Consider the following 57671-nt stretch of genomic DNA (forward strand, 5'->3'; position numbering starts at 1 on the left):
TGATCGGCGGTACCGCCGTCGCCCCTCCGAAGGCTCGGTTCGGCCATTCCGTCGATCGGCAGGCTGATCTCACCGCCGTCGAGCACATCGCGAATGTTTCGGTTTTGCAGAGAACGCTTTACCGCCTGCTGCACGGCACCTTTCATGCGCCGAAGAAACCGTTGCCGATTTTCGAGACTTTTACCGCGCGGATTTAGCCGACGGTCGACAATGTGCATATTGGCTCCGCATTAACTTGCCTGTTTGACGCGCATGTACCATTCGACGAGGCGCCGAACCTGCCTCTCCGTGTAACCCCGCGCGGCCATGCGCGAGACGAATTCGCTATGCTTCTTTTCTGTTTCCGAGTCCTTCTTCGATCCAAAGGAAATGACCGGCAAAAGATCCTCGACCTGCGAGAACATACGCTTCTCGATCACTTCCCGGATCTTCTCGTAGCTTGTCCATGACGGATTTTTTCCGCCATTGGATGCCCGCGACCTCAACGAGAACTTGACGATTTCGTTGCGGAAATCCTTCGGATTGGCAATGCCTGCCGGCTTTTCGATCTTCGTCAATTCCTGGTTGAGGAGCTCGCGGTCGAGCAGCTGGCCAGTATCGGGATCTTTGAAGTCTACGTCTTCGATCCAGGCATCGGCATAATCGACGTAGCGGTCGAACAGGTTCTGTCCGTAGTCCGCATAGGATTCAAGATAGGCCTTCTGGATCTCATTGCCAATGAACTCTGCATAACGTGGCGCAAGATCGACCTTGATGAATTCCAGATAGCGTTTCTCGACATCGTCGGTAAACTGTTCGCGGCGGATCGCCTGTTCCAGCACATACATCAGATGGACAGGATCGGCGCCGATATCCGTTGTGTCGTGATTGAAGGTGGAGGCAAGCACCTTGAAGGCGAAGCGGGTCGATATGCCGTCCATACCCTCGTCGATGCCGGCAGCGTCCCGGTATTCCTGAACGCTGCGGGCGCGCGGGTCAGTTTCCTTCAGGCTCTCGCCGTCATAGGTGCGCATCTTCGAGAAGAACGTCGAGTTCTCGTGCTTGCGCAGCCGTGAAAGCACGGAAAAGCGGGCCAGCATCTCAAGCGTTGCCGGGGCGCATGGCGTATCCGCCAGTTCCGATCCCTCGATCAGCTTCTCGTAGATCTTCTGCTCCTCCATCACCCTGAGGCAATAGGGCACCTTGATCACGCAGATGCGGTCGATGAAGGCCTCGTTGTTCTTGTTGGCTTTGAAAGTCTGCCATTCGGCTTCGTTCGAATGCGCAAGGACGATGCCCGAGAAAGGTATGGCGCCGATATTCTCGGAACCGATATAGTTCCCTTCCTGGGTCGCCGTCAGCAGCGGATGTAGCATCTTGATCGGCGCCTTGAACATCTCGACGAATTCAAGCACACCCTGATTGGCGCGGTTGAGCCCGCCGGAATAGCTGTAGGCATCGGGATCGTTCTGCGAGTAGGTCTCCAGCTTGCGGATGTCGACCTTGCCGACCAGCGACGAGATATCCTGATTGTTCTCGTCTCCGGGCTCGGTCTTGGCGATGGCGATCTGGCGCAACCGCGAAGGCTGAACTTTGACGACACGGAAGCGGGAAATATCACCGCCGAAATCGTCGAGCCGCTTCAGGCACCATGGGCTCATCAGCCCGTTCAGACGCCGTAGCGGGATGCCGTATTGCTCCTGGAGCAGCGACCCCATCGTCTCCGGATCGAAAAGGTTGAGCGGACTTTCGAAAACGGGGCTGATCTCGTCGCCCGCCTTCAGCACATAGATCGGATGGACCTCCATCAACTGCTTCAGCCGCTCCGCTAAGGAGGACTTGCCGCCGCCGACCGGGCCGAGCAGATAGAGGATCTGCTTGCGCTCCTCAAGCCCCTGCGCCGCGTGCCGGAAGAAGGAAACGATGCGTTCGATCGTCTCTTCCATGCCGTGGAAACCGGTAAAGGCCGGATAGATCCGGATGGTCCTGTTCATGAAGATCCGGCCGAGCCGCGTATCCCTCGCGGTGTCGACCATCTGCGGCTCGCCTATCGCGGAGAGCAGGCGCTCCGTCGCGTTGGCGTAGGCGATCGGGTCCTTTTTACAGAGATCGAGATACTCGGCCACCGACATATCGGTTTCGCGGCGCGCTTCGTAACTGCGCGTAAACGCATCGAATACGGATTCGTTCAGCATGGGCCCTCCATTAAGGTTATGCCGCAGGCTCAAAGTCGTATAACCATCGAGATGGCTACGACGTTCCTAAGAATCAATAATTTCGTAGGTATATTCGACGCTCACCGGCTGTTTCTTGCAACGCACAAAAACGTGCATGCACCGGTTATTTTTACTCTACGAAACTGTTTCTCATTATAGTTGAAAAAAGCACCCCCGCGGTATCAGCACATTTCGCGACGTGACAGAAAGATGAAAAGGGTGTGCAATGTCGGCCGTGATTCGAGTTCCGGAAAAATCGACGATTGGCAGCCAAATCTGCGCAGAGTCGATGCTGGACAGCATGTGCCGATCGATGCCCGAGATGGTGGAAACGGCCGCATGCCGGCCGTGAGTCAATCGTTCGAATCATTTGCCGCCGGCGAAATTCAGCCGTTGAATGCCTTCTCCAGCGCGGCGACATCGATCTTGACCATACCAAGCATTACCTCGGTCACGCGCTTGGCCCGCTCGCGGTCGTTGTCGGCGATCATCTCGGAAAGCATGCGCGGCACGATCTGCCAGGAAAGTCCCCAGCGGTCTTTCAGCCAGCCGCAGGCCTCCGGCGTGCCGCAATTGGCGAGGAATGCTTCCCAGACCCGATCGATCTCGGCCTGGCTTTCCAGGAAGATCGCGATCGAGAAGGAATGGTTGAAGCTGTCCAGCGGGCCGGCCTTCATCGCCAGGAAGGCCTGGTTGCCGAGCGTGAACTCGATCAGCTCGACGCTGCCGGGAGGCCCGCTCGGTGTTTCCGCCGGAAGAATGGTGCTGCGGCCGATCCCGGAATCCGGGATAATGGACACATAGAATTCGACGGCTTCGCGTGCTTCCTCCGCGAACCAGAGATTTGAAACGACCTTCGCCATGATACAGCCTCCTTGTTGACGGTTGACCCGGACCACTGTCCGATGATCCAAGGACGCCCGGCCGGCGCGGGTTCCGACAGAGAACGGCTGAAATTTTTCCGTGATGTAGTAGCGGTCGCGCGCCGCGGCCTTGCCGCCATGCGCAAACCCCTGGGATAGCGGAGGCTTGGGAATGAAAGCAGAACATCTTTTCTGGTCTTTCCTTCCCGAATCACTACATTACGCGCCATGAGCAATAGTTTCGACGATATTCCCTTCTTCGACGAAGAGCCGGGCGAGATGGCGCGCAAGCCGCAGCCGCCTGCCGGGCCCGCCGGAAGGGCGCCCGCCACCGGTGGCATTGCCGCCCGCGCCATGGCCGCCCGCGACGGCGGCAGCCGGCCGGACTATCTTACCGGGCTGAACCCCGAGCAGACCGAAGCCGTCGAAACCCTGGAAGGCCCGGTCCTCGTGCTTGCCGGCGCCGGCACCGGCAAGACGCGCGTGCTGACGACCCGCATTGCCCATATCCTCAATACCGGCCGCGCCTTCCCCTCGCAGATCCTCGCCGTCACCTTCACCAACAAGGCGGCCCGCGAGATGAAGGAGCGCATCGCGCTGCTGGTCGGCGGCGCCGTCGAAGGCATGCCCTGGCTCGGCACCTTCCACTCGATCGGCGTCAAGCTTTTGCGCCGCCATGGCGAGCTCGTCGGCCTGCGCTCCGATTTCACCATTCTCGACACAGACGACGTCGTCCGCCTGATCAAGCAGCTGATCCAGGCCGAGGGCCTCGACGATAAGCGGTGGCCGGCCAAGCAGTTCGCCGGCATGATCGACACCTGGAAGAACAAGGGGCTCGGCCCGGCCGATATCCCCGAGGGCGACGCCCGTGCCTTTGCCAACGGCCGCGGCCGCGATCTTTATTTCGCCTATCAGGCGCGCCTGACGACGCTGAACGCCTGCGACTTCGGCGACCTGCTGATGCATCCAATCGCGATCTTCCGCAAGAACCCTGATCTCCTGAAGGAATATCACGGCCGCTTCCGCTATATCCTCGTCGACGAGTACCAGGACACCAACACCGCTCAATATATGTGGCTCCGGCTCCTCGCCCAGCGCGCCAAGGGCGAGAAGCAGAACGTCTGCTGCGTCGGCGACGACGACCAATCGATCTATGGCTGGCGCGGCGCCGAGGTCGACAACATCCTGCGCTTCGAAAAGGATTTCCCCGGCGCCAAGGTCATCAAGCTCGAGCGCAACTACCGCTCGACCGAACATATTCTCGGGGCTGCCGCCCATCTGATCGCCCATAATGAAGGGCGCCTTGGCAAGACGCTGTTTACCGACCGCTCCGATCCAAACGACGTCAAGGTGCAGGTCCACGCCTCTTGGGATTCGGAGGAGGAAGCCCGCGCCATCGGCGAGGAAATCGAGCAGCTTCAGCGCGGTAAGCATCTGCTGAACGACATGGCGATCCTCGTGCGCGCCTCTTTCCAGATGCGCGAATTTGAAGACCGCTTCGTCACCCTCGGCCTCAATTACCGCGTCATCGGCGGCCCACGCTTCTACGAGCGCCTGGAGATCCGCGATGCCATGGCCTATTTCCGCATGGTCGCCCAGCCCGCCGACGACCTGGCCTTCGAACGCATCGTCAACACGCCGAAGCGCGGTCTCGGCGATACGACGGTGCGCGCGCTGCATGACTACGCACGCGCCCGCGATATCCCGATGCTTGCGGCAGCCGCCGACATCATCGAGACGGACGAGCTGAAGCCGAAGGCGCGAAAGGCGCTCTTCGATGTGATTCAATCTTTTCGCCGGTGGCAGGAACTGCTTGAAAACACACCGCATACCGAACTTGCCGAGCAGATCCTCGAAGAGTCCGGCTACACCGACATGTGGAAGAACGACAAGAGTGCCGAAGCCCCTGGCCGCCTCGAGAACCTCAAGGAACTCATCCGCTCGATGGAAAGCTTCGAGTCGATGCGCGGCTTCCTCGAGCACGTCTCGCTGGTCATGGATGCCGAGACCAACGAGAACCTCGATGCCGTCTCGATCATGACGCTACACTCGGCCAAGGGGCTGGAATTCGACACCGTCTTCCTCCCCGGCTGGGAAGAAGGCCTCTTCCCGCATCAGCGCGCGCTAGATGAAAGCGGCCGCGCCGGCCTGGAGGAGGAACGTCGCCTTGCCTATGTCGGCATCACCCGCGCCAAACACCGCTGCCACATCTGGTTCGTCTCCAACCGGCGCATCCACGGCCTCTGGCAATCGACCCTGCCCTCGCGTTTCCTCGACGAACTGCCGGAAACCCATGTCGAGGTTGCCGAAATGGAGCAGAGCTATGGTGGGTACGGCCGCGGCGGCTACGGCCAGTCCCGCTTCGACAAGGCAGAACCCTTCGCCAATTCCTATTCCACCCCCGGCTGGAAACGCGCCCAGGCCAACAAGACCGACGCCACGCGCGACAATTGGGGCTCCCGCTCCGGCCACGCCGTCGAACGCATCGGCTATGGCGAAAGCGGCCCGAAGGGGCGCACGATCGAAGGCGAACTGGTGGCAAAATCCACCTCGTCGGAACCGTCGAGGTTCACGCTCGGCGACCGCGTATTCCATCTGAAATTCGGCAACGGCAACATCACCGGCATCGAGGGCAACAAGCTGACGATCGAGTTCGACCGGGCTGGACAGAAGCGGGTACTGGACGGGTTCGTCGAGCGCGTCTGACGTCGCGTCAGCTTGGCGGGAAAACGCTCACCCGAGCATCCGCATCCTTCCAAGACCGAGGATATCATTGACGAGGGCGATGCCGATCCCCGCGGCGACGACTCCCAATCCGATTAGAAAGAGCCGGCGCGACCGATCGTATTTGACGGCGATGAGGGAATCGCGCGCCAGCAAATCGGCGAAGACCTTCACCTGAATGGCTATGCCGATGGTCAGGAACAGCATCGGCAGGATATCGATGCGGCTCCAGTCATTGGGATTGGAAACCCAGACGCTGACGAAATTAAGGGAGAAACCGAGGATGATCCCGGTCGCCGTCAGCGATCCGTTGCGGAACGTCGCATCGATCTTCTCGTTCGGCTCTGGCTCGGACATGTTTTCGCTTCCGGCTTGCGTCTGAGCAAGAAAGGCAGAAATCGCGGCCGGGAGCAAGATCGCCCTCGCATCGCGCATCCGGAAGGGCGGGCGAAAATGCTGTCGCGACGGAGAACCGGCGCAGCACTCAACGCCCTTTCCGCGAGCCCCGCCAGCGCGATCTCATGGGATCGCCGGCACAGAACTCTGTTCGACAGAATCCATCTGTTGATAAAAACACAACAATTCCAACAGGATATTTTTCGTAACCGAAAAGTTAACGTGTCAAAACGTCGCTTTGACGCTTTCTGCAAATCAGCTTAGCTCGGAAGCTGCCCGTCCATGAAAGGCGGGCTTCACGACGAACTTTTTAAAGGAGGTTCAAGTGACCAGTGTTTCATCTCTCGGCAGCACATTGACTCAGTACCAGTCTCCGCTCTCCAGTCTCGACAAGAATGGCGACGGCGTCATTTCGCCAGACGAGCTCGCCGCCGCATCACAGTCCTCGACGTCAGGCAAGACCGCGACTGACGGCGATAGCGACGACAGCAGCACCGATATCGCCAAGAAGATCACCGCCGACATCCTGTCTCTCATGCTGTCCTTGCAGAAGACCGACGGCAGCGACGATCATGGCGACGGCAGCGATCAGAGCGACGATTCCAAGGGGGTCTTCGCCGCAATGGATACCAATGGCGACGGCAAGTTGACCGAGTCCGAATTCCTCGCCGCCGATCCGAGCAAAATCAATGCGTCGGGCGATAGCGATCCGCTCCTCACCAAAGTGCTGAGCGACATGCAGACGGCTCTCCAGGCCCACCGCAATACCTACGGCGCTTCCGCCGCAGCAAGTGATCCCGCCGACGACGTGACCTCGGCGTAGTTCGGCATGGGGCTCCGCCGGGGGAGCCTCGATCCGCCAGATGCAAAAGCGTCTTACGTCTCCCCTTCTATTTCAACACGAGAGTGGCCGTCAATTCTCTCATTGATTGCATTAGAGTATTCTTTTTCAGCTGGTTGCTACCGCTAGTACCAGAATTAACACTTGCGCGTCGGCGTCTGGAAATCCACTAGTTGATGCGTTCAATGTGCATGGCGTCTGACACTGGAATAAGCGAAGGGATTGGCCTTGATAAAAGCGCTGCTGCTCGTCGACATTCAGAATGGCTTCTGTCCGGGCGGCAATCTGCCGGTGCCGGATGGCGACAAGGTGGTGTCCGTCGCAAACAGCCTGATCGACAGCGGCAGATACGATCTGATCGTTGCCTCGCAGGACTGGCACCCGTCGGGCCACGGCAGTTTTGCCTCCGCCCATCCAGGCGCCGCGCCTTTCGAGATGGGGGAGCTGTCGGGTAAGCCGCAGATGATGTGGCCCGACCATTGCATCCAGGGCACGCGCGATGCCGAACTGCATCCCGCACTCAAATCCGCAGAGATCGACCTGATCCAGCAGAAGGGCGAGGATCCTGAGATCGACAGCTATTCGGCCTTCCGCGATAATGACCGCGACGCCTCGACCGGCCTTTCCGATTTCCTTGAGGACCAGGGTGTCACCGACCTCGACGTCTGCGGGCTGGCGACCGATTACTGCGTCAAATTCTCCGCGCTCGACGCGTTGGAGATGATGCCGGGTGTCCGCGTCCGCTTCATCGAGGACGCAAGCCGCGGCATCACCCCCGAAGGCGTCACCGCCGCCATCGACGAGATGCGAACGCATGGCATCACCATCATCAACAGCGCCGAGGTTCTGGTCGGTTAACGCCGGTCTCGCATGCTGTTGCTGGCCATAGTTCTCCAGCGGTCGCAGCCTCCATCAATGGCGCCGCAAAACCTGTCGGTGTCGGCTCGCGCAAAAGGGCCGGACTTTGGCCAACCGGCGGCCCGCCACTCCGTCATCCGCAGATGTCGTCCAGAAGCTGTCCGTTCGTTTCATCGCCAAGCCCGGGGCGGGCAACGTCCGCACTCCGGTACCAATGGCGCCTTAAAAGCATGGCAGATCGCGCACTTGCCTGCGACATTAAAGCAGTGGGGCATCCAATTGACACTTCAAACCTGGAGGTATACCCCGTGACTGAATTTTTTTAATTCAAGTAGAATTTATGCATCATCTCGGCGAAGTTGCAATACAGCGACAACAAGAAAAGTTGATTGAAACGGTAAGGAAATTCGTTAAGAGAGGACAACCTTACATTATAATGGACTTTCCTTATAATAAAGATCCCGGCGACCATGCAAGTTGGCTCGGATTGGTTAATGTTCTACGAGAAGTAACGGGGCGTCTTCCCGTACTTACTGGCGGCACCGCCAAAAGTATCGATGAAATAAAGTCAACTCCTGGCAATGCTCCAATATTTATTTGCGGCTGGGATACATTCGGAGACGCACGGACAGGCAGGGATGATATTCGCCACCGTTTGATGTGGAAGTATCCGGATCGAATGATTATCCAGATGCCGCAAACAATCCATTTCGCTAACGAGTCGCTTAAGGAGTACGCGAAACGTACGATTGGGAGGCATCGCAATTTTTATTGCATGACGCGCGATGCTCAGAGTTTCGAACTGGCAAAAGCCAACTTCGATTGTGATGTCGAGGCTGGCCCGGACACGGCATTCGGCATTCAAAGGCTCAAACCGTTCGAGGCTGATCCCCTCAGGGTTTTATACGTCATGCAGCCTTTTGGAGAGGACGACGTTGATATCGCTCAAGCGCGAGCAATTGTCGACGGACCTATTACCAATTGGACTAACGGCCCGAATAGTTTGTCGCGCATGCGCAAATCGAGTGTCGTGAAGGCAGCCGGTCGGCGCGGTTTCAGCCGCTCCGAGATGGTGGCCCAACATCACGAGGATGTCGCTGCTCGATATGTCGACTATGGCGTGAAGATCCTGTCCGGCGCGCAACGGATAATCACCAACCGTTTACATGGTCATATCCTTTGTCTTTTGCTGAATAAGCCACATGCCGTGGTTGCGCGAAACGGAAGCAGGCTCCACGACTTCATCGACAGCTGGACTGGCGACAGCCCGCTGGTGGAGAAAGCGACAGATGCCGGTGAGCTTTTAGCGGCAATGTCTCGCCTTCCGTACGAGATGAACGGAACTTGGTATAATTCAAGTAAAGTTACAGACCGAAATCCCGGTCTTCTCACCCCAGAGCTAGTACCTCATCCATCTATAGTCTGATTCCCAGCAGGAGCTCAGTTTGTCGGTTTTACGAGATGACGATATTCTATTCAGCCATGTCAGTGCGAATCGGTCCGCCGCGGCCGTGACGGGTGCCTTCTGGTCGGCGCTGAGCACGCTTATACCGACAGTCCTTACCTTCGCAGTTTTTGTGGTGACGTCTCGAGTTCTCCAGCCCCAGGATTTCGGTCTTGTCGCGCTCTCATTCAGCATAGTCTCATTTGCCGGCAGTTTTGGACCGACTGCATTTGGCGAAGCAATCATACAGCGAGCCGAAATAAGGCGTAGCCACCTCGACACCATATTCCTGCTTTCGCTTGCCTTTTCGTTTTTGATCTACGGTGCGTTATGTCTAGCCGCTTCGCCGATCGCGGCATATGTCGGACATGCCGAAGTCACATCCCTGATTTACATCATGGGATTAAAGGTTTTCTTCGACTTTACGGCCGTCGTTCCGAATGCGATTGTTAATAGGAAGATGTCATTCCATCTGGTAGCCGTCCGCACTGTCATCGCGACGATTACGTCTGCTTGCATTTGCCTTGTTTTGGTTCTAGCGGGTTTTGGCTTGTGGGCGCTTGCGATTGCCCAGATCGCGGCCACAGCTGCATCTTGCGGCGCTGCATTTTGGGGTGCGGGTTGGTCGCCTGGGCTTCACTTTAAGAGAACAAGTCTGAACGACCTGCTTCACTATGGATTTTTCGCATCCGGCACTCGGTTCTTGCAGACGATGAGCTTGGACAACTTGATCATAGGCGTGCTCTTGAGCCCGGCAGCGCTCGGTATCTATAATTTTTCGAAGCGCTTGTTTGATATGATCAACAACATCATCGCTGGCGGTTTAACATCTGTGACGCACGTCTTGCTTTCTTCATTGCGGTCCGATCCGAAGAAAGTTCGAGAAGCATTTCTAATGGCAACGTTTGGTTGCGCTCTGGTTTCGTACCCCGTATTCATTGGCCTTGCCGCAGTTGCCGGTGATGCGATCACGACAATTTTCGGTGCGCATTGGATTGATGCCGTTTGGCCGGTCCGGTTCTACTGTGTCATAGGGTTGATGGCTGGGATCGGCTATGTTCAGGCATCCCTGATAAAGAGCCAAGGCGAGATGGATTGGTGGTTTTACTACCAGCTGGCACGAAATCTCCTCACGCTCGTGACCATCGCAATTCTTTATCCTTATGGCGTGACGATAATTGTTTTCGCGATAATGATCGAAGTTCTGTTGTTTTGGCCGATCACCAGTTGGAAGGTTTCGCGGCACATAGAGCTGAGTGTCGGCGCGTATCTGATGCAATTCCTTCGGCCTAGCGTGGCTTGTGCAGGAATGGTTGCTGTCGTTTTTCTCCTCCATGAATTGCTCATGCATTGGTCGCCTTATCCACGTTTGGCCGTGGAAGTTCTCGCGGGTGGCCTTGCGTACTGCTGCCTGATATTTATTCTCTGCAAAGCCCGTTTAGATGTCTTGATCGGCAGTATAAAACAGGCCCGGCAACGCAAGGCAAATCGGGCTGCAATGGTCGATCCCGTGGCGCATCAATCGTGATATCCGGGCTTCTCCGTAGCGACCTGGGTTGCGGATTAAGCCGACTGCTTCTCAAATCGGTCACCCACAATGTGTACGTCACTTAAATGACGTTTCCAATCTACCGCGTCTGAAAGACCCCTCAGACATAAAGCGTAATAGGATCGATAAGATGACTGGTCTCGACCGCGGTTATTCGCCACCGGCAATTGATAACGTAGGAGTTTCGATTACAGACCGCAGCCGCTACTATTCTCTCGATGCAATGCGCGGCTTTGCCGCCATTTGTGTTGTCGCTACACATTTCCAAGAGAGATATGCCCCATCAGCTTATCTCGCAGTCGATTTTTTCTTCGTTCTCAGCGGATTTATTATCGCCGACATTTATGGAAAGCGGCTTGCGCGCGGTCTGCCGTTCCAGTCGTTTATGACGGCTCGAATCAAGCGTCTTTATCCGCTCTATTTGATCGGAATTTTCGTCGGCCTCGTACAGATCATTCTGTTAACCCGCTGGGGGCTGAGAAATCAGAGTGTCCCCGATTTGCTGGTATCGACAGTTGCTAATGGGTTTTTTCTGCCCAGCCCAATGTATTTCCTTCAAGCGAATTCGATGCAAGGGATGTTTCCAATCAATGGTCCGGCATGGTCAATGTTCTGGGAACTGTTGGTGAATATACTCTTCGCGCTTTGGCTTTTTCGGCTCTCTATCCGTGCCCTTTGCCAGGTTGCGTTGGTTTCGGCTGCATTTCTGATTTTTGTCGGTCTTAAGTACGGCATGTTGAATATTGGCTGGGAGTGGCCTTCCGCGATAGGCGGGCTCCCAAGGGTGATGTTCTCATTTACTGCAGGCGTCCTGATCAGCCGTCTATTCGCCGGGATGCCCGCCTGGAGGAAGGGTTGGACCGCTATCGTGCCCTGTCTTCTTCTGATGATCTGCATTGCGGCACCGGTTCCATTGGCGCTGCGGCCTTACTACGATCTGATGTTCGCGATGGCCCTGGCGCCGCTCATCGTCATGCTTGGCCTGCTTTTGGAGATGCCTGCAAAAGCAGAGGCGTTGGCAACGTGGATCGGGTATATCTCCTATCCTGTCTACATCTTACACCGAGGTGTAATCGGTATTTTCAAGCCAGTTGCGGCGTCTATTGGATTGAATGGCCCAGTCGCGTTCTTCGTGCTCCTCAGCGCAGTCATTTGTTTCGCTTATGTGACCGCTCGTCTCGTAGACAAAACGATGGCAATACGGGCTCATCGAGCTCGAGAACTTGCAACCCTGACATCAAATGATGGCGCGCAATAGTCGTTGTACCGTGACCAGAAGCTTTTGAATAAAGGTTCCCTGCGCGCAACCGGATTGATATGCGGAGGCGCGCGACCAAGACGGGCACGTTCGAGCTGGCGCAGCCCTCCGAGGCCGAAATCGCCCGCCGGGAGCGGATGAAGCGCGAGGGCTGACCGCCTCTTGGTTCTGAGATGACGGTCCGTGTCACCGTGTCCGGTTTACGGGCTCGTGTCCTTGTTCTTCTCGTCTCGCTCCAGCAGATAGATATCTTCCGCCAGGTCCTCCATCTTCCTGAGAAGCGCCGCATGCGCGTCGCGCAGGCCCTGATTGTAATAATGAGCGCCGATCTCATCGGCGAAGAAGTCGAGTAGGAACTCTGCCGGCAGAACACCGATCGACTGGTCGAGCTCCGTCTCGAAATAGCGGCGGACGCTGGAAACGATCGTCGTCTTCGCCTCTTTCGAAAATTCGATTTTCTTCATGGTCTCCTCTTTGCCGGATGCGATCAGGACTTTGATGGTTCAGCGAAATCGATTGGTCAATCAATGAAATTCAATTGCCGACGCAGGCCATAAATCATAAGGGAAACCTTGAATTCCAACAGGATAAGATCGCATGACTCGCGCCGACTTTGTTGAAGGTTTGCGGGGCGGCTTCGCCGTTGCGCTGGCGTCGGCGCCCTTTGCCGCCCTGTTCGGAGCGCTTGCGGTCGAAAACGGCATGTCGCTTCCCGAGATCGCCCTTATGAGCGGCACCGTCTATGCCGGCGCCAGCCAGATGGTCGGCATCGAACTCTTCGGGCACAATGTCCATGCCTGGCTGATCGTGCTGTCGATCCTTGCCGTCAATTTTCGTCATGTGCTCTATTCAGCGGCGATGGCGCGCTACATCGGCGATTTCACGCCGGTCCAAAAGTTCTTCACCTTCTTCCTGCTTGTCGATCCGCAATTTGCCGAAGCGGTGAAACGCGGCGAGACCGGCCTGCCGGTGACCTTCGCCTGGTATCTCGGCTTCGGCATCATCATCTACATCCCCTGGGTGCTGATCAGCGTCGGCGGCGGCCTGCTCGGCGGCTTCATCGGCGATCCGAAGGCGATCGGCCTTGATATCCTGCTGCCGGCCTATTTCCTCGGCATCGTCCTCGGCTTCCGCAAACGCGACAATTTCCTGCCCGTAGCACTCGTCAGCGCAGTCGCGTCGGTGCTTGCCTATCGCTATGTCGGTTCGCCTTGGCATGTCAGCCTCGGCGCCGCCGCCGGCATCGTGCTTGCCGCTCTATTGCCGCTGCCGCCGCAACCGGGTGATCTCGAGGCCGACGCCCTTCAATCCGAAATTCACGAGGTCTGAGCCATGGAATTCGACCTTCACATGGCGCTCGTCATCTTGGCAGCCGCGGTCGCCACCTACGCCACACGCATCGGCGGTTATATCCTCATCACCAGGATGAAGCACATTCCGCCGCGCATGGAAGCGGCGCTGAACGCCGTGCCGGCCGCCGTGCTGACGACGCTGGTTGCCCCCGCCTTCTTCACCGGCGGGTGGGATTCGAAGCTGGCGCTGGTCGTCGCCCTCTTCGTCGGCCTACGCGTCTCGCATAGCTGGATGCTGGTCGCCGCCTGGATCGTCGTGATGGCCTGGCGCCACACGATCGGGGTCTGAGCACCGGCCCGAAGGCCGGTATCTCAATATTCCAGCGGCAGCGTGGCATTTTCGAGCCAAGCCCTGACATCGCGATCGTGGACGAGCGGCATCAGCGCCTCGCATGTGCGGCGGTGATAATCGTTGAACCAGTGCAGCTCGTCATGGTTCAGAAGCTCTGGAATGACGAGGCTGCGGTCGATCGGGCAGAAGGTCAGCGTCTCGAAGCCGAGCATCGCCGCATCGCCGCCGTCGATCTCCTCGGCCGCACGCACATAGATCAGGTTTTCGATGCGGATACCGAAGCTGCCAGGCCGGTAATAACCCGGCTCGTTCGACAGGATCATGCCGGGCAGCAGTTCCTGAGTCGAAAGCCTGGAGATGCGTTGCGGCCCCTCATGCACTGAGAGATAGGAGCCAACGCCATGGCCCGTGCCATGCGCGAAATCGGCGCCTGCGCGCCAGAGCGCGATGCGGGCGAGCGGATCGAGGTCGCAGCCGCGCGTGCCCTTTGGAAAACGCGCCGTGCTGATCTGAATCATCCCCTTCAGCACCAGCGTGAAGAAGCGGCGATGCTCTTCCGAGACCGTGCCGATGCCGACGGTACGGGTGATATCGGTCGTGCCATTGATATATTGCGCGCCCGAATCGATCAGAAACAGTTCACCGGCCTCGATCATCCGGTTGGTCTCGGTCGTCACGCGGTAATGCATGATCGCCGCATGTTCGCCGGCACCCGAAATCGTATCGAAGGAAATGTCCTTTAGCGGGTTCTGCATGCTCTGGCCGACGCGGGCACGCGCCGCTTCGAGATGCTCGGCGGCAGCGATCTCGCTCACCGTGCCGGGTTTTTCCTGCGACAGCCAATAGAGGAATTCGACCATCGCTGCCCCATCCTGCTGATGCGCGGCAGCCGAGCCGTTGATCTCGACGTCGTTCTTCACCGCGCGCGGCAGCTTGGCGGGATCGGCGCCCTCCACCACTTCGCCGCCTGCCTTTCGGATAATCTCCGCCAGCGCATAGGAGGCGATATCCGGGTCGATCAGCACGCGGCCACCATCCGTGGAAACGACAATGAGTCTCTCCTCCAGCGCCGAGGGTGGCATCTGCACGCAGATCTGTGCCAGATAGGCTTCGGGCTCGATGCCGGTCTTGCGCTTGTCGAGGAAGATTTCGGCCCGCCCATCGGCATGGATGATGGCGCGCGCCAAAGGATGCGGCGTGTGCGGCACGTCGGCGCCGCGGATATTGAAGGTCCAGGCGACCGAGGAGGGATCGGCGATCAGCACAGCCGCGAGATTCTTCTTCGCAAGGTCGGCGGCAATCGTTGCGATTTTGTCGCTCGCCAGCAAGCCGGCCTGCGCCACATTCTGGATGCTGACCGCGCCGAGCGGCTCGGCCGGCCGGTCGCTCCAAAGCCTGTCCAGCGGGTTGTACGGCAGGAAGATCAGCGTGCCCCCGATTTCCGCGAGTGCTCGCTCCAGCCGGCGCACCTCGGCACCCGCATGCAGCCAGGGATCGATGCCGAGCCGCAGGCCCTTGGCGCCGTTTGCGGCCAGCCAGAGATGCGGCGGCTCGTTGACGAGATCGCCGCCCGAGAAGACCGACCCGTCGACCTGTTCGGCAAGTTGCGTCACATAACGCCCGTCGACGAAGACGATCGCCTGCGTGCGCAGGATGAGCGCAATGCCGGCCGAGCCAGTGAAGCCCGTCAACCATGCCAGGCGCTCCGAACCCGCGGGAACATATTCGCCGTTGAACTCATCGGCGCGCGGCACGAGGAAGGCGTCGATGCCGAGCGAATCGAAAGTAGCGCGCAGCGCCGATACCCGATCCCTGCCGAACTGCGGCGTGGAGGTGACGTCGAAGGACTGGAACATGCTGAAACCCCGAATGGTTGAGACGAATCCGGTGAATGGGATGCCGGCCATGTTAGCGAAATTTCAATCGATGGGGAGAAAAAGCGACGAAACGAGTCGAAACCCGTGGCGCCGCCCAAAATTTTGACAGAACTGTGACGTGAAAAGTTAATTTGGCACGCTTTATGCGTTAGCCGCATGGCTCCCATGAGCGAAACCCTCTGCCTCCGCATTTCAGAATAGCTATATAGGCGCTATCGAACGGTTCGCGATGAACCCGAAACAAAGGATTTTTTGAAATGACCGCCTCTCTCTCGCGCTTCGCATATAGCAGCCCGGTGCAGGCTGGCGAACGCCAGACCGTGCGTCACGTCATCGGCGCCCGCCGCCCGCAGAACGACGACAGCCTCAAGCTGCTCGGCGTCAGCCAGCGCGCCACGCGCCACAACGGCGCTCCTAGCTACGCGTTCTAAGTCTGAAAGCCCGTCCGTCTCCTCCCTCCCGGACCGGCCTATTGGAATGCAGTAGAGCCCGCTCGAGCGCTCCTCCCCTTGAGCTCGCGGGCATTGGCCGGATAGACCGGTCCAAGGCGGTGCCATAGGCACCGCCTTTTTGTTATTTTGGGAAAGTGCCGGGCGGTTTCGATAGACTGCCGCGCCATGCCCGACCTCCCTCCTGTGCCCGTCACAGGAATCCAGTGCGCCCAAGTCCTTGGACGCGAAAGACTCTTTTCAAGATATGAGGTCATTCACCCCGCAGACGGGCGGTGGCTGGATTCCTGTGACGAGCACAGGAATGAGGGAGGCGAGGTGCTTGCTCCAATCCGCATAGAGTGACTTGGTGTGGGTCGAGAGGAGACGTCCCGCCTCACGCACGACACGCATTGCAGGGCAAGCCCCTCGCCTCGCAACTGCAAAAACTCACGGCCGATCGAAGTGGATCGTCACCCAGCCATTTCGCCAAATCGTCCTGACGTGGCGAAGCCTTGCACCGCTATAGGCGGCGATCACCTTCCACCGCTGCGCGGCGAGAATGCCGGAGAGAATGACCGATCCGCCGGGTGCCAGATGTGTCGCAAGCTTCGGCGCCATGCGGATCAGCGGCCGGGCGAGAATGTTGGCGATGATGAGATCGAAAGGACCATGCTCGGAAAACGCCGTCGAATGAAACCCGGGCGCGGTCCTGGTAACAATGCCCGACGCGATGCCGTTGCGGCGCACGTTTTCTGCCGCCACCCGCGTCGCGATCGGATCAATGTCGGTCGCGAGCACCAGTATGTTCCTGAGCTTGCGCACCGCGATCGCCAGCACGCCGCTGCCGGTGCCGAGATCGAGCGCGTTGCGGACCGGGCGCGAACGCACTACGGCATCGATCACCTCGAGGCAACCAGCCGTCGTGCCATGATGGCCGGTTCCGAAGGCCTGGCCGGCATCGATCTCGATGGCGATGTCGCCGGAGCGGATCTTGTCGCGGTCATGCGATCCATGCACGAGGAAGCGCCCTGCCCTGACGGGCTTCAGCCCCTCCAGCGATTTCACTACCCAGTCGACGTCAGGTATGACTTCCCGCTCCAACCTGGCATCGGGGAAAGAAGCCTTCAATGCGCCCTCGACGCGGGAGTGCACTTCAGCCTCGTCCTCGGCCATCATATAGATCGAGGCTTCCCAGATGTCCTTCTTTTCATCGATCTCGGTAGTGCCGATCGCAAAGTCTTCTTCGCCGAAGACTGCGCTCAGAAGGTCCAGGATCTCTTCGGCCCTGCTTTCGGTCGTCGTCACGTAAAGGCGGATTTCACTCACGATAGGCGGTCTTTCCCGTTTCCGTTGCCCGCCACCGGTCGAGCCAACGCCCATCACGCTGAAACATCACCCCTTGCTGACGAGATTCTCCAGCTTCTTTACCGCCGTGTCCGGGTTTTCGCCATAGGCGATCGTTCCGGCAAACCGCCCGGCCGAATCGAGCAGGAAGACCGAGGCGGTGTGATCCATCGTATAGTCGCCGTTCGGATCCTTTTCGTCGATCGGCACCTTCTTGGCGTAGACGCGGAAACCCTTGATGACTTCGGCAATCTTGTCAGGCGCGCCTGATATGCCGGTAATGCGCTTGGAGACGTTGGAAACGTACCCGTTCATGATCTCGGGCGTGTCACGCTCCGGATCGACGGTCACGAAATAGGCCTGCAGCTTGTCGCCCTTCGGATCAACCTTCTCCATCCAGCCGTTCAGCTCGAAAAGCGTCGTCGGGCAAACTTCGGGGCAATGGGTGAAGCCGAAGAACAACGCCGTCGGCTTGCCGCGCAGCGCCTGCTCAGTGATCGGCTGTCCGCTCTGCGAAACCAGGGTGAAGGGCACGCCGAAGGGCGCCTCCACCGCCACATCCCCCGATTTTAGGGGATACCACCTGACGAAGCCGAGAACCCCGGCAAGTATCAGAACGCCAACCCAGATGGCGATGCGGAATGTCTTCATTGGCGAGATCCTCGATCCAGGCGGAGTCGCCGCCCGCCTCTGCCGGCGTAATTATAGTCTCGACCGAATGCGCGCAACTCAACAATATGTTTTCTGACCCGTGATTAATTGTCTCATCGGCCGCGGCCTTCTCCAACCGGAAATCAGCCCCCAGAAATCAGCACGGATCAAAAAAGCGATGTTTGTGAATAGCTTGCCTTCAGAATGACGGGCAATCCCAAAATACATATCGTTAGGAAAGACTTAAGCCGTCACATCTATATTTAATGGCGGTTCTGCATCGCTACTCCGCCGGGGACAACTGGGAAGAATTCTGACCATGAACAACAACAACGCCATCAAGCAGTCTGGCGCTTACCTCGAAATCGTCTCGTTCCACCTGGGCGACCAGGAATTCTGCATTGACATCATGGCCATCCGCGAAATCCGCGGCTGGGCGCCGGTGACGCCGATGCCGCACACTCCGCCCTACGTGCTTGGCCTCATCAACCTGCGCGGCGCGGTCATCCCCGTCATCGACATGGCCTGCCGTCTCGGCATGAAGATGACCGAGCCCTCCGAGCGCTCGGCGATCATCGTCACCGACATCGCCGGCAAGCTGGTCGGCCTGCTGGTCGAACAGGTTTCCGACATGATGACCATCAAGAGCGAAGACCTGCAGCCGCCGCCGGAAATCATCCCGGAAGCCCAGCGCGCCTTCTGCCGCGGCATCGTCGCGCTCGAAAAGACCATGGTCTGCTTCCTGAATCTCGATACGGTTATCGCCGACGAGCTGACTCAGGCGGCTTGATAATTTTCCATTCTGGCGTTGGAAGACCCGGCTCGTCCGGGCCTTTCTTATTTGGTTTCGAGAGCGCGGCGGACATGGGGCCGGGGTCTTCTGCGACGATAGCCCCGCCCTTAAGGCTTCCCATTCTTCCACGTCACAGTCTGCCCATACAAGGGAATCGTCGAAATCGACATCTTCGCCGAGCCATCCGTCAGCTCCCTGGAATGGGCGAGATAGATCAGCGTGTCATTGGACTTGTCGTAGATGCGGTTGACGACCAGCGTCTTCCAGATCAGCGACATGCCCTGCCGGAATACTTCGCTGCCATCCTTGGACAGGTCGATACTGCCGATCTCGATCGGCCCCGTCTGCCGGCAGGCGATGGAATTGTTGGAGGGATCCTCGAACCAGTTGCCGTTCTTGAACCGGTCGATGAGGCTGCGGTCGAAATAGGTGACGTGGCAGGTAACGCCCTTGACCTCAGGATCGGAGACTGCCTCGACGATGATGTCGTTGCCGATCCAGTCGACCCCGACCTTGCCGACGACCTCGGCCGAGGCGGCGCCGGCGGAAAGGGCGACGAAAGAAAAGGCGGCGAGGAGAAGATTGCGCGGCTTGGACATGGCGGCTCCTTGGAGCGCCGCGCGTCCGACCGGACGCGCTAAGGACGCTCTATCACTTTGAATCTGCGCATAATCCTTTCCGAAAATCGATTCCGATTTTAGGGGTTATGCGCTGATCCGCATTCTAGATAAGCGCGTCCCGATGCTTTGCAAGAAAGGCCGGCGGCGGGAAACGATCAGCCTTTCCGGCAGGTACAGGGCTCGTAGGCCTGCGCCGTCAGCCGGCCGGGCCTCATGCCGATCAGCGCCGGTATGGCATGGACGGCATTGGCCTTGACCGCCTTCGCCATTTCGATGGCAGCGGCCGCGCAGACGACGGCGTCCTCGGCGGCGTTGTGGTGCACGAAGCGTAGGCCGAGATGCTCGGCGATCAGGTTCAGCCGATGCGAGAGGAAGTGCGGCCAGATCCGCTGCGCCATCTTCAGGCTGCAGAGATAGGTCAGCTCCGGATAGGATTGCCGGTAAAGATCGAGGCTAGCCCGCCAGACGCTGAAGTCGAAGGCGGCGTTGTGGGCGATCATTGTCGCACCGCTGATATCCTCGTGGAATTCGTCCATCACCTCGGGAAACTCCGGTGCATCCTCGACGTGTTCCGGCCGGATGCCGTGGATCGCAATGTTCATCCCGGAAAAGCGCATGTCCCGCGGCCGGATCAGCCGCTCCTCGACGCGCGTGACCCTGCCCTCCTCGATCCAGGCAAGGCCGACGGAACAGGCGCTGCCGCGTTGTTCGTTCGCCGTCTCGAAGTCAATGGCGATGGTCTTCAAATCAGCACCCGAATCATTTCCTAGGGAACAGAAATACCGTCCCGCTCCCGGCCGCGCAAATTTGACACGACGCATGGTTGACTTTTCAACCGACATATCGAAACTTCTCGCCATGACCGGTTCAATGACCATGGCAGCGCTTATCCATCACACCACGACCCTTGAAGGGTACGCGGGAGCGATGGCGCGTTAGCAGCGATCCGATCATCCCGAAAACCCTGCCGAGGCGAGCAGGGTTTTCAGAACTTCGGCTCTCCTCCTGAAATCAACGGAGAGCAGCCAATGTCTGAAAGCGAAGAGAGTGACCCTGGCCGCCGAGCGCGCCTGCCGGACGGCGTCCTCGTGCGCGCCGTGCGCCTTTCCGATGCGGAGGAAATCACCGATCTGATAAATCTGCCGGGCTATCGGGCCGGCACTCTGCGGCCGCCGTACCAGAGGGTCGAAGATGTTCGCAAATACTTGGAGAACCCGTCGCCGGATGCGCTGAACCTGGTCGTTACCCTGGATGGCAAAATCGTCGGCAATTGCGGCCTCAATCGCCTCTCCGGCCGCAGGCAGCACGTTGCGAGCCTCGGCATGGGCGTGCATGACGATTTCACCGGCCGCGGTTTCGGGCGGATACTGCTCGGCGCGATGGTCGACGCCGCCGACGACTGGCTCGATGTCAAACGGCTGGAGCTGACCGTCTACACCGACAACGACGCCGCCATCGGCCTCTATCGGAAATTCGGCTTCGAGCAGGAAGGGCTGCTAAGGGCCTTCGGCTTTCGATCGGGGGAGTATGTCGACGCCTATACGATGGCGCGGCTCAGGCTATGAGCGTGGGCTGTTGGCTTGCCGTCAGCCCTTCACCCATTGATCAATGCCAGCCACTCGTCCTCGTCCATCGTCTGCACGCCGAGCTCTCGCGCCTTGTCGAGCTTGGAACCGGCGCCGGGACCGGCAACGACGATGTCGGTCTTCTTGGAGACCGACCCCGCCACCTTGGCGCCGAGGCTTTCGGCCCTCGCCTTCGCCTCGTCGCGGGTGAATTTTTCCAGCGAGCCGGTAAAGACCACGGTCTTGCCGGCGACCGGACTGCCTGCGGTGATCGGCTGTTCGGCCTCCTGTGGCTTCACCTGTCTGATCAGCTCCGAAATCACCGCAACGTTGCGCGGTTCCTTGTAGAATTCGACCATGGCGCGGGCAACGACCTCGCCGATGCCGTCGATGGCGTTGAGATCGTTCCAGGCGTCGCCGGAAAGCGTCTCCGCCTCCCGCATAGCCGTTTCAAAGGCTTCGTAGGTGCCATAGGAGCGCGCCAGCAGCTTCGCCGTGGTTTCGCCGACATGGCGGATGCCGAGCGCGTAGATGAAGCGATGGAGCGCAATGCTGCGCCGCTCGTTGATCGCCGCATAGAGCTTGCCGACGCTGACCTTGCCGAAGCCGTCGATATTTTCGAGCTTGGTCAGCGATTGCAGTTGCCGCTCCTCCAACGTGAAGATTTCAGGCGCCGTGCGGATCTGCAGCGACGGATCCTCGTTTTCGAAGAAGAAGTCGATCTGCTTCGAACCGAGCCCCTCGATATCGAAGGCATTGCGCGAGACGAAGTGCTTCAGATGCTCGGTCGCCTGCGCCCGGCAGATAAAGCCGCCGGTGCAGCGACGCACCGAATCCATCTTGCCGGTCTTCTCGTTGACTTCGCGCACCGCATGCGAACCGCAGACCGGGCAGGTCTTCGGAAACTCGTATGCGGCGGCATCGGCGGCGCGTTTTTCCATCACCACATCGAGGATCTGCGGAATGACGTCGCCGGCGCGCTGGACGATGACGGTATCGCCCTCGCGGATATCGTGATCTTCAGGCCGGATGCGCTCGCCACTATTGCCGAGACCCTTGATGTAGTCCTCGTTGTGCAGCGTCGCATTGGTGACGACGACGCCGCCGACGGTGATCGGCTTCAGCCGCGCCACCGGCGTCAGCGCCCCGGTGCGGCCGACCTGGATCTCGATCTTCTCGACCTCGGTGAAGGCCTGTTCGGCCGGAAATTTATGCGCCGTCGCCCAGCGCGGGCTGCGCGAGCGGAAGCCGAGCCGCTGCTGTAACTCGAGGCTGTCCACCTTGTAGACGACGCCGTCGATGTCATAGTCGAGATCCGGACGCTCAAGGCCGATCTCATCATAATGCGCCAGGATGTCGGCGACGGAATTCAGCCGCTTCATCAGCGGGTTCACGGGAAATCCCCAATCCTTGAAGGTCTGCACTATGGCGAATTGGGTATCTTCCGGCATCTCCGACATCTCGCCCCAGGCATAGGCGAAGAATTTCAGCTTGCGGCTCGCCGTCACCTTGGCGTCGAGCTGGCGCAGCGACCCGGCCGCCGTATTGCGCGGATTGACATAGGTCTGCTTGCCCTCCGCCTCCATCTGCCGGTTCAGTGCGAGAAAGTCGCTCTTGGCCATATAGACCTCGCCGCGGATCTCCACGACGGCAGGCGCGCCCTTCGGCAGCTTGTTGGGGATTTCTGCGATGGTGCGAATGTTGGCGGTGACGTTCTCCCCCGTCGTGCCGTCGCCACGCGTCGCAGCCGTCACCAGACTGCCGTTCTCGTAACGGATCGACATCGACAGACCGTCGATCTTCGGCTCGGCGGTAAAGGCGATCGACTGATCCGGCAGACGGCCGAGGAAGCGATAGACGCCGGCGACGAAATCCTGCACGTCCTCCTGCGAAAACGTATTGTCGAGCGACAGCATCGGCCGCGCATGGACGACCGGCGAGAAGGTGACGGAAGGTGCCGCACCGACATGCCGCGACGGGCTGTCCTCGCGGATCAGCTCGGGAAACCGCACTTCCAGCGCATCGTTGCGCCGCTTCAGCGCGTCGTAATCCGCATCCGAAATCTCCGGCCGGTCCCTGCCGTGATAGAGCGCGTCGTGATGCGCGATCTCCTTTGCCAGCCGCTCAAGCTCGGCGGCGGCCTCTTCGATCGTCAACGTTTCGACGGCGGAACCTTCGGTGGGCATGGAACATCACTCCAGAGAATCTGGCATTGTTTTTAGAGCAAAATCGCCGGATGAAAAGAGAGGGTGGATATGCTGGATCGGGAAGATTGGGTCGCCCACCTCTCCGCCCTCATTCCTGTCCTCAGGCATAGACCCGAGGGATGTCACAGGAATTCAGCTACCGCGCGTCTGCGCGGTGAATGAATCTTATCCAGACAAGAGAGTCTCCCGCGCCCAAGGACTTGGGCGCACTGGATTCCTGTGACGAGCACAGGAATGAAGGAGGATGGAGTCAGCGCTCGCGCCAAATTCCATGCTTTGAACTGCATTGACACGTCTGAGCATTGCACAGATGCGTAGCATGGGCCGCCCTACTCCCAATCCCGCGCATTGCGTAGCCGGATACCGCTGACATGCAGGCTCGTATTCCACAAGCCCTTCAGCGGCCGAAGGCCGTCGACCACCCGAAGCTCCACCCCACGCGGCGCAAACTCCTGATCGAGCCTTGAGATAGCAATCCTCTCAATCGGAATGACACGTTCGCGAGAGACCCACATGCCCGTATCGCCGAGGTCTTCGAAATCCTCGGCCGGCATCTCATAGCGATGGATGGTCTCCGCTTTGAGCCGTTCCAGCCAATGACGCTCGACATAGGCCGCAGCCCGGAAATCCCCGAGCCACTGCCGCCGCTCGGTCTCCGGCGTCTCGGGCGTTGCCCATATCAGGATCCGCGGGCAGTCGCGCGGAAAGAGATACATGAAGTCATGTTCGCCATCGATCGCCCAGACAAGCGGACCATTCAGCCATTCTCGGCCGGCCGGGCGAATGGAGGGAATGCGAACCGAGCGCGGTTCGAATATGGCAATATCGGGATCATCGCTGAAATGGAAAAGCCGCATGGCAAGGGATCACCACTGATCGAGTAACTCGCATAGCGTGAATCGGAACGCCTGTCACAGCGGCCGGATTGGCGATCAGCCGTTGCCGGCCAGCAGCCGCTTCGCAGCCGCCCTCGCCTCTTCGGTCACCGAGGCGCCCGCCAGCATGCGGGCAATCTCTTCGGTGCGGTCCTTTTGCGCCATCGTCGCCACGCGCGTGGCAATCTTTTCGGATCCCTCGGCCGCCGGTCCCTTGGAGATCAGAAGATGCGTCGCCGCCCGTGCCGCGACCTGCGGCGCATGCGTGACCGACAGCACCTGCACACGCTCTGACAGCCGCTTCAACCGCTGGCCGATGGCATCGGCCACCGCGCCGCCGACGCCCGTATCGATTTCGTCGAAGACCAGTGTCGGGGCCGATCCGCGATCGGCGAGCGCCACCTTCAGCGCCAGCAGGAAACGCGACAGCTCGCCGCCGGAGGCAACCTTCATGATTGAGCCAGGCCGCGTGCCCGGATTGGTCTGGACATGGAATTCGACGACGTCGATGCCTTCGGCAAGCGCCTCCTGCGCGTCTGTGGTGATCTCAACCATGAAACGGGCGCGTTCAAGCTTCAGCGCCGGCAGTTCCGTCATCACAGCCGCAGCAAGCGCGGTGCCGGCGTGATGACGCTTGTCGGAGAGCGAGCGCGCCGCCGCGTCGTAATTTTCCCGCGCCAGGCCAACCTCAGCTTCGAGCCGGGCAAGCCGCTCCTCGCCCGCGTCGAGATCGGCGAGATCGGCGATCATACGGACGGCAAGCGCCGGCAGTTCGGTGACGGGCACGGAATATTTGCGCGAGGCGGCCCTGAGCGCGAAAAGCCGCTCCTCCACCCGCTCCAGTTCCCTCGGATCGTATTCGGTCTTGCGCAGCGCTGCCTCGACTTCCATCTGCGCGTTGGAAAGCTGGTCGAGCGCGGCATCAAGCAGCGTCACGGTGTCTTCGAGCAAGCCCGGCGCCTCATGGCTCTTGCGCTCCAGCCGGCGCACCAGCGAGGCGATATGAGGCACTGGGGAGGCATTGCCGTTCAGGAACTCGGACGCCTCGGCAATATCGCCGGCGATCCGCTCGGCCTTCATCATCTTCTGCCGGCGATCGGCAAGTTCGTCCTCCTCGCCATCCTGCGGCGAGAGCTTCTCAAGCTCCTCGACGGAAGCGCGAAGGTAGTCGGCTTCGCGCGCCGCACCTTCCACCTTCTCGCGGTGCTTCTTCAGCGCCCGCTCGCTGTCCCGCCACAGGCGATACAGCCGGGATACGTCGGAAACCTTATCGGTAAGACCGCCGAAGGCATCGAGCAGAGTGCGGTGGGCATTGGTGTCGACAAGGGCGCGATCGTCGTGCTGGCCGTGGATTTCGACCAGCATCTGACCGGCCTGGCGCATCAGATGCACGCTGACCGGCTGGTCGTTCACATAGGCCTTGGTGCGCCCGTCCGCCGATTGCTGGCGGCGGAAGATCAGGTCGCCCTCGTCGTCGATGCCGTTTTCACGCAGGAGGGTGCGGGCACCGTGGTCCATGCCGACGTCGAACACCGCGGTCACCTGGCCCTTGTCCTCGCCATGGCGCACCAGGCCGCCGTCGCCGCGCCCACCGAGCGCCAGCGACAGGCTGTCGAGCAGTATGGATTTGCCCGCCCCGGTCTCGCCCGTCAACACGGAGAGGCCGGTCTCGAAGGCAAGATCCAGCCGCTCGATCAGGACGATATCGCGGATCGAAAGCTGGATCAGCATTGGCCTCAGGAACCGAGAAGAAGTTTCTTGCCTGCCGCAGCGATCCACGAGCCCTTGTTCTCACGCGGCTCGGCACCGCCGCTCTGCAGCAGCTTGTAGGAATCGGCGTACCACTGGCTGTCGGGATAATTGTGACCGAGAACGGCGGCGGCCGTCTGCGCCTCGTCGACGATGCCCATGGAATAATAAGCTTCGACGAGACGCGCCAAGGCCTCTTCGATCTGGTTCGTGTTCGGATATTTTTCGACAACGATGCGGAAGCGCGAAATCGCGGCGAGATATTCCTTCCGCTCCATGTAGTAGCGGCCGATCTGCATTTCCTTGCCGGCAAGCTGGTCGCGCGCGAAGCGGATCTTCGCCTGCGCGTCGTCGACATATTCGGAGTTCGGATAATTGTCGATGACGGCCTGCATCGCCTCGATCGTCTTGGCCGAGGCGCGCTGGTCCTGCGTTACGTCGACGATCTGCTTGGAATAGGTGAGACCGATGAGATACTGCACATAGGCGGCATCCTGCGATTTCGGATATTGCGACATGTAGCGGTTGCCGGATGCAAGCGCGTCGTCCAGGCGGCCCTGGCGGTATTTGACGAAGGTGCTCATCACAAGCGCCTTGCGCGCCCATTCCGAGAACGGGTTCTCGCGGTCGATAGCGTCGAACTTGCGCGCCGCTTCCGCCATGTTGCCGGCCTTCATGTTGGCAAGGCCCTGGGTGTAGAGCACATCCGGCGGATCGGTTTCGAGGCCGAGCTTGGTGATGTCGATATCGGGATCCGACTGGCAACCGGATATCGAGGCGCCTGCGCTGAGCACCAGAAGCGATGCGAACAAAGCACGCGCTGTCTTCATCATACCTTCAGATCCTGCATAACCCATTCGAAAGAACCCCACTGCCGCCGCTCGCTCCACGGCAGCCACGCCTCGCTGGCGTTTCTAGCCATAAATGTGCATCAAGAGCAACGCAATGATAAGGCATTAACGCATTTTTGTGGCAGCAGCCGGGGAATGACCGGCTTTTCCTCTTCTTCCCCGACCTGTGGCACTTAAGCATCGGACCACACCGGACATAAAAAAACCGCCTCCGGGAAAGAGGCGGCCTGGTCTTAAGAATATGCTGGAGGTCATGCCGACCAGGGAGCGAATTCCGAAGCGCTGACCGCAATCAGTTCGCGGGCAGCGACGCGCTGGCGCGGCGTCGACGTCTCCACCACCTCGTAGGCGGAGGGATCGGCGAGCAGCGCCTTCAGCGCATTGGCATTCATCTTGTGACCGCCGCGATAGGAACGGTAGCAGCCGATGAACTGGACGCCGGCAAGCGACAGATCGCCGACGGCATCGAGCGTCTTGTGGCGGACGAATTCGTCCTTGGCGTAGCGCAGCCCTTCGACGTTGATGACGGTATTGTCGTCCGAGATGACGACGGAATTTTCGAGCGAGGAGCCGAGCGCGTGGCCCGAGGCCCAGAGACGCTCGACATCGCGCATGAAGCCGAAGGTGCGGGCGCGGGAAAGCTCGGCCTTGAAGACGGCGGCGGTCATGTCGCCCGCCCACTTCTGCCGGCCGATCAGCGGGCAGTCGAAATCGATCTCGACTTCGAAGCGCGTACCGTCATAGGGGCGGAATTCGCTCCACGAGCCGCCATGCTCGATTCGCACCGGCTTGGTGATACGGATGTAGCGGCGCTTGACGCGGAGCGAGACGAGACCGACCTGCTCGATCGCCTCGACGAAAGGCAGCGAGCTGCCGTCCATGATCGGCATTTCGGAGCCCTGCACCTCGATCACCACATTGTCGAGGCCGAGTGCATAGATCGCCGCCATGACATGCTCGATCGTCGCGACAGAATGGGCGGGCGAGAAGCCGAGCACGGTGCAGAGGTCGGTATTGCCGACCTGCGAGGAGACGGCCTTGAGCTCGGTGATGTCGCCATTGTCATGCAGGCGCTGGAAAACGACGCCGGTGTCCGATTCGGCCGGATTGAGAGTGATCGAGACATTAGCGCCCGAATGCACCCCAATGCCCGAAAGCGACACGGGACGCGATACCGTCGTTTGAAAACCCAGCAAGCCAATTGCCATAAAATCTGCCTTTATTCTTCCGCACCGGCGGTCTGTCCGATCGGCGCGGTCACCGTTCTTTCTGCCCTAGGAGCCACACGAAAAGTCTCCTAGGGCAGATTCGTTGCACCATACTTACGTGCCACGGCGCTCCAATCCAAATCACTGTTTCTTTCGCTTTGTTACGAAGTCAGGCAATTGAAATCGCTTGCGAATCGCGGGTCGAAAAACAGCAATGCCCGGGACCTTGATCCCGGGCATAAAAGGTGCCGAACTACGGCGTCAGTTCGACTGGCGACGCAGGAATGCCGGGATTTCCAGCTGATCGTCTTCCTGCATCATCCGGGCCTGCGGAACCGCTCGGCCCTGGTCGTCGAGGTTGCCGCGACGCGGTGCGTAGAGGCTTGCCTCCGGCGACAGCGGACGGCGCTGCTGCGAAGCGGCTGCCGGTGCGGCAGTCATGTCGGCGGCAACGGCGTCGTCGTCGCGGCGGCCAAGCGAATTGGTGATTCGCTTGAGCAGGCCCATCGGACCGCGTTCTTCCGCCGCATGTGCGGAAGCCGGCTGCGTGCGGTGGTCAAGTTCGGCCTGGACGACCGGCGGGAAATCCTCGACCTTCGGCATGCGCATCGGTTCAGGCGCCTGGCGGATGATCGGCTCCTGCCGAACCGGCTGCTGCTGGACGAGCTGGCTCATCACCGGCTGGCTCGTGACGGGCGCCGGAGCTTGCTGCTGCACCGGTGCCGGGCGCATTGCCGGAGCTTCCGGCGCAGGCGCGAAGATTTTGCTCTGCGGACGGAAGGTTTCCTGCTGTGTCACCGGCTGTTGCAGCGGTGCGGCGGCGCGCGGGGCCGGAATTTCAAGTTCGCGTTCCATGTCGGCCGCGCGGATGGTCTGCGCGATCGGATCCATGGCCTTCGGTGCCTGCATCACGGCGGCAGGCTGAACTGCGGCCGCTGCCGGAGCAACAGCCGCCGAGGGACGGATAGCCGGCCTTGCGGTTGGCTGAAGGTTGCGCTCGGCAGCCTCGTTCATCGCCCGATCGATGCCGGTCGCGACGACCGAGACGCGGATGATGCCTTCAAGCGATTCGTCGAAGGTGGCGCCAAGGATGATGTTGGCGTCGGGATCGACTTCCTCACGGATGCGGGTCGCGGCTTCGTCGACTTCGAAGAGGGTGAGGTCGCGACCGCCGGTGATGGAGATCAGCAAGCCCTGGGCACCCTTCATCGAGGTCTCGTCGAGCAGCGGGTTGGCAATTGCAGCCTCTGCGGCCTGCAGCGCGCGGCCGGAGCCGGAGGCTTCGCCGGTGCCCATCATCGCGCGACCCATTTCGCGCATCACCGAGCGGACGTCGGCGAAGTCGAGGTTGATGAGGCCTTCCTTCACCATCAGGTCGGTGATGCAGGCAACGCCCGAATAGAGAACCTGGTCGGCCATCGCGAAGGCATCGGCGAAGGTCGTCTTGTCGTTGGCAATGCGGAAGAGGTTCTGGTTCGGAATGACGATCAGCGTATCGACAGACTTCTGCAGTTCCTGGATGCCCATCTCGGCCAGGCGCATGCGGCGCCCGCCTTCGAAGTGGAACGGCTTGGTGACGACGCCGACCGTCAGGATGCCCTTGTTGCGGGCGGCCTGCGCGACGACGGGAGCTGCACCCGTACCGGTGCCGCCGCCCATGCCGGCGGTGACGAAGCACATATGCGTGCCGTTCAGGTGATCGATGATCTCGTCGATGCACTCTTCGGCGGCCGCGCGGCCAACTTCCGGCTGCGAGCCTGCACCGAGGCCTTCGGTGACATTGGCGCCGAGCTGGATGACCCGTTCGGCCTTCGTCATCGTCAGCGCCTGCGCGTCCGTGTTGGCGACGACGAAGTCGACGCCCTGGAGGCCGGCGGTGATCATATTGTTGACGGCATTGCCGCCACCGCCACCAACGCCGAATACGGTGATGCGCGGCTTCAGCTCTGTGATGTCAGGCTTTTGCAGCTTGATGGTCATTGTACCTGTTCCTTCTCTCTCTGGCCGCATCGCCACGCCGGCCAATTACTCAATTTTCAGAAGCTTTCCTTCAGCCACTGGCCCATCCGGGCTATGCGGCTGTTATTTCCTCCAAGCGACAGGAGCAGACCGCTCTGTGACGCATGTGTCTCCATGTCCGCGACCTGCGGATAGATCATCAGGCCGACGGCCGTCGAAAAGGCCGGACCCTTGGCCGCCGTCGGCAGTCCCGAGACGCCCATCGGACGGCCGATGCGGACGTTGCGGGCAAGGATGCGCCGCGCCACGTCGGCAAGGCCGGTCAACTGGCTGGCTCCGCCCGTCAGCACGACGCGCTTGCCGACGATCGGGCTGAAGCCGGAGCGCTGGATGCGGTCGCGGATCAGTTCCATTGTCTCTTCGATTCGGGCCGAAACGATGCGCGAAACCAGCGCCCTCGGCACCTGCGACGGCTGGTCGCGATCGTCCTCGCCGATCGGCGGGATCGAGATCAGCTCGCGCTCGTCGGAAGAATTCGAAAGGGCCGTGGCATGCACGACCTTCAGCCGCTCCGCATCCTCGATGCGGGTCGAAAGACCGCGCGCCAAGTCGGTGGTGACGTGATGGCCGCCGAGGCCGACCGCATCCGTATGAACGAGCTTGCCTTCGGCAAAGACCGAGATCGTCGTCGTGCCACCGCCCATGTCGATTGCCGCACAGCCGAGTTCGACCTCGTCGTCGACGAGCGCCGCAAGGCCCGATGCATAGGGCGTCGCAACGATGCCCTCGACCGACAGATGCGCGCGATTGACGCTGAGTTCGAGGTTCTTCAGCGCCGAGCGCTCCGCCGTCACCACATGCATGTCGACGCCGAGCGCATCGCCGTACATCGCCAGCGGATCGCGGATGCCGCGCTCGCCGTCGAGCGAAAAACCGGTCGCCAGCGAATGCAGCACCGAACGGTCCTGGCGCAGCGACTGCTGGCAGGCTGCCGACAGCACCTTCTTCAGATCGTTGAGTTCGACTTCCTGGCCGCCGAGATCGATCGTCGCGGTGTAGATGTCGCTGCCGAGACGGCCGGCCGTCAGATTGACGATCAGGCTTTCGACGGTCAGCCCAGCCATGCGTTCGGCCGCGTCGACGGCGAGACGAATGACGCCTTCCAACGCGTCGAGATCGGCAATCACGCCGGTCTTGATGCCGCGGGAACGCTGGTGACCGATACCGATGATCTCGATATTGTGCGTGCGGCCCGGCAGGATCTGGCTTTCCTCGCGCGGCGTCAACCGGCCGATCATGCAGACCACCTTGGTCGAGCCGATGTCGAGCACCGAAACGACATGCGACCGCTTCGACGAAAGCGGCTTCAGGCGCGGCAATCCGAAATGGGATGAACCGAACAAGCTCATATATTCTGCCCCGCCTTCTTCAATTCTTTCGTACGTTCCGTCACCGCCGTCTGCCTGCGGACCGCAGCCTCCGGCGTCAGCTGGATCGCGGTTCTGTCGGACAGCCTGAGATCGACCGCGGCAATATCCCGCTCCAGGAGCTGGTGCTCCTTGTCGAACTTCGAAAGCGTCGCCAGCGCCTGATCGATACCCGCTTCCGGCAGCTTGACGACAACACCGTTATCCATGTGCAGATCCCAGCGACGGCCCGATATCCAGACATAGGCCTTCACGCGAGCTTTCACGTCGGGCCACTTCGAGAAGGCGTCGTCGAGCGAAGCCGCAGCCGTTTCCGCATCGCGGCCGACGACGTGCGGCAGCGACGAAAATTTGTTGTCGCGTAGCGGCGCAATGACGCTGCCGTTCTTCTCGATCAGGGAAAGCTCCTGTCCGTGCTGCCAGATCGCATAGGCCTGACGCTCCTTGAGCTTGACCTCGATCGTCTTCGGATAGACCTTGCGGACCTCGACACTCTCGACCCAGGGAAGCTGCACGATCTTGCGGCGGGCAGCATCGACGTCGAGGGCGACCAGCGAGGTCGTGCCGTCGAGGCCGATCAGTTGCAGGATCTCGATTTCGGAGGTCTCCGAGTTGCCGGAGACCTTCACGTCCTCGATCGCAAAACCCGCCGCCGTCGTCGTCGCCTGCGCGACAGCTTCGGTGTGGCCGCCGAGCGACATGCCGTAAAGCCCGGTCGCAGCCAGGAAAGCGAGCGCGGAAACCGTGCCCGTATGGGCCGGAATGTAGATGCGGCCGCTGCCGAGACTGACCAGGAAGCGGGTAACGCGGCGCAGCGGACGCGGCAGGACGAACCGCTCTTCGGCTTCCATGATCGGAAGCACGGTATGATGGCTCGGACGCCCAATCCTCTTGACTGTCAACGCAAACAAGACGCGTCCTCCACCATCCACCGGAGAAACCGACCAAAGGAATAGCCGGCATGACCGGCCATTTCGGGCACGAGCGAGGTTGGAGTCATACCGGGCTGGGTATTGACCTCCAGCCAGATGATTTCGCCGTCTTCGGACAAACGATCGTCGTAACGAAAGTCGGACCGACTGACGCCGCGACAACCGATTGCCTGATGCGCCCTTAGGGCCAATGTTTGTATTTTTTGGTAAATATTCGGTGAAATTTTCGCCGGGATGACGTGTTTTGAACCGCCTGCCGCATACTTGGAATCGTAATCATAGAAATTGTGTCCCTGCGGCACCACTTCCGTGACACCGAGCACAGTCTCGCCCATGACGCCGCAGGTGAGTTCACGGCCATAGACATAGCGCTCGACCAGCACCTCCTCGCCGTAGCGCCATTCAGGCGAGCTGACGATCTGCGGCGGATGCGCCTGATCTTCCGTGACGATGACGACACCGAAGCTCGACCCCTCTCGGACGGGCTTCACCACATAGGGCGGCTTCATCGGATGCGTCGAGGGAAAGGCGAAACGGTTGACCACCTGTGATTCGGCGACCGGAATGCCGGCGGCGGCGGCAACAAGCTTCGCCTTGTCCTTGTCCATCGCCAGCGCAGAGGCAAGCACCCCCGAATGCGTATAGGGGATCTCGAGATATTCAAGGATGCCCTGGATGGTGCCATCTTCGCCGAACGGCCCGTGCAGCGCATTGAAGACCACATCGGGCTTCAATGCAGCGAGCTTCTCTGAAACGTCGCGCGCGACGTCGATTCGCGTCACGTCGAAGCCTTCGGCTTCGAGGGCTTCTGCGCAAGCATTTCCCGAGGAAAGGCTGACAGGCCTTTCCGAGGAAAATCCGCCCATCAGGACAGCGACATGCTTGCGACTCATCAACACCCCCAAAAAATAACTTCCATTCTCGAAATCGACGCTTGCGCGAAGCTGTCTGCGCCGTTTCAGGCCTTTGTCCGATCCGCGTGCATTAGAGCATCATTATGGTTAATGAAGTGTTTACTTTTGTTAACTCCGCCTTCCCAAGCGCGGCATTTGTCCGTGCTGCGCGCTTCATTTTTCCACCCCCATGTCTCGGGAATGTTGGAGCGAACATGCCCGCCGATCCGCGGGAACGGAAAAGCCCGCGCAGAAAAACCACGCGGGCTCAACGAGATAGCTTTGGATCCTATAGTCAGTCGGCGTCGTCGAGGAACTTCCACACGAGCCCGCCGAGCGCCCCACCTGCAAGCGGTGCAATCCAGAACAGCCAGAGCTGCTGCAATGCCCAACCGCCGACGAAAAGCGCCTGGCCGGTGGAACGCGCCGGATTGACCGAGGTATTTGTCACCGGAATAGAGATGAGATGGATCAGTGTCAGCCCGAGGCCGATCGCAAGCGGCGCGAAGCCCGCAGGCACCCGGCTGCTGGTCGCCCCCAGGATGATGATCAGGAAGAACATGGTCAGCAGCACTTCGATCAGCAGCGCCGAAAGCAGCGAATAACCGCCCGGGGAATGATCGCCGTATCCGTTGGCGGCAAAGCCGCCGAGTTCGAAACCCGCTTTGCCGCTGGCGATGAGATAGAGAAGCGCGGCGGCGGCAATGGCGCCGACCACCTGGACGACGATATAGGGAACGAGACGTGCCGCGGGAAACCGTCCGGCAACGGTCAGGCCGAGCGAGACGGCTGGGTTGAAGTGACCGCCCGAAATGCCGCCCACGGCATAGGCCATGGTGAGCACGGTCAGGCCGAACGCAAAGGCCACGCCGACAAAACCGATGCCCAGCTCGGGATAGGCCGCCGCAAGGACGGCGCTGCCGCATCCACCGAAGACAAGCCAGAACGTACCAAGAAACTCCGCAACAAGACTCTTTTGCATGCGTGCCTCTTGAACCTCAACCACAGAGTTCATAGTGAATCTGCCACAATTCGAGTCCGGTCAAGCCGGCGGCAAATGCTGCGGCAAGCTTCACGCAAGGATCGAGAACCTGCGTATCCAAGGAAGACAGCCGGCGTCGCGGTTTTTCTATTGATGCTGTCGGCACTTCCGGCTAACCGGAGCACTCAAGGTAAAGCGGGGAACAGATCATGCGATGCCTCATCACCGGCGCGGCCGGCTTTGTCGGTGAGCCTCTCGTCGAAAGACTGCATAGAGAGCGGCCATGCGAGCTTCAGGTAACCACGCGATCTGCAGCCGCCAGCTTTCCTGCAGATGTGCGGCATTTTCCCATCGAGATATCCAGCGAAACCGACTGGACGGCAGCTCTGCACGGTGTTGACGTCGTCGTCCATCTCGCCGCCCGCGTGCATATCATGAATGACCGCGCAGCCGATCCACTGACGGAATTCCGCCGGATCAACACCGCCGCCACGCTGAATTTCGCCGAACAGGCTGCACGCGCCGGGGTAAAAAGGCTCGTTTTCATCAGCAGCATCAAAGTCAATGGTGAAGAGAACGATCGGCCCTTCCGCCACGACGACACGCCGATGCCGCTTGATCCCTATGGTGTTTCGAAGCTGGAAAGCGAAATCGGGCTGCATGAAATCTCTGCCCGAACCGGCATCGAAGTCGTCGTCATTCGGCCGCCGCTCGTCTATGGGCCCGGCGCCAGGGGCAACTTCGCCCTGCTCGTCGGACTTGTCAGGAAGAAGATACCGCTCCCCTTCGCGTCACTGAAAAACCACCGGACGCTGGTTGCGCTTCCAAACCTCGTCGATCTGATCATCGCGGCCATGACGCATCAGGGCGCTGCCGGCCAGACCTTTCTCGCAGGCGACGGAGACGATCTTTCAACGCCCGGGCTCATCGAGGGAATTGCCGCAGGCTTGGGTGTCAAACCAATGCTGCTTCCCTTCCCCCCCGCTCTGTTGCAGCTGGGCGCCCGATTGACCGGAAAAGACGCCGTCTACCAGCGTCTTTGCGGTTCGCTGCAGGTCGACATATCCCACGCCCGCGACGTGCTCGGCTGGTCGCCCATCGTCACCCCACGCGAAGGTCTGAAGATCGCTGTGAAGTAAGAATTATTCGCTGGTGACGCCATGGAACGGGCGCACTTCGCGGCCGGGCATGAAGACACCGAGGCGCTTGATTTCCCATTCGAGCTTGATACCCTCTTTCTCGAAGACCTCGCGGCGTACTTGTTCGCCGAGATATTCGAGATCGTAGCCGGTCGCCTGCCCCATGTTGATCATGAAGTTGCAGTGAAGCGACGACATCTGCGCTCCGCCGATGACGAGGCCGCGGCAGCCTGCCTCGTCGACCAGTTTCCAGGCCGAATGCCCCTCCGGGTTCTTGAAGGTCGAGCCGCCGGTCTTTTCGCGCACCGGCTGCACCGTCTCGCGGTGATTGCGCACGGCGTCCATCTCGGCGCGGATCTGGGCGCGCTCTTCCGGATAACCTTCGAACAGCACCGAGGTGAAGATCAGCTCGCTGGACGCGGTCGAATGACGATAGGAATAACCCATCTCGGCATTGGACAGCACATGCTTGTTGCCCTTGCGGTCGACGGCGTTGACCTCGATCAGCCGCTCGCGGGTCTCCACGCCATTTGCCCCGGCATTCATGCGCGCCGCGCCGCCGATGCTGCCTGGAATACCGTAGAAGAAATGAAAGCCACCGATACCATTATCCATCGCCATCGCGGCCACATGTTTATCGGGGCAGATGCTGCCGGCAAGAATGCGGTTTTCGCCGGCAAGCTCGACAAAGCCGAAGCCCTTGGCGGACAGGCGCAGCACGACGCCGGGAATGCCGCCGTCACGCACCAGGATGTTGGAGCCGACGCCGATCACCGTCAGCGGCACCTCTTCCGGCAGTATCTTCAGGAAGGCGATGAGATCGTCGATGTCATGCGGCTGGAACATCAGCTCGGCGAGGCCGCCTGCCCTGAACCAGGTGACGCGGTCCATGGGGGCATCCGGCGTGATGCGCCCGCGGATATCCTTTACACCGTCTCCGAGAGACGCGAGAAGCTTTTCCCCATTCACCTGTTTCATACGGACTTTCCCGATAGACCTTCCAGTTGCTTGGGCAGCGCGGCCGCCCAGGATGTGATGCTGCCAGCCCCCAACAGAACCACGAAATCGCCAGGCTTTGCAACCTCCGCAACCATCTGCGGCAGAAGCTCCGCCGAGGTGAGAAAACGGGCGTCGCGATGGCCGCCGGATTTGATGCGCGAGACCAGCGAAACGGAATCGATACCCGCGATCGGATCTTCGCCCGCCGCATAGACCGGCGCGAGGAAAATGCTGTCGGCATCGTTGAAGCAGGCGGCGAATTCCTCGAACAGGCTCGCAAGGCGGCTATAGCGGTGCGGCTGGTGGACCGCGATCACCCGCCCCTTGCAGGACTCGCGGGCAGCGCGCAGCACCGCCTTGATCTCGACGGGATGGTGGCCGTAATCGTCGAAGACCTGCACCCCGTTCCATTCGCCGGTCAGCGTGAAACGGCGCTTGACGCCGCCGAAGGAGGCAAGCCCCTTGGCGATATCGGCGTTCGATATGCCGAGCCGGTTGGCCACGGCGATTGCAGCCGTCGCATTGGAAATATTATGCCGCCCGGGCATCGGCATGACCAGCCCCTTGAGATCGATCACCTGGCCGGTGCGGCGGCGGCGGATTTCGACGTCGAAGATCGACCGCGTGCCGTCGATGCGCACATTCGTGAAGCGCACGTCGGCCTGCGGGTTCTCGCCATAGGTGATGATCTTGCGATCCTCGATGCGGCCAACCAGCGACTGCACCTCGGGATGGTCGAGGCACATGACGCCGAAGCCGTAAAACGGCACGTTCTCGACGAACTGCCGGAAGGCGGCGCGCACGGCATCGAAATTGCCGTAATGGTCGAGATGTTCCGGATCGATATTGGTGATGACGGCGACATCGGCGGGAAGCTTCAGGAAGGTGCCGTCCGATTCGTCGGCCTCGACCACCATCCACTCGCCCTCGCCCATGCGGGCATTGGTCCCGTAGGCGTTAATAATGCCGCCGTTGATCACGGTCGGGTCGAGCCCGCCGGCTTCGAGCAGGGTGGCGACCAGCGAGGTGGTCGTCGTCTTGCCATGCGTGCCGCCGATGGCGATCGCATTGCGGAAACGCATCAACTCGGCAAGCATTTCGGCGCGGCGCACCACCGGCAGCAGCTTTTCGCGCGCGGCGATGAGTTCCGGATTGCTCTTCTTGATCGCCGTCGAAACGACGACGACTTCGGCTTCGCCCAGATTTTCGGCCCGGTGGCCGACGAACACTTCGATGCCCTTGTCGCGCAGTCGCTGGACATTGGCGCTGTCGGCCTGGTCAGATCCCTGCACCTTGTGGCCGAGATTGTGCAGCACCTCGGCAATGCCGCTCATGCCGATACCGCCGATGCCGATGAAATGAACGAGACCGATCGCCTTCGGCAGTTTCATGCGCGTGTCCTCTTCAATTCCGCAATTGTCCGTCCGGCGGCAATAGCCTCAACCATGTCGGCAAGCAAGTTCGCGGCATCGGGTTTCCCGGCCAGCTTCGCCGCCGCTGCCATGTGCGAAAGCTTTTCCGGATCGTTCATCACAGCCGTCAGTATCGCCGCGATCTTCTCCGGCGAAAGCTCGGACTGGGCGATTACCTTGGCCCCGCCGGTCGCAGCCAGTGCTGCCGCGTTCGCCGCCTGGTCGTGATCGAGGGCGTGCGGGTAAGGCACCAGCACGGCAGGCCGGCCGATGACCGAGATTTCCGAAACCGTCGAGGCACCCGAACGGCAGATAACGAGATGCGCTCTTGCCAGCCTTTCGGCCATGTCGGTGAAGAAGGGGGCGATATCGGCGCCCATCTCCAGCTTGGCGACGCAGCCGCCGACCATCTCCATATCCTCGGGGCGCACCTGCTGGGTGATGCGCAGGCGCACGCGAAGCGCGTCGTCGAGCAGGCTGATCGCCGTCGGCAGCGCCTTGGAAAAATATTGCGCGCCCTGGCTGCCGCCGAAGACGACGAGATTGAAGGCTTCGCCGGGATGCGAAGGCGTGTAAGGCACCTCGGCGGCGGCGATGATCGCCGGGCGGACAGGATTGCCCGTCGTCACCGTCTTGTCCGGGAAGGCGCCGCCCCCCTCCGGCAGGAAACCGCCGGCGATACCCTGCACGCGCGTCGCCAATGCCTTGTTGGCGCGGCCCATCACGGCATTCTGCTCGTGGATCATCGCGGGAATACCGAGCCTCGTGGCGGCAAGCAGCGGCGGCACCGTCGGATAACCGCCAAAACCAACGACAATAACCGGCCGCAGCCGCTGGATCAGCTTCTTTGCCGCCCGCATACCGCTCCAGAGCGTCCACAGTGAGCGGGCGACGGCAACCGGGTTCTTCGAGCCGATCGTCGCCGACGGCACGACATGGATCTCCTCGGCCGGAAACTTGCCGGCATAACGCTCGGCCCGGCTGTCCGTGACGAGATGCACCGCGTAGCCGCGCTCCTTCAGCTTGAAGGCCAGCGCCTCCGCTGGGAACACATGGCCGCCGGTTCCCCCCGCGGCAAGCAGCACGATGCCTTTGCTCATGACCTGTTACTCCGCCGGCATGCCGTGCGGGACGCGGAAAAGGCTCCGGTCCTGCGCGCGTTTTTCCGGTCGATGGCGCGTCAGCGCCAGAATGAAGCCGGCGGTGACGCAGATCGCCACCATGGACGAGCCGCCGTAGGAAATCAGCGGCAACGTCATGCCCTTTGCCGGCAACAGCTCGAGGTTGACCCCGATATTGATGATCGACTGGATGCCCATCTGCAGCACCAGGCCGGCAACGGCGAAGCGGTTGAAGTCGTTGCGCTCGCGATAGGCATGCGAGAGGCCGCGCAGCACCAGCACGGTGAACAGCGCAACCAGCGCTATGCAGAAGACGATGCCGAATTCCTCGGCCGCGACCGAGAAGATGAAATCGGTATGCGCATCCGGGATGATCCGTTTGACGATACCCTCGCCTGGTCCCTGGCCGAACCAGCTGCCGCGGATGATCGCCTCGCGCGCGGTGTCGATCTGGAACGTATCGCCCTCGCCGGTCATGAACTTGTCTATTCGCAGCGCAACGTGCGGGAAGACGTAATAGGCGCTGAGAAGGCCGCCAGCGCCGCCGATGCCAAGCAGCATGATCCATATCCACGGCATGCCTGCCATGAAGAACATCCCGCCCCAGACGGCCGTCGTCAGGATGGTCTGGCCGAGGTCGGGCTGCGCGACGAGCAGGGCGGCGACGATGGCAAACAGGATGATGGCGAAGAGATTGCCGGGAATTTCAGGCTGGCGCGCATGTTCGGCAAACAGCCAGGCGCAAACCACGACGAAGGCGGGCTTCATGAATTCCGACGGCTGGATGGAAAGGCCGGCGATCCAGATCCAGCGCCTGCCGCCTTTGACCTCCTGCCCGACGAACAGCACCAGCACCATCATGGCAATCGAGATGATCAACAGCAGGATCGCCGTTCGCCGCACCTGGCGGGGCGTCAGGAACGACAGCCCGAGCATGACGGAGATCGAAGGGATCATGAAGGCTGCATGGCGCTTGACGAAATGGAAGGGCTCGAGCCCGATGCGCTCGGCGACAGCCGGAGATGCCGCGAAAGACAACATGAAACCGATGCCCATCAGGAAGATGAACATCGCCAGGAAGAAGCGGTCGATGGTCCAGAACCAATCGGCCAGAGGCCCACGTTCCGCGCGGCTTACCATGTCAATTCTCTCCTGTTGCCGAACCGATCAGCATCGCAATTCCGTCAAGCGCTGCGACGTGGCCGACGAAGGCATCGCCCCTGACTTCGAAATTCTTATACTGATCGAAGCTTGCGCAAGCCGGGGATAACATCACGGCCGACGCGCTGCTCTCGTCGCGCTCGGCATCGGCTGCCGCATGCGCGACCGCACGCTCCAGCGTGCCGGAGATCTCGTAGGGCACGACCTCGCCGAGCGTCGCAGCGAACTCCGCCGCCGCCTCGCCGATCAGATAGGCCTTGGCGATGCGCGGGAAATAAGGAGCGAGCGTTGTAATGCCCCCAGCCTTCGGCAGGCCGCCGGCGATCCAGTAGATGCGATCATAGCTCGACAGGGCCGGCGCTGCAGCATCGGCATTGGTTGCTTTGGAATCATTGACGAAAACGACGCGCCCACGCTGCCCCACGGGCTGCATGCGATGCTTGAGGCCGGGAAACGAAGCAAGGCCGGTGCGAATATCGTCAGCGGAAACTCCGACGGCAAGGCAGGCGGCGACAGCGGCGGCGGCGTTCTGCGCATTATGGCTGCCGCGCAGCGTCTGAATGCCGTCGAGATCGGCGAAGGGAAGCATGGCGCCGCCGACGGCCTGAATGAGCCTGGTGCCCTCGGCATAAATGCCTGATGCCACCACGCTGCGGCGCGAAATGCGGACTACCTTGACATCCGCCCGCTCGACGCGGTCGGCAATCAGCGCCGAATGACTATCGTCGACGCCGACGATCGCGACATCGCTGCCGGCAACCAGCCGTTCCTTGATATCGGCATAATGCTGCATCGTGCCGTGACGGTCGAGATGATCGGGCGTCAGGTTGAGCAGGATGCCGGCGGACGGGTTCAGCGTCGGCGCCAGATCGATCTGATAAGAAGAGCATTCGACGACGTAATAGCGCTCAGCCTTCGGCGGATCGAGGGTCAAGACCGCCGTGCCGATATTGCCGCCGAGCTGCGTATCGTAGCCTGATGATTTCAGGATATGGGCGATCAATGCTGTCGTCGTCGACTTGCCGTTGGTGCCCGTGATGGCAATGAACGGGCAATCAGGCGCATGGGCGCGACGCTCGCGCACGAAGAGCTCGACGTCGCCGACGATATCGACGCCGGCGGCGCGCGCAAGATCGACGGTCCAGTGCGGCTTCGGATGAGTGAGCGGCACGCCGGGCGACAGCACAAACAGCGCCTGCCGGCTCCAGTCGATGGTGTGCAGGTCCTCCGTCCGGATGCCTTCCGCTGCAGCCTTGGCGACGCTGTCCGGATTGTCGTCCCAGGCGGTCACCTCGGCGCCGCCTGAGACCAGCGCCCGCGCGGTGGCAAAGCCGGAGCCGCCGAGCCCGAAGAGCGCGACCTTCCTGTCCTTGAGCGTCGTGACCGGGATCATCGCTGGCTCACCGCAGTTTCAGCGTCGAGAGGCCGAGCATGGCAAGGCCGACGGCGATGATCCAGAAGCGGATCACCACCTGGCTCTCGGTCCAGCCCTTCTTCTCGAAGTGATGATGGATCGGCGCCATCAGGAAGACGCGCCGGCCGGTCATCTTGAAGAAGCCGACCTGGATGATCACCGAGAGCGTCTCGATGACGAAGAGGCCGCCGATGATCGCCATGACGATCTCATGTTTGGTGGCGACGGCAACGGTGCCGATCGTGCCGCCGAGTGCGAGCGAACCGGTGTCGCCCATGAAGATGGCGGCCGGCGGCGCATTGAACCAGAGAAAGCCGAGACCGGCGCCGATGACAGCGCCAAGGACAACGGCGAGTTCGCCGGTGCCGGGCACGAAATTGATCTGCAGGTAGTTCGCAAACACCACATTGCCGGCGAGGTAGGCGATGACGCCGAAGGAGGCGGCAGCGATCATCACAGGCACGATAGCAAGCCCGTCGAGGCCATCAGTCAGGTTGACGGCATTGCCGGCGCCGACGATGACAAAGCCGCCGAAGACGACGAACATGATGCCGATATTGATCATGAAGTCCTTGAAGAAAGGGAAGGCGATCGAAGAACCGAAGGTCGAACCGGCAACGCCCGAGGCAAGGGCGGTGCGCATCATGAAATAAACGGCAATGCCGGCGATGACGAACTCAATGCCGAGACGCGCCTTGCCGGAAAAGCCCATATGGCTCTGCTTCGTCACCTTGAGATAATCGTCGTAGAAGCCGATCGCGCCGAAGCCGAGCGTCACCAGCAGCGTGGCGACGACATAGACGTTGGAAAGATCGGCCCAGAGCAGCGAGGCGCCGACGATGCCGGCAAGGATCATCAGCCCGCCCATGGTCGGCGTGCCGGCCTTCTTGAAATGCGTCTGCGGCCCGTCGGCGCGGATCGGCTGGCCCTTGCCTTGCCGGATGCGTAGCGAATTGATGATCGTCGGCCCGAACAGGAAGACGATCAGGGCTGAGGTGAAGAGAGCAGCGCCCGTACGGAAGGTAATATATCTGAACAGGTTCAGAAATTTGAAATATTCCGACAGTTCGACAAGCCAGATCAGCATTCAGGGCCCCTTGTTTACCCGATCAAAATTCGCGTTGCGTGTCGGAAAATGGCGGGAACTTGTCAAGGAGCGCGGCGACGATCTTGCCGAAACCGATGCCCAGAGACGATTTCACCATCAACACGTCGCCTGGTGCGACCGAGTTCAATACATAATCCGTCAATTCGCCAGTGTTCTCGCGATATTCGACATGGACGCTTTCCGGCAGCGATTCCTTGAGCGCAGCCATTTCTGCTCCTGCGAGCCAGATATGTTCGATGCCGGCCGCAAGCACCGGTACTGCGAGATCGGTATGGACCTTCTGCGCATACTCGCCCATTTCAAGCATGTCGCCCAGCACGGCGATACGGCGTCCGCGGCCGGTCGGCTCGGAGGCCGCCAGCAGTGCGATCGCCGCCCGCATCGAAGCCGGATTGGCGTTGTAGCTTTCGTCGATCAGCGTGAAGCTGCCGCTGCCGATCGAAAGCCGGTGGCGCTTGCCCCTGCCCTTTTCCGGCTTCAGCGTCGCCAGCGCTGCGATCGCCTTTTCCATGTCGGCGCCGACGATCCTGACGACCCCGAGCGCTGCAAGCGCATTCTCGGCGATATGGCGGCCGGGCGCGCCGATCGCGACCTCCAGCGTTTCGCCGCCGATCGTCAGCCACAGCGTCGAATTCTCGTCGGCGCCGTTGAATTCGGCGAGGCGGAATTCGGCCTTGGCATGCTGGCCGAAGGAATGAATATGCTCGATGCCGAGCGACTGTGCCGTTCGGTCGAGGAAGTTGAACTGGTCGTTGTCGCGGTTGAGCACGACATGGCCCCCCGGTTCCAGCCCCTCGAAGATCTCCGCTTTGGCGGCGGCGATCTCCTTGATGTTCTTGAAATTGCCGAGATGGGCCGGCGCGATCGTGGTGACGATGGCGACATCGGGACGGATCATTGTTACCAGCGGCCGGATCTCGCCGGGATGGTTCATTCCGACTTCGAAGACACCGTAATCCGTATCCTCAGGCATGCGCGCCAGCGTCAGCGGCACGCCCCAATGATTGTTGAAGGAAGCGACGGAAGCATGCACCTTGCCGGAGGGCGACAGCACGTGCCGCAGCATTTCCTTGGTGGTCGTCTTTCCCACGGATCCCGTCACCGCGATGATCCGGGCCTTGGAGCGCCGGCGCGAGGCAAGGCCGAGCCGGCCGAGTGCGGCGAGCACGTCTTCCACGACGATCATCGGCACCGTCAGGCGGCCCATGGCGGGAAGCCTCGCCTCACTGACGACGAGAAGGGAGGCGCCGTTTGCCACCGCCATCGAAGCGTAGTCGTGACCATCGACACGGTCGCCCTTGATCGCGAAGAAGGCCTCGCCTGGAGCAATCGAGCGGCTGTCGATGGAAATGCCGGTGATGCCTTCGGGCAGGGTGCCGAAGGGGCGCCCCGCCATCGCTGCGATCATATCTTCGGTCGTCCAGAGCCAGCTCAAGATTGCAGTTCCTCCAAGGCCTTGCGCACCTCCGCATGATCGGAGAACGGCAATGTGACGCTTCCGATCGTCTGCCCCTCCTCATGCCCCTTGCCGGCAACGATCAGCGTATCGCCGGATTTCAGCATGCCCACAGCCTCGCGGATCGCCGTGGCGCGATCGGCGATTTCCGAGGCACTAGACGCTGCCGCCATGATCTCCGCCCGGATCGAGGCCGGCTCCTCCGAGCGCGGATTGTCGTCGGTGACGATGACGACGTCGGCAAGCCGGCAGGCGATTTCGCCCATGATTGGCCGTTTGCCTCGATCACGGTCGCCGCCGCAGCCGAAGACGACAACGACGCGACCCGTGGTGAAGGGCCTGACCGAACCTAGCACGTTTTCCAGCGCATCCGGCTTGTGGGCGTAGTCGACATAGGCGAGAGCGCCGTCTTTTGTATGGCCGACCAGTTCCAGACGGCCGGACGCGCCGACGAGCTTCTCGAGTGCAGCCATCGCAACCTTCGCCGCAACGCCGGTCGACATGGCGAGCCCTGCCGCGACCAGCGCGTTGGCGACCTGAAAATCGCCGGCCAGCGGAATGTCCACCTCGAAGATCTCACCGTCGATATGGATCTCGGCGGTCTGTTTGTGGCGGAAATGCTCGACGCGTTTCAACGAGAGGTAATCGCCCTTGCGCCCGACAGTGCGAACATCGTGACCGGCATCGGTCGCAGCCTTGATCGCCTGCGCCGACCACGGATCATCGGCGAAGATCACCGCCGGCGACCCCTTCGGCAGCAGCACATCGAAAAGCCGCATCTTGGCGGCCATATAGTCTTCAACGGTTGGATGATAATCCATGTGGTCGCGGCCGAGATTGGTGAAGGCGGCCGCTGCAAGCTTGACGCCGTCGAGCCGGCATTGATCGAGACCGTGGCTTGAAGCCTCCATCGCCGCATGCGTGACACCTTCGTCGGCAAGTTCGGCCAGCAGCTTGTGCAGCGACACCGGATCGGGCGTCGTCAGCGAACCATATTCGTTGCGCGTCGGCGAGACGACACCGGTCGTGCCGATCATTGCCGCCGCATGACCCGCATGCGCCCAGATCTGCCGGGTGAAGGAGGCGACGGAGGTTTTACCCGCGGTGCCGGTGACGGCAACCATAGTGTCGGGCTGCCGGCCGAAGAAGCGCGAAGCCGCGATTGAAAGGAAACGGCGCGGCTCTTTGACCGCAAGCACCGGGATGGAGGCATCAATGGCTTGCGCGGCGATCGCGACGGCAGCGCCCCGGCCGGCGGCATCGGCGATGAAGCCCGCGCCGTCCGCCTTGGTGCCGGCAACAGCGAAGAAGGCATTGCCCGGCGCCACATGGCGGCTGTCCGAAGACAGGCCTGAAATGTCAAGCAAGCCTGCCGGGCCTTCGAGCTGTGCTTCAAGTTCCGGAAACTGATCTCCGGCCAGGTCTCGCAATTTCATCGAATGCACTTTTCTCTCTTGAAACCGGTTCACCCCTCGCGAATCGGCGCCGATATTCATTCACACTCAATAAGACACCAGCAAGGCCGATCCGCCCTCCCCGAATTTCGGCTCGATGCCGAGAATGGGGGCAGCACGGCTGATGATCTCGCGGGCGATCGGGCCTGCGGTACCGGCGGAGATCGTTCCGCCATAGGCCTTCTCGCCGGTTTTCGGCTCATCGCAGAAGGTGATCACGGCATATCTCGGATCATTGATCGGGAATGCGGCAATGAAGGAATTGAAGTTCAGCGTTGCCGAATAACGACCGTTCACCACCTTGTCGGCCGTACCGGTCTTGCTGCCGACCGCAAAGCCCGGCACGCGGGCGACGCGCCCCGATCCCTTGTATCCGTTGAAATCGAGCAGATAGCGAATTTCGTCGCTGGTCGTCTTCTTGATCACCTGCGTGGCGATCTCATCGGCCTGCTCGCGGCTGCGCGGCAGGAATGTCGGCTCGATCAGCTTGCCGCCGTTGACGAGGGCCGCCGCCGCCACCCCTGTCTGCAGCGCCGTCGTCGAGACACCGTGGCCGAAGGAAATCGTGATAGAATTGATCTTCTTCCAGACGCGCGGCTGGCTCGGCATCTTCACCTCAGGCAGCTCGGTCTGCATCTTCGTCAAGAGGCCGAACTTGGTCAGATAATCCTTCTGCGCATCGATGCCGACAATGTCGATGACGCGCGCCGTGCCGATGTTCGAAGAGTACTGGAAAATCTCGGGCACAGTCAGCCAGCGGCGCTGCCCGTGGAAATCGTGGATGGTGAAGCCGCCGATATAGATCGATTTGCTGGCATCGAAACTGTCGGTCATCTTGACCTTGCCGCTGTCGAGCGCCATCGCCAGCGAAAAGGTCTTGAAGGTCGATCCCATTTCGAAGGTGCCGTTGGTCATCCGGTTGAGCCAACCTTCCTTGGCCCCTTGCTGCGGATCGTTCGGATCGAAATCCGGCGCCGAGGCCATCGCCAGCACTTCCCCGGTATGCACGTCGATAACAGCGGCACCGGCGCCCTTGGACTGAAAGTTGTTGACGGCGTTGACGACGGCGTCCCGGACGATGTTCTGGACGCGCAGGTCGATCGAAAGCCGCACCGGCTCGAGAGGCTGGTCGCTGGTCATGCCGACCGAGGCGAGGTCGGCGAGCCCCTGGTCGTCGATATATTTCTCCATCCCGGCGACGCCACGATTGTCGATGTTGACGTAGCCGAGGATATGCGCGGCGGTAGAGCCGCCCGGATAGAACCGGCGCTTCTCCGGCCGGAAGCCGATGCCGGGAATACCGAGGGCCAGGATCTGGCTCTGCTGCTTCGGCGTCAACTGCCGGCGTAACCAGGCGAAATGCGAGGTCTTCGCCGAGAGCTTTTTATAGGTGTCCCTGACGTCGAGTTCGGGCAGCACCGTCGCCAGCTTCTCGACCGCTTCGTCGGCATCGACGATCTTGTTGGGCTCGGCAAACAGCGAGACAGTGCGGATGTCGGTCGCCAGCACCTCGCCGTTGCGATCGAGAATGTCGGGGCGCGAGGCCATCAGCCGATCGGGTGGTAGAATGCTGGAGACGACCTCCTGATCCTTCATTGCATATTCGACGAGACGGCCGCCGATAATGACGTAGACACCCATGAAGCCGAGGATCAGCAGGCCAACGCGGCTTTTAGCCTGCCCTGACTTCTTCTTGCGCGATCCTTCGATCGCCAGGCCGGCGGGGGAAGGACCGCCGAACCTGTTATAGACGCCGGCGGAGAAATGCGCCTGGCTCTTCAAGACCATGATGCGGGAAAGAAACGACATTATTCCACCGACCCCGTTTCGATCTCGTCTGCTTCATCCTCCTCCGCGGCGCGCGGCGCGGGCTTGGGAACAGGCTGCGCCTTCGTCGTGACGGTCGCCCCGGCCAGGGCTGCGCCCTTGGCGTTAGCCTCGGTCGCGCTCTTGGCGCTGGCCTCGGTCGCGCTCTTGGCGCTGGCCTTGGCCTCGGTCACATCCGGCACGGGAACCTCGGATTTCAGCATCGGCAATTCCTTGGCATGCACCAGCGCCGTCGACTGCGTCGGCTGCAGCTGCAATTCGTCATCATAGGCTTTGACCAACCGTTCCAGACGGTTCGGCTGCGATTGCAGCGCCCAGTCGGCCTTGAGAAGGTCGATGGTATCCTCTTCGAGCTTGATCTCCGCTTCGAGGCGATGAACCTCCTCTAGCTTCAATTCGGCGCGATGCTTGATCGTATAGGTGACGGCGGCGGTGGCCGTCATGACGCCGATGAGCACGAGATCGAACGTTTTCAACATATCAACCTCCAAGCTTTCCGAGACTGGCGAGATTGGGAAACCCAAAGAGCGACATATCCGCGGCCTCGGCCGCAGCCTCCGTCCTCAGTCCGGCGCGCAGTTTGGCGGAGCGGGCGCGCGGATTGATCTCCGCCTCCGCCTCGCTTGCCGAAACCATCGGCTTGCCGATCGCCGCAAAGGTTGCCGCCCGCTCATGCGCGACCGGCAGATGCCGCGACCCCACCGCCTTGCCGGCACGGTCGGAGAAGAATTTCTTGACGATGCGGTCTTCGAGCGAATGAAAGGTGACGACGACGAGCCGCCCGCCCGGCTTCAGCGCTGCCTCAGCCGCAAACAGCGCCTGCGCCAGTTCGCCGAGCTCATCGTTGACGAAGATGCGCAAGGCTTGGAAGACGCGCGTTGCCGGATGGATCTTGTCCTTCATCTTGCGTGGCGTGACCAGCTCGATGAGACCGGCAAGATCGCGCGTGGTCTCAAACGGCTTTTCCTCGCGGCGCTTCTCGATTGCATGCGCGATGCGCGGCGACTGGCTTTCCTCGCCGAGAAAATGGAAAATGCGGATGAGATCGGCGACCTTGGCGCGATTGACGACATCGGCGGCCGAAACGCCCGCGGCCGACATGCGCATGTCGAGCGGTCCATTCTTCTGAAAGGAGAAGCCGCGCTCGGCCTCATCGATCTGCATGGAGGAAACGCCGATATCAAGCACGACGCCATCGAGCCCGCCTTGCGGCGCATGATCGGCAAGATGCGAAAATTGCGAATGAACAAGCTTGAGACGGCCACCATAGGCCGCAACCATTGCCTGGCCCGATGCAATCGCCGTCGGATCGCGGTCGAGTGCGATCACCTCGGCACCCGCAGCAAGGATGGCCGAGCTGTAACCGCCCGCACCGAAGGTACCGTCGAGAATGAGCTTGCCGGGCGTCGGCGCCAGCGCTGAAAGCACTTCATCGAGAAGGACAGGAATGTGACGAACCGGTCCGCCACCGGCATCAGTTGAACCTCCGCCAGGATTCGCCACCATTCCGTTCCCTCGTTCTTTCAGGAACGCTTGCCCGCCAGCTTGCGCTCCCCTCTTGCCTGCGCCTGCGCAGCCACAAAAGCCTGCGGCTGCCAGAGCTGAAAATGATCCGCCCGACCGACGAAGGTCACTTCGTCCGAGATGTCGGTAAAGCCGCGAATGAAATCCGTGACCATCAGCCGCCCCTCGGCGTCGAGCTTCATGAAGACCCCGCCTCCATGAATGAGAAGCGACATCTCGTTCGCATCCGGCGAAAACGGATCCTCCGCAGCAATCTGCCGTTCGAATCTTTCGAGAAGATCCGGACCGCCGACGCTGATCGCCGGAAACACAAAGTCCTGGAAGCAATAGAGCTCCTGAACATTGCGCTGCGCCAGCACGGAACGGAACGAGGAAGGCACGGAAACCCTGCCTTTGGCATCGATCCTGTTGGTCGCATTCGAAAGGAACCGGCTCATCACGCGAAACATCCGCTCCCGCAGGGATCCGGACCAAAAGACGCCCGAAACTCCCGATATCAGGCACAGCCTCGCAAGCCGGATGAGCAAAAACCCCTCCGACGCTTCCGGAGAGGAAGACGCCTTTGCTTTGCGATGAATGGGCAGGTGATTGCCCTGGTGCAGTGCGCATTTGGGATAGCATGGGACCATATGGGCGTCAATGGGATACGCCCACTTTGCAACGGACGCATAATCAAAAATTTATAAGCCGTTAAGTTTAACAAAGGGTTAGGATCACCCTCCCGCGATGGCGCGCAACAGTGCTTTCGCAAAAAGAATCTTCAACAGGCGGATTGCATGAGCATCCACTTGAAAACTTTCAGTTTCAGCAACTTATCTGAAATTGATTCCTGAAATCGGGGCTTGATCGCGCCACAAAAGTTAATCGCCAGTTGGCCTGTAAGCCGGGTTCTGTATGGCTCCGGCGTGAACCGGAACGTGGCAGCCATTCCTCTGGGACAGCGTTCGCACGCTGCCTCGCGCAACCCACCCGGATGACTGGCCTGGAAACCGGCCGGAAGGCCTTTCGGCCTGCCACGTCATCCCTATTCGGTCTTGCTCCCGGTGGGGTTTACCGTGCCATTTCCGTTGCCGGAGATGCGGTGGGCTCTTACCCCACCCTTTCACCCTTACCTGTCATGACAGGCGGTTTGCTTTCTGTGGCACTTTCCCTGAGGTCGCCCTCGCCGGACGTTATCCGGCACCGTGTTTCCGTGGAGCCCGGACTTTCCTCACCCTATCGCCTTTCGGCATTGATAAAGCGCGGCTGCCCAGCCAACTGGCAGGGCTCCCATAAACGAGAGAGAGGGCAATTGCTATCGAAATAAACGATATCGCTTAGCGAAATTGCGGTGTGAAATCCGTGGAGTAGCCCTGTTCGCTGATTCTGCCTGCTAAAAGCAGTTCGGCCCCAAGCCGGCCGATTTCGTCCGAACTCTTGGCCGACGTGCCGGCACAGCCCGTCAGCACCGCGATCTCCGGCGATGAGGTGTAGCCGATCATCGGGTAACCACTCGCCGTCTGCGACACGACGCAGGCGGCCGTGGAAATCGAGAGCGGCACCATGTCGGGCACGAGACCGTCAACGATGCGCTTGAGGTGTACCCCCACGCTGTCGCGCCCTTCTGTTTTGAACCAGGCCCGCATCGCCGCCTCGTCGCCGAGCGCCAGATCGTCGGGGTCGCCGCCGATCTTCAGGTAGAGTTTGCCGTCGGGATAACGGATCGGCGGCAGCAGGTAGATATGGATGCCGGGTACATTGAGAATGAGCGACGGCATGGTCGCAAGGCCCGCCGCGTCGGTCTCGCTCACTTCGAAAAGTGTGACGGTCCGGCCATAAACCGTCATGGCAACCGGACGCGGCAACAGATTCTCTGCAATGGAAAATCCACCCGCAGCCAGCAGCACCTTTTCACCGCGATAGGTCCGGCCGCCTGCGGTCTCGACGACAGCCGATCCGCCCTCGCTGCGGATCGAGACGACATGATCGCGAATGACGGCAGCACCTGCCTTTTCAGCCAGCAGCGACTGCGCCTTCACCAGCTTGCGCGGACTGATATGCCCGGCCCCTCTCGGCTCGAAGACGCCGGCGGTGCCATCGGGGAAGGCGAAGAACGGAAAGGCAGCCTTCAGCCCGGCCGCGTCGAGAAGGCTGGTTTCGGCGTCCAGCGAAACGGCCGCCTGCCGGGTCTTTTCGAGATGATCGCTTCGATCAGGCGCAACGACGACGCAGCCGGCCTCGCGATAAAAGTCGATGCCGCTGTCAAGGGCGATCTCGCCATAGCGGCCGATCGACCGGTTGGCGAGCAGCGCCCAGTTGCGGTCAGGATCGATGGTGCGGGTGATGCGCCCTTCGTCGTAATGGCTGGCGAAGACGCCCTGATGCGCCTTGCGATCATCGGGTTCGTCCGGGCCGATCACCGCGACACCGTCCACTTGGCGGGCCAGATGCCGCGCCGCCGCAGCCCCCATCAGCCCACGGCCAACGACGATATATTTGAAGTCGATTGTCATCGCATTTTTCCTCAAACAAAGACCGGCGTGAGTTCGCTGCCGAAATCCGCGTCGCCAAGCTGCCCTTCCGTAAGAAGCACCGCTCCCAATCGCCCAAGCTCATCGGAGGATTTGGCCGCAACGAAATTGCCGCCGGTGAGCACCGCGATGCGCGGCGATTGGGTATATCCGGCATAGGGATAACCGGTCGGCGTGAAATTCGCCACGCAGGGCGCCGAAGTGACCGGGCAGCCGGCAAGCTCCGGCATCAGTTGCAGGGCGATGGCTGAGAGATGATCGCGCTCGGCAGCATTGCCGTCTGAACGGAACCACGCGCCGACATCCTCCAACCTGTCGAAGGAAAGCGCCTCTGTGTCGCCACCGAGCTTCAGATAGGTCTTGCCGTCGGGATAACGCACCGGCGGCAGAATGTAGATGTGGTCCTCCTCCCGTTCGCCGAGCACGATCGTCGACGGCATATCACCAAAGGTCGCCATCTCGCGCTCGCCGATCTCATAGAAGGCGACCGTGCGCGCCAGGACCCTGGTATTGACGGGACGCGGCAACAGGGCATGGAAATTGCTGAAACCGCCGGCGGCGACCAACACGCGCTCGGCGCTGTAGCTTCTGTCGCCGGCTGTCACCTCGACATGCGAACCAACATCGCGCACCGATGTCGCAGTTGCCTCGATCAGCGCAACACCGCCCTGTTCGGCAAGCCTCGCCTGCGCCCGCACAAGGGCCCGCGGGTTGATGTGGCCGGCGCGCTTGCGTTCGAAATATCCCGTGAAATCAGGATCGACGGCGAGATAGGAAAAACGTTGGCGAAGGTCCGACGGCGCGATGGTCTCGATATCGCTGCCAAGCGACCGGCTGACGGTTAGCGCCCGGTTGATATAATCCTGCTCATCCTTTGGCGTCGGACCGGTAAAGAGGCAGCCGACCTCCGAATAGAAGGAAACGCCGCTCCTTGCCTCGATTTCCCGATAGCGGTCGAGCGCCCGGGCGGCGAAACTGCCCCACGCCAGATTGCCGTCGAAGGTGCGAGTGATGCGCGCTTCGTCGTAATGGCTGGCGAATAGCCCGTCATGGGCCTTGCGTTGCTCCGGCTCGCGCGGGCCGATCAGTGCAATGCCGTCGTCGGCCATTGAGGAAAGGTGTCGTGCGGCGGCGGCACCCATCATGCCGCGCCCGATAATGATGAACCTGAAATCGACTGCCATACCTAACCTCATCTTGAGGTGGCCTAACCTCATCTCGAGGTGGCCTAACCTCATCTCGAGGTGGCCTAACCTCGTATCGAGGTAGCCCACCTCGTTTCAGGTGGGGATATCACGGCGAGCGTCCTGATTCATATCGCAAAAATGCCGGAAAGAAATTTCTCCCGACCCGTCTGACGAAGCTCAATCGAGCATCGCAAGCACCTTGCCGCAATAGGTTTTAGACACCGGGTTCATGCGGGTGGCTGCATGGCCGGCATTGTATTTCAGGATGGTGTTGCAGGTCTGCCCGCCACCGAGCTGATGGGCGGCCGCCAGATATTTCATCCCGTATTTGATGTTGGTCTCGGGATCGAACAGGCCCTTCTTCGTACCGGAATAACCCATCATCCGCGCCGTCGCCGGCTTGATCTGCATCAGGCCGACTTCGCCGGCACTGCCGCGGGCATTCGGATTGAAATTGCTCTCGACACGCACGACAGCCTGGGCGAGCGCGACGGGCACATTGTATTCGGCCGCATATTTATTGATCAGCACGGCATAGGGAGTGCTCGTGGAAAAATCCGGCATGGCATAACCGCTCTGGCGATCGACGGTTTTCAACGAGATGGTTTCAGCCCTTGCACCCCAGTCATCCCCAGCCAAGGCAAAACTATATCCCGCCAGCAGCATGCCAACGCATGCCGCAGCACCAACAATCATATTCTTCATGTAGTCTATTCACTCCGACCCATAGAATTGCAGGACTGCGCGCCTCGCCGTCATCCGGTTATACGTGACCAGGGATTGATCGCGTTCCGCAGCAATTCTTATCGTTTCATTTGGCGCTCATCGTTACACTTGAAAAAGCCGCGAGCGCTGTTCAGCGGGCGTTCTTAGACCATCGCAATGAGGAGATAATAGGGAAATGATGTGGCGAGGTGGTTTTCACGGCCATCGCGAGAATACCGCCCTGATGTCCGGCTCTTTCGGTCAGGAATAACGCGGCAGCGCCGACAGCAGACGGTGCAGCGTGTCGATCGTCGAGAAATCGGCGATGCCGTCCACCCGTTCGGGACGGAAATGGCGCTGGAAAGCTTCCACGTCGCCGGCCGTCTTTTCGGAAAATTGACCTGTGATTTCAGTGCTGTAACCATAGAGAGACAGCATCGATTGCAGCGCTTCGACAGGCTGGCCGGCGTCACCCTGCTGGAAGAAGCGTCCGCCGGTGATCGTTGCTGGCTCGACCCAGTGCCCGATGCCCGCCCGGTGAAGCTCTGCCCAGGGGAATTTTTCGCCCGGGTCGACCTTGCGGATCGGGGCTACATCGGAATGCCCAAGGACCCGTTCCGGCGCGATCGACCAACGTTTGACACAGTCGCGACACAATTCGATCACCGCGGCGACCTGCTCATTCGGATAATCGGGAAGCCCGCCGGGATGGCCGGCATTGTCGATCTCGATACCGATCGACAGCGAATTGATGTCCGTCTCGCCCTGCCAACTGCTCTTTCCAGCGTGCCAGGCACGCCGCGCCTCCGGTACGAGCTGCACCACCTCGCCGTTCTCATGCACGAAATAGTGGCTGGAAACCTGGCTTTCGGCGCGACAGAGCCAGTCGAGCGCGCCATCTGCCGTTGGCATGCCGGTATAGTGCAACAGGACCATGTCTGGACGGCGCCCGTCCGCCCGCTCGCCGTGGTTTGGCGAAGGCTGCACGCGGGCGCTGCTGCAGTCGGCCTCGAACGAGGTCATGCGGCGCGGCGTTCCTTCTCGATCGCCGCATAGGCTGCATTCAGCGCCGCCATGCGTTCGTTGGCGATCACGTGGAATTCCTTGGGCACGCCGCGCGAGATCAGCCGGTCGGGATGATGTTCGCTGACGAGGCCATGGTAGCGGCGACGGATGGTCGGGAAATCATCCGACGGCGAGACGCCGAGCACTTTGTAGGGATCACGGCCGGACGAGACATGGCGCGCGGCGATCTGCTCGAAGCGGGTCTCGCTCATCTGGAAGATCTCGCCGATATGGCTGAGGAAATTCAGTTCCTTCTCGTGGATCAGCCCATCGGCCTTGGCGATGTGAAAGAGGCCGTCGAGCACGTCTTCCAGCACGGTGCAATTGGCCGCGCAGGTAACGCAGAGCGTCGAGAGCCGTTCGGCATAGGCTTCGTAGCCGGCCACGTCCTGGCGTGCGAGGTTGTAAAGCCTGGCGACGTTCTTTGCCTGGTCCTGTGGGAATTCGAAGATTTCCCGGAAGGCTTCGACCTCCTTTTCGCTGACGATGCCGTCGGCCTTGGCCATCTTGGCTGACAGCGCGATGATCGCCACGGAGAAAGCCACTTTGCGCCGGGTCTCGGGATCGCCTTCGAAAACTGTTCGGATAGCCTCGACCACCGCAGACAGCGCATTGCCCGCGGTATTGCCAATGGCATTCAACAGTTTTTCCCAGAAGGACATCGAAATCTCTCGCATGCTTGTCAACTTATATGCAGATAGCTTGACCAAAGAATCGTAGCCTTTGCAAGGCGGCTATTGGTCGTAGCGCCGAACACAGTTTTCACGATTTTGTAATTGTCGCACCGCAGCAATGGATTCTCGTGCACTCGGCACGTCCGCTACGGCGCGCGCCACGCCGGCAATTTCCACAACTGTTCTCGTCAGTCAGAACCGGCTTGAAACGATTATATCAGTTCTTCCGGTCACTACGCGGCAGAAAGGCGCTTTTTCGTAAATTCTTTACTTTACAGGCTCCTTTCCCTGCCGCATCCATGCGCTCATGCATTTCGCCCGGAAGTGCAGCGGTTCCGGGATAACGACGTGCATAAAAACAATGAGCTAAGCGCATCGCTTGAAACGACTTTGATGCGACGCCTATAGCTGAAGCCGCCGCACCGAAACGCCATAGGAGGGATCATGGCCAAGCAGAAAGTTGCAATGCTGACCGCCGGAGGCCTTGCGCCCTGTCTCTCCTCCGCCGTCGGCGGCCTCATCGAACGCTACAGCGACATCGCCCCCGACCTTGATATCGTCGCCTACAAGTCCGGCTACCAGGGCGTCCTGCTCGGCGACAGCATCGAGATCACCCGCGACATGCGCGAAAAGGCGCCGCTGCTGCATCGCTACGGCGGCTCGCCGATCGGCAACAGCCGCGTCAAGCTCACCAACGCCGCCGATTGCGTCAAGCGCGGCCTGGTTAAGGAAGGCGAGAACCCGCTGCGGATTGCCGCCGAACGCCTCGCCAATGATGGTATCACCATTCTCCACACGATCGGCGGCGACGACACCAACACCACGGCCGCCGACCTTGCCGCCTATCTCGCCGCCAACGGTTACAACCTCACAGTCGTCGGCCTGCCGAAGACTGTCGACAACGACGTCGTGCCGATCCGCCAGTCGCTCGGCGCCTGGACGGCCGCCGAAGTCGGCGCGCATTTCTTCGACAATGTCGGCAACGAGCAGACGGCCGCGCCCCGCACCCTCGTCATCCACGAGGTCATGGGCCGCCATTGCGGCTGGCTGACGGCCGCTACCGCCCGCGCTTATCTCCAGCGCACCAGCCGCAACCAGTATGTCGACGGCCTGATGATGAACGCACATTTGAAGAGCATCGACGCCGTCTACCTGCCTGAGATGGCCTTCGACCTCGACGCCGAGGCTGCCCGCCTGAAGGAGAGCATGGACCGCAACGGTCACGCCACGGTCTTCGTCTCCGAAGGAGCCTGCCTCGACGCCATCGTCACTGAGCGCGAAGCCGCCGGCGAGACCGTCAAGCGCGACGCCTTCGGCCATGTGAAGATCGACACGATCAATGTCGGCGCCTGGTTCCAGAAGCAGTTCGCCAGCCTTTTGAACGCCGAGCGTTCGCTCGTGCAGAAATCAGGCTACTTCGCCCGCTCGGCGCCTGCCAACGGCGACGACCTCAGGCTGATCCAAAGCATGGTCGATCTCGCCGTCGAAAGCGCGCTCAACAAAGTCTCCGGCGTCACCGGTCATGATGAAGCGCAGAACGGTAAATTGCGCACTATAGAATTTCCGCGCATCAAGGGGGGCAAGGCTTTTGACCTTTCGACGGCATGGTTTGCCGAAGTCATGGACAATATAGGCCAGAAATACAAAGACGCGTGATTGACGGATGGTTAATATGATGTCTTTGCTTGTTCCCGAGGAATAAGGAGGAGACACCATGTCACTTGAAGCTTGGCTCGCTTTTGCAGCCGCATCCGCTATCATGCTGGCCATACCAGGGCCGACGATACTGCTCGTCGTTTCCTATGCGCTCGGTCATGGCCGCAGGACTGCGTTTGCGACGGTAAGCGGCGTGGCGCTGGGTGACTTCGCCGCGATGACGGCGTCTCTCTTTGGTCTCGGCGCCGTCCTGGCCGCCTCCGCCACCCTTTTCACCGTCTTGAAGTGGATCGGCGGCGCCTACCTGATCTGGCTGGGAATCAAGCTGTGGCGCGCTCCCATCATCGGCGAACCGGTTGCCGACAACGACAATCTGCCGGAAGAGAAGTCGCTCAAGATCTTCCTCCACGCCTATGTCGTCACCGCCCTCAATCCGAAGAGCATTATCTTCTTCGTCGCCTTCGTGCCGCAATTCCTCAATCCAGCCCTGCCCTTCGTCGGTCAGATGGCGATCATGGAGGCCACTTTCCTCGTACTGGCGATCCTCAACGCTTCCACCTATGCGTTTCTCGCCCATACCGCGCGCGGGCTGATTCGCAAGGCGAGCATCCAGCGCGCCGTAAACCGTACCGGCGGTACGCTGCTCATCGCGGCAGGCGCCGTAACGGCCGGGTATCGCCGTATTGCAGCCTAGTAACATTGCGTGGTTGCCGGAATGTCACAAATAGGTTAATGGGGTCACCAGGGCTTAAGGTTTTTAGTAACTTTTATACGCTGCCGGGGCGGCGCGATTTCACGAAAGTGGCGGAATGGTAGCGATCGGATTATCCGGCCTGAAACGCAGTCTTGTCGTTTCGACGATACTCTGCGGCGTGATGACGGGATGCGCCAGCGTCGAATACACATCTCAGGCCGAACTGACAGCCGCCCAGACCGTTGTGCCGATGCCGAAACCCGGGGAAGACGCCACGCTTGCCGCGATTCCGACAGCCGAAGGCACAGCCGGTCAGGCGGTCGCCGGTGCCACCCTCCCTCAGGCATCCCCCTCCCTGACCGCGATGGCGATGCCGCCCGTGACAGCCTCTCAGCCTGCCGACCTCACCGTGCAGCCGGCAGTCTATGC

52 protein-coding genes and 1 other RNA gene (2 of these 53 cut by a window edge) are annotated in these 57671 nt (G+C 60.7%); 15 read left to right on the forward strand and 38 right to left on the reverse strand.

Going from position 1 to position 57671, the window contains the following annotated elements:
- The 3 genes from GR197_RS17385 to GR197_RS17395 form a co-directional block, all read right to left on the reverse strand.
- Positions 1-218, reverse strand: partial view of a YeaH/YhbH family protein gene (locus GR197_RS17385; RefSeq protein ID WP_164011654.1) — the 5' portion only. Its footprint begins 1057 nt before the window's first position; only the first 218 of its 1275 coding nucleotides appear in the window; the start codon lies at positions 216-218; its stop codon lies off the left edge, out of view.
- A 12-nt stretch (positions 219-230) separates the two neighbouring features.
- Entirely contained in the window at positions 231-2174 is a 1944-nt protein-coding gene (locus GR197_RS17390) for a PrkA family serine protein kinase (RefSeq protein WP_164011656.1), read from the reverse strand.
- A gap of 407 nt (positions 2175-2581) precedes the next feature.
- Entirely contained in the window at positions 2582-3058 is a 477-nt protein-coding gene (locus GR197_RS17395) for a VOC family protein (RefSeq protein WP_164011658.1), read from the reverse strand.
- Between the two features lie 228 nt (positions 3059-3286).
- Here GR197_RS17395 and GR197_RS17400 point away from each other — a divergent pair, with 228 nt between their 5' ends.
- Positions 3287-5764 carry an ATP-dependent helicase gene (locus GR197_RS17400; RefSeq protein ID WP_164011660.1) on the forward strand — a complete coding sequence of 826 codons (2478 nt, stop codon included), beginning with the start codon at positions 3287-3289 and terminating at the stop codon, positions 5762-5764.
- A gap of 27 nt (positions 5765-5791) precedes the next feature.
- Here the strand turns inward: GR197_RS17400 and GR197_RS17405 are convergent, their stop codons facing one another.
- On the reverse strand, positions 5792-6139 hold the full coding sequence (locus tag GR197_RS17405) for a hypothetical protein (RefSeq protein ID WP_164011663.1): 348 nt from the start codon (positions 6137-6139) through the stop codon (positions 5792-5794).
- Positions 6140-6503: 364 nt separating this feature from the next.
- On the opposite strand from GR197_RS17405, the gene GR197_RS17410 reads away from it, so the two are divergent.
- From GR197_RS17410 to GR197_RS17430, 5 genes are all read left to right on the forward strand, one after another.
- Positions 6504-7001 carry an EF-hand domain-containing protein gene (locus GR197_RS17410; RefSeq protein WP_164011665.1) on the forward strand — a complete coding sequence of 166 codons (498 nt, stop codon included), beginning with the start codon at positions 6504-6506 and terminating at the stop codon, positions 6999-7001.
- A 240-nt stretch (positions 7002-7241) separates the two neighbouring features.
- Positions 7242-7877 (forward strand): bifunctional nicotinamidase/pyrazinamidase, encoded by a 636-nt coding sequence (gene pncA, locus GR197_RS17415; RefSeq protein WP_204330256.1) that lies wholly within the window; start codon positions 7242-7244, stop codon positions 7875-7877.
- A gap of 340 nt (positions 7878-8217) precedes the next feature.
- On the forward strand, positions 8218-9303 hold the full coding sequence (locus GR197_RS17420) for a polysaccharide pyruvyl transferase family protein (protein ID WP_164011667.1): 1086 nt from the start codon (positions 8218-8220) through the stop codon (positions 9301-9303).
- A gap of 19 nt (positions 9304-9322) precedes the next feature.
- Positions 9323-10849, forward strand: coding sequence for a lipopolysaccharide biosynthesis protein (locus tag GR197_RS17425; protein WP_164011669.1), 1527 nt, complete (start codon positions 9323-9325; stop codon positions 10847-10849).
- A gap of 151 nt (positions 10850-11000) precedes the next feature.
- Positions 11001-12128: an acyltransferase family protein gene (locus GR197_RS17430; RefSeq protein ID WP_164011671.1), complete on the forward strand. Its 1128-nt coding sequence runs from the start codon at positions 11001-11003 to the stop codon at positions 12126-12128.
- A 200-nt stretch (positions 12129-12328) separates the two neighbouring features.
- On the opposite strand, the gene GR197_RS17440 is transcribed toward GR197_RS17430, so the two are convergent.
- The gene (locus GR197_RS17440; protein ID WP_164011673.1) at positions 12329-12592 is read right to left on the reverse strand and encodes a DUF2164 domain-containing protein; all 264 of its coding nucleotides are present in this window, start codon (positions 12590-12592) and stop codon (positions 12329-12331) included.
- 133 nt (positions 12593-12725) lie between these two features.
- Here GR197_RS17440 and GR197_RS17445 point away from each other — a divergent pair, with 133 nt between their 5' ends.
- Positions 12726-13457: an AzlC family ABC transporter permease gene (locus GR197_RS17445; protein ID WP_164011675.1), complete on the forward strand. Its 732-nt coding sequence runs from the start codon at positions 12726-12728 to the stop codon at positions 13455-13457.
- A gap of 3 nt (positions 13458-13460) precedes the next feature.
- Positions 13461-13769: an AzlD family protein gene (locus tag GR197_RS17450; protein ID WP_007630150.1), complete on the forward strand. Its 309-nt coding sequence runs from the start codon at positions 13461-13463 to the stop codon at positions 13767-13769.
- Between the two features lie 23 nt (positions 13770-13792).
- Here GR197_RS17450 and GR197_RS17455 read toward each other — a convergent pair whose 3' ends face one another.
- Positions 13793-15628, reverse strand: coding sequence for an aminopeptidase P family protein (locus GR197_RS17455; protein ID WP_164011678.1), 1836 nt, complete (start codon positions 15626-15628; stop codon positions 13793-13795).
- Positions 15629-15906: 278 nt separating this feature from the next.
- Between GR197_RS17455 and GR197_RS32055 the strand changes: the two genes are divergently transcribed.
- Positions 15907-16080 (forward strand): hypothetical protein, encoded by a 174-nt coding sequence (locus tag GR197_RS32055; RefSeq protein WP_204330257.1) that lies wholly within the window; start codon positions 15907-15909, stop codon positions 16078-16080.
- Between the two features lie 447 nt (positions 16081-16527).
- Here GR197_RS32055 and GR197_RS17460 read toward each other — a convergent pair whose 3' ends face one another.
- Entirely contained in the window at positions 16528-17406 is an 879-nt protein-coding gene (locus GR197_RS17460; RefSeq protein WP_164011680.1) for a 50S ribosomal protein L11 methyltransferase, read from the reverse strand.
- 66 nt (positions 17407-17472) lie between these two features.
- Positions 17473-18075 carry an SCO family protein gene (locus tag GR197_RS17465; RefSeq protein ID WP_164011682.1) on the reverse strand — a complete coding sequence of 201 codons (603 nt, stop codon included), beginning with the start codon at positions 18073-18075 and terminating at the stop codon, positions 17473-17475.
- A gap of 319 nt (positions 18076-18394) precedes the next feature.
- Here GR197_RS17465 and GR197_RS17470 point away from each other — a divergent pair, with 319 nt between their 5' ends.
- Positions 18395-18865, forward strand: a complete 471-nt coding sequence (locus GR197_RS17470; RefSeq protein ID WP_003541378.1) for a chemotaxis protein CheW — start codon at positions 18395-18397, stop codon at positions 18863-18865.
- Positions 18866-18975: 110 nt separating this feature from the next.
- Here GR197_RS17470 and GR197_RS17475 read toward each other — a convergent pair whose 3' ends face one another.
- Positions 18976-19467, reverse strand: coding sequence for a CreA family protein (locus GR197_RS17475; protein WP_164011684.1), 492 nt, complete (start codon positions 19465-19467; stop codon positions 18976-18978).
- Between the two features lie 176 nt (positions 19468-19643).
- The gene (locus GR197_RS17480) at positions 19644-20234 is read right to left on the reverse strand and encodes a 3'-5' exonuclease (protein WP_164011686.1); all 591 of its coding nucleotides are present in this window, start codon (positions 20232-20234) and stop codon (positions 19644-19646) included.
- Between the two features lie 282 nt (positions 20235-20516).
- Between GR197_RS17480 and GR197_RS17485 the strand changes: the two genes are divergently transcribed.
- Positions 20517-21053 (forward strand): GNAT family N-acetyltransferase, encoded by a 537-nt coding sequence (locus GR197_RS17485; protein ID WP_164011688.1) that lies wholly within the window; start codon positions 20517-20519, stop codon positions 21051-21053.
- A 29-nt stretch (positions 21054-21082) separates the two neighbouring features.
- On the opposite strand, the gene ligA is transcribed toward GR197_RS17485, so the two are convergent.
- From ligA to aqpZ, 10 genes are all read right to left on the reverse strand, one after another.
- Entirely contained in the window at positions 21083-23239 is a 2157-nt protein-coding gene (gene ligA, locus GR197_RS17490) for an NAD-dependent DNA ligase LigA (RefSeq protein WP_164011690.1), read from the reverse strand.
- 350 nt (positions 23240-23589) lie between these two features.
- Entirely contained in the window at positions 23590-24117 is a 528-nt protein-coding gene (locus tag GR197_RS17495; RefSeq protein WP_164011692.1) for a DUF6886 family protein, read from the reverse strand.
- 75 nt (positions 24118-24192) lie between these two features.
- Complete coding sequence (recN, locus tag GR197_RS17500; protein ID WP_164011694.1) at positions 24193-25866, reverse strand: DNA repair protein RecN; 1674 nt, start codon at positions 25864-25866, stop codon at positions 24193-24195.
- A 5-nt stretch (positions 25867-25871) separates the two neighbouring features.
- Positions 25872-26741: an outer membrane protein assembly factor BamD gene (locus GR197_RS17505; protein WP_018242851.1), complete on the reverse strand. Its 870-nt coding sequence runs from the start codon at positions 26739-26741 to the stop codon at positions 25872-25874.
- A 245-nt stretch (positions 26742-26986) separates the two neighbouring features.
- Complete coding sequence (gene lpxC / locus GR197_RS17510) at positions 26987-27943, reverse strand: UDP-3-O-acyl-N-acetylglucosamine deacetylase (protein ID WP_164011696.1); 957 nt, start codon at positions 27941-27943, stop codon at positions 26987-26989.
- A gap of 261 nt (positions 27944-28204) precedes the next feature.
- Complete coding sequence (gene ftsZ, locus GR197_RS17515) at positions 28205-29923, reverse strand: cell division protein FtsZ (protein WP_164011699.1); 1719 nt, start codon at positions 29921-29923, stop codon at positions 28205-28207.
- Between the two features lie 56 nt (positions 29924-29979).
- Positions 29980-31311 carry a cell division protein FtsA gene (gene ftsA, locus GR197_RS17520; RefSeq protein WP_007630115.1) on the reverse strand — a complete coding sequence of 444 codons (1332 nt, stop codon included), beginning with the start codon at positions 31309-31311 and terminating at the stop codon, positions 29980-29982.
- Positions 31308-32240 carry a cell division protein FtsQ/DivIB gene (locus tag GR197_RS17525; protein WP_164011701.1) on the reverse strand — a complete coding sequence of 311 codons (933 nt, stop codon included), beginning with the start codon at positions 32238-32240 and terminating at the stop codon, positions 31308-31310. The genes ftsA and GR197_RS17525 overlap by 4 nt, the downstream gene beginning before the upstream one ends.
- Positions 32228-33154, reverse strand: coding sequence for a D-alanine--D-alanine ligase (locus tag GR197_RS17530; RefSeq protein ID WP_164011703.1), 927 nt, complete (start codon positions 33152-33154; stop codon positions 32228-32230). The genes GR197_RS17525 and GR197_RS17530 overlap by 13 nt, the downstream gene beginning before the upstream one ends.
- A gap of 295 nt (positions 33155-33449) precedes the next feature.
- The gene (aqpZ, locus tag GR197_RS17535) at positions 33450-34169 is read right to left on the reverse strand and encodes an aquaporin Z (protein WP_281409529.1); all 720 of its coding nucleotides are present in this window, start codon (positions 34167-34169) and stop codon (positions 33450-33452) included.
- A 176-nt stretch (positions 34170-34345) separates the two neighbouring features.
- Between aqpZ and GR197_RS17540 the strand changes: the two genes are divergently transcribed.
- Complete coding sequence (locus GR197_RS17540) at positions 34346-35275, forward strand: UDP-glucose 4-epimerase family protein (RefSeq protein WP_164011705.1); 930 nt, start codon at positions 34346-34348, stop codon at positions 35273-35275.
- Positions 35276-35278: 3 nt separating this feature from the next.
- Here the strand turns inward: GR197_RS17540 and murB are convergent, their stop codons facing one another.
- The 18 genes from murB to GR197_RS17630 all read right to left on the reverse strand — a co-directional run bounded on the left by murB (position 35279) and on the right by GR197_RS17630 (position 54880).
- Complete coding sequence (gene murB, locus GR197_RS17545) at positions 35279-36253, reverse strand: UDP-N-acetylmuramate dehydrogenase (protein ID WP_164011706.1); 975 nt, start codon at positions 36251-36253, stop codon at positions 35279-35281.
- On the reverse strand, positions 36250-37665 hold the full coding sequence (gene murC / locus GR197_RS17550; protein WP_164011707.1) for a UDP-N-acetylmuramate--L-alanine ligase: 1416 nt from the start codon (positions 37663-37665) through the stop codon (positions 36250-36252). The genes murB and murC overlap by 4 nt, the downstream gene beginning before the upstream one ends.
- On the reverse strand, positions 37662-38786 hold the full coding sequence (gene murG / locus GR197_RS17555) for an undecaprenyldiphospho-muramoylpentapeptide beta-N-acetylglucosaminyltransferase (RefSeq protein WP_164011708.1): 1125 nt from the start codon (positions 38784-38786) through the stop codon (positions 37662-37664). The genes murC and murG overlap by 4 nt, the downstream gene beginning before the upstream one ends.
- Positions 38787-38792: 6 nt before the next feature.
- A complete protein-coding gene (gene ftsW, locus GR197_RS17560) occupies positions 38793-39947 on the reverse strand; it encodes a putative lipid II flippase FtsW (protein WP_164011711.1) in 1155 nt (384 codons plus the stop codon).
- A gap of 1 nt (position 39948) precedes the next feature.
- A complete protein-coding gene (gene murD, locus GR197_RS17565) occupies positions 39949-41361 on the reverse strand; it encodes a UDP-N-acetylmuramoyl-L-alanine--D-glutamate ligase (RefSeq protein WP_164011713.1) in 1413 nt (470 codons plus the stop codon).
- A gap of 7 nt (positions 41362-41368) precedes the next feature.
- Positions 41369-42469, reverse strand: a complete 1101-nt coding sequence (gene mraY, locus GR197_RS17570; RefSeq protein WP_164011715.1) for a phospho-N-acetylmuramoyl-pentapeptide-transferase — start codon at positions 42467-42469, stop codon at positions 41369-41371.
- 22 nt (positions 42470-42491) lie between these two features.
- Positions 42492-43925, reverse strand: a complete 1434-nt coding sequence (locus GR197_RS17575) for a UDP-N-acetylmuramoylalanyl-D-glutamyl-2,6-diaminopimelate--D-alanyl-D-alanine ligase (protein ID WP_164011717.1) — start codon at positions 43923-43925, stop codon at positions 42492-42494.
- Entirely contained in the window at positions 43922-45442 is a 1521-nt protein-coding gene (locus tag GR197_RS17580) for a UDP-N-acetylmuramoyl-L-alanyl-D-glutamate--2,6-diaminopimelate ligase (RefSeq protein ID WP_164011718.1), read from the reverse strand. Before GR197_RS17580 ends, GR197_RS17575 begins: the two co-directional genes overlap by 4 nt.
- A gap of 6 nt (positions 45443-45448) precedes the next feature.
- The gene (locus GR197_RS17585) at positions 45449-47209 is read right to left on the reverse strand and encodes a peptidoglycan D,D-transpeptidase FtsI family protein (RefSeq protein WP_164011719.1); all 1761 of its coding nucleotides are present in this window, start codon (positions 47207-47209) and stop codon (positions 45449-45451) included.
- Positions 47209-47706, reverse strand: coding sequence for a cell division protein FtsL (ftsL, locus tag GR197_RS17590; RefSeq protein WP_164011720.1), 498 nt, complete (start codon positions 47704-47706; stop codon positions 47209-47211). Before ftsL ends, GR197_RS17585 begins: the two co-directional genes overlap by 1 nt.
- A 1-nt stretch (position 47707) precedes the next feature.
- The gene (gene rsmH, locus GR197_RS17595; protein WP_164011721.1) at positions 47708-48733 is read right to left on the reverse strand and encodes a 16S rRNA (cytosine(1402)-N(4))-methyltransferase RsmH; all 1026 of its coding nucleotides are present in this window, start codon (positions 48731-48733) and stop codon (positions 47708-47710) included.
- 17 nt (positions 48734-48750) lie between these two features.
- Positions 48751-49188, reverse strand: a complete 438-nt coding sequence (gene mraZ, locus GR197_RS17600) for a division/cell wall cluster transcriptional repressor MraZ (RefSeq protein ID WP_246724606.1) — start codon at positions 49186-49188, stop codon at positions 48751-48753.
- A gap of 426 nt (positions 49189-49614) precedes the next feature.
- Positions 49615-50012, reverse strand: an RNA gene (gene rnpB, locus GR197_RS17605) — RNase P RNA component class A.
- 55 nt (positions 50013-50067) lie between these two features.
- Entirely contained in the window at positions 50068-51243 is a 1176-nt protein-coding gene (locus GR197_RS17610) for an NAD(P)/FAD-dependent oxidoreductase (RefSeq protein ID WP_164011724.1), read from the reverse strand.
- Between the two features lie 11 nt (positions 51244-51254).
- Positions 51255-52445, reverse strand: a complete 1191-nt coding sequence (locus GR197_RS17615; protein WP_164011726.1) for an NAD(P)/FAD-dependent oxidoreductase — start codon at positions 52443-52445, stop codon at positions 51255-51257.
- A 180-nt stretch (positions 52446-52625) separates the two neighbouring features.
- Positions 52626-53153 carry a lytic transglycosylase domain-containing protein gene (locus GR197_RS17620; protein WP_007630080.1) on the reverse strand — a complete coding sequence of 176 codons (528 nt, stop codon included), beginning with the start codon at positions 53151-53153 and terminating at the stop codon, positions 52626-52628.
- A gap of 261 nt (positions 53154-53414) precedes the next feature.
- On the reverse strand, positions 53415-54176 hold the full coding sequence (locus GR197_RS17625) for an N-acetylmuramoyl-L-alanine amidase (protein WP_164011728.1): 762 nt from the start codon (positions 54174-54176) through the stop codon (positions 53415-53417).
- Positions 54173-54880, reverse strand: a complete 708-nt coding sequence (locus GR197_RS17630) for a J domain-containing protein (RefSeq protein ID WP_164011729.1) — start codon at positions 54878-54880, stop codon at positions 54173-54175. The genes GR197_RS17625 and GR197_RS17630 overlap by 4 nt, the downstream gene beginning before the upstream one ends.
- Positions 54881-55336: 456 nt before the next feature.
- On the opposite strand from GR197_RS17630, the gene GR197_RS17635 reads away from it, so the two are divergent.
- The 3 genes from GR197_RS17635 to GR197_RS17645 form a co-directional block, all read left to right on the forward strand.
- On the forward strand, positions 55337-56548 hold the full coding sequence (locus GR197_RS17635; RefSeq protein ID WP_164011731.1) for a pyrophosphate--fructose-6-phosphate 1-phosphotransferase: 1212 nt from the start codon (positions 55337-55339) through the stop codon (positions 56546-56548).
- Positions 56549-56606: 58 nt separating this feature from the next.
- On the forward strand, positions 56607-57242 hold the full coding sequence (locus tag GR197_RS17640) for a LysE family translocator (protein ID WP_164011733.1): 636 nt from the start codon (positions 56607-56609) through the stop codon (positions 57240-57242).
- A gap of 115 nt (positions 57243-57357) precedes the next feature.
- Positions 57358-57671 carry the 5' portion of a lytic transglycosylase domain-containing protein gene (locus tag GR197_RS17645; protein ID WP_164011735.1) on the forward strand. 616 nt of this gene lie beyond the right edge of the window, so 314 of the gene's 930 nt are visible here — the first part of the coding sequence; it begins with the start codon at positions 57358-57360; its stop codon lies beyond the right edge, outside the window.

The organism is Rhizobium phaseoli, assembly GCF_010668805.1.
Lineage (GTDB): Bacteria > Pseudomonadota > Alphaproteobacteria > Rhizobiales > Rhizobiaceae > Rhizobium > Rhizobium phaseoli_A.

Coding starts and splice junctions, on each gene's coding strand:
- ftsA (WP_007630115.1), bottom strand. CDS start 31,311: ATGAGCTTGTTCGGTTCATCCCATTTCGGATTGCCGCGCCTGAAGCCG.
- ftsZ (WP_164011699.1), bottom strand. CDS start 29,923: ATGACCATCAAGCTGCAAAAGCCTGACATCACAGAGCTGAAGCCGCGC.
- GR197_RS17400 (WP_164011660.1), top strand. CDS start 3,287: ATGAGCAATAGTTTCGACGATATTCCCTTCTTCGACGAAGAGCCGGGC.
- GR197_RS17495 (WP_164011692.1), bottom strand. CDS start 24,117: ATGCGGCTTTTCCATTTCAGCGATGATCCCGATATTGCCATATTCGAA.
- lpxC (WP_164011696.1), bottom strand. CDS start 27,943: ATGGCAATTGGCTTGCTGGGTTTTCAAACGACGGTATCGCGTCCCGTG.
- murG (WP_164011708.1), bottom strand. CDS start 38,786: ATGAGCAAAGGCATCGTGCTGCTTGCCGCGGGGGGAACCGGCGGCCAT.
- GR197_RS17610 (WP_164011724.1), bottom strand. CDS start 51,243: ATGACAATCGACTTCAAATATATCGTCGTTGGCCGTGGGCTGATGGGG.
- GR197_RS17440 (WP_164011673.1), bottom strand. CDS start 12,592: ATGAAGAAAATCGAATTTTCGAAAGAGGCGAAGACGACGATCGTTTCC.
- GR197_RS17640 (WP_164011733.1), top strand. CDS start 56,607: ATGTCACTTGAAGCTTGGCTCGCTTTTGCAGCCGCATCCGCTATCATG.
- GR197_RS17585 (WP_164011719.1), bottom strand. CDS start 47,209: ATGTCGTTTCTTTCCCGCATCATGGTCTTGAAGAGCCAGGCGCATTTC.
- ligA (WP_164011690.1), bottom strand. CDS start 23,239: ATGCCCACCGAAGGTTCCGCCGTCGAAACGTTGACGATCGAAGAGGCC.
- GR197_RS17405 (WP_164011663.1), bottom strand. CDS start 6,139: ATGTCCGAGCCAGAGCCGAACGAGAAGATCGATGCGACGTTCCGCAAC.
- ftsL (WP_164011720.1), bottom strand. CDS start 47,706: ATGTTGAAAACGTTCGATCTCGTGCTCATCGGCGTCATGACGGCCACC.
- GR197_RS17530 (WP_164011703.1), bottom strand. CDS start 33,154: ATGAGTCGCAAGCATGTCGCTGTCCTGATGGGCGGATTTTCCTCGGAA.
- GR197_RS17505 (WP_018242851.1), bottom strand. CDS start 26,741: ATGGGTTATGCAGGATCTGAAGGTATGATGAAGACAGCGCGTGCTTTG.
- murB (WP_164011706.1), bottom strand. CDS start 36,253: ATGAAACAGGTGAATGGGGAAAAGCTTCTCGCGTCTCTCGGAGACGGT.
- GR197_RS17430 (WP_164011671.1), top strand. CDS start 11,001: ATGACTGGTCTCGACCGCGGTTATTCGCCACCGGCAATTGATAACGTA.
- recN (WP_164011694.1), bottom strand. CDS start 25,866: ATGCTGATCCAGCTTTCGATCCGCGATATCGTCCTGATCGAGCGGCTG.
- GR197_RS17455 (WP_164011678.1), bottom strand. CDS start 15,628: ATGTTCCAGTCCTTCGACGTCACCTCCACGCCGCAGTTCGGCAGGGAT.
- GR197_RS17390 (WP_164011656.1), bottom strand. CDS start 2,174: ATGCTGAACGAATCCGTATTCGATGCGTTTACGCGCAGTTACGAAGCG.
- GR197_RS17420 (WP_164011667.1), top strand. CDS start 8,218: ATGCATCATCTCGGCGAAGTTGCAATACAGCGACAACAAGAAAAGTTG.
- mraY (WP_164011715.1), bottom strand. CDS start 42,469: ATGCTGATCTGGCTTGTCGAACTGTCGGAATATTTCAAATTTCTGAAC.
- GR197_RS17620 (WP_007630080.1), bottom strand. CDS start 53,153: ATGAAGAATATGATTGTTGGTGCTGCGGCATGCGTTGGCATGCTGCTG.
- GR197_RS17635 (WP_164011731.1), top strand. CDS start 55,337: ATGGCCAAGCAGAAAGTTGCAATGCTGACCGCCGGAGGCCTTGCGCCC.
- GR197_RS17630 (WP_164011729.1), bottom strand. CDS start 54,880: ATGTCCTTCTGGGAAAAACTGTTGAATGCCATTGGCAATACCGCGGGC.
- GR197_RS17395 (WP_164011658.1), bottom strand. CDS start 3,058: ATGGCGAAGGTCGTTTCAAATCTCTGGTTCGCGGAGGAAGCACGCGAA.
- GR197_RS17625 (WP_164011728.1), bottom strand. CDS start 54,176: ATGACCTCGTTCGAGGCCGACTGCAGCAGCGCCCGCGTGCAGCCTTCG.
- GR197_RS17475 (WP_164011684.1), bottom strand. CDS start 19,467: ATGTCCAAGCCGCGCAATCTTCTCCTCGCCGCCTTTTCTTTCGTCGCC.
- rsmH (WP_164011721.1), bottom strand. CDS start 48,733: ATGGTGGCGAATCCTGGCGGAGGTTCAACTGATGCCGGTGGCGGACCG.
- murD (WP_164011713.1), bottom strand. CDS start 41,361: ATGATCCCGGTCACGACGCTCAAGGACAGGAAGGTCGCGCTCTTCGGG.
- GR197_RS17450 (WP_007630150.1), top strand. CDS start 13,461: ATGGAATTCGACCTTCACATGGCGCTCGTCATCTTGGCAGCCGCGGTC.
- GR197_RS17465 (WP_164011682.1), bottom strand. CDS start 18,075: ATGAAGACATTCCGCATCGCCATCTGGGTTGGCGTTCTGATACTTGCC.
- mraZ (WP_246724606.1), bottom strand. CDS start 49,188: ATGAGCCGGTTCCTTTCGAATGCGACCAACAGGATCGATGCCAAAGGC.
- GR197_RS17615 (WP_164011726.1), bottom strand. CDS start 52,445: ATGGCAGTCGATTTCAGGTTCATCATTATCGGGCGCGGCATGATGGGT.
- GR197_RS17470 (WP_003541378.1), top strand. CDS start 18,395: ATGAACAACAACAACGCCATCAAGCAGTCTGGCGCTTACCTCGAAATC.
- GR197_RS17540 (WP_164011705.1), top strand. CDS start 34,346: ATGCGATGCCTCATCACCGGCGCGGCCGGCTTTGTCGGTGAGCCTCTC.
- aqpZ (WP_281409529.1), bottom strand. CDS start 34,169: ATGAACTCTGTGGTTGAGGTTCAAGAGGCACGCATGCAAAAGAGTCTT.
- GR197_RS17580 (WP_164011718.1), bottom strand. CDS start 45,442: ATGAATATCGGCGCCGATTCGCGAGGGGTGAACCGGTTTCAAGAGAGA.
- GR197_RS32055 (WP_204330257.1), top strand. CDS start 15,907: ATGACCGCCTCTCTCTCGCGCTTCGCATATAGCAGCCCGGTGCAGGCT.
- murC (WP_164011707.1), bottom strand. CDS start 37,665: ATGAAACTGCCGAAGGCGATCGGTCTCGTTCATTTCATCGGCATCGGC.
- GR197_RS17445 (WP_164011675.1), top strand. CDS start 12,726: ATGACTCGCGCCGACTTTGTTGAAGGTTTGCGGGGCGGCTTCGCCGTT.
- ftsW (WP_164011711.1), bottom strand. CDS start 39,947: ATGGTAAGCCGCGCGGAACGTGGGCCTCTGGCCGATTGGTTCTGGACC.
- GR197_RS17485 (WP_164011688.1), top strand. CDS start 20,517: ATGTCTGAAAGCGAAGAGAGTGACCCTGGCCGCCGAGCGCGCCTGCCG.